This window comes from Acidimicrobiales bacterium (assembly GCA_040219515.1).
Taxonomy (GTDB): Bacteria; Actinomycetota; Acidimicrobiia; order Acidimicrobiales; family Aldehydirespiratoraceae; genus JAJRXC01.
On the sequence record JAVJSI010000008.1, the window covers coordinates 1 to 57,671 of the forward strand.

The 57,671-nt window shown below is 68.1% G+C and carries 51 protein-coding genes and 1 other RNA gene (1 of these 52 running past the window's edge); 17 read left to right on the forward strand and 35 right to left on the reverse strand.

What is annotated here, in order from left to right:
- Positions 1-155: 155 nt before the first annotated feature.
- Positions 156-746: a TetR family transcriptional regulator gene (locus RIB98_06265; GenBank protein MEQ8840566.1), complete on the reverse strand. Its 591-nt coding sequence runs from the start codon at positions 744-746 to the stop codon at positions 156-158.
- 75 nt (positions 747-821) lie between these two features.
- Between RIB98_06265 and RIB98_06270 the strand changes: the two genes are divergently transcribed.
- Positions 822-1,592 carry a maleylpyruvate isomerase family mycothiol-dependent enzyme gene (locus RIB98_06270; GenBank protein ID MEQ8840567.1) on the forward strand — a complete coding sequence of 257 codons (771 nt, stop codon included), beginning with the start codon at positions 822-824 and terminating at the stop codon, positions 1,590-1,592.
- Between the two features lie 59 nt (positions 1,593-1,651).
- Here the strand turns inward: RIB98_06270 and RIB98_06275 are convergent, their stop codons facing one another.
- Entirely contained in the window at positions 1,652-1,939 is a 288-nt protein-coding gene (locus tag RIB98_06275) for a helix-turn-helix domain-containing protein (GenBank protein MEQ8840568.1), read from the reverse strand.
- 76 nt (positions 1,940-2,015) lie between these two features.
- Here RIB98_06275 and RIB98_06280 point away from each other — a divergent pair, with 76 nt between their 5' ends.
- The 9 genes from RIB98_06280 to RIB98_06320 all read left to right on the forward strand — a co-directional run bounded on the left by RIB98_06280 (position 2,016) and on the right by RIB98_06320 (position 8,728).
- Positions 2,016-2,732 (forward strand): hypothetical protein, encoded by a 717-nt coding sequence (locus tag RIB98_06280; GenBank protein MEQ8840569.1) that lies wholly within the window; start codon positions 2,016-2,018, stop codon positions 2,730-2,732.
- On the forward strand, positions 2,729-4,027 hold the full coding sequence (locus RIB98_06285) for a hypothetical protein (protein MEQ8840570.1): 1,299 nt from the start codon (positions 2,729-2,731) through the stop codon (positions 4,025-4,027). Before RIB98_06280 ends, RIB98_06285 begins: the two co-directional genes overlap by 4 nt.
- On the forward strand, positions 4,024-5,292 hold the full coding sequence (locus RIB98_06290; GenBank protein ID MEQ8840571.1) for an ATPase, T2SS/T4P/T4SS family: 1,269 nt from the start codon (positions 4,024-4,026) through the stop codon (positions 5,290-5,292). Before RIB98_06285 ends, RIB98_06290 begins: the two co-directional genes overlap by 4 nt.
- Positions 5,289-6,176, forward strand: a complete 888-nt coding sequence (locus RIB98_06295) for a hypothetical protein (GenBank protein ID MEQ8840572.1) — start codon at positions 5,289-5,291, stop codon at positions 6,174-6,176. Before RIB98_06290 ends, RIB98_06295 begins: the two co-directional genes overlap by 4 nt.
- Position 6,177: 1 nt before the next feature.
- Positions 6,178-7,083, forward strand: a complete 906-nt coding sequence (locus tag RIB98_06300) for a type II secretion system F family protein (GenBank protein MEQ8840573.1) — start codon at positions 6,178-6,180, stop codon at positions 7,081-7,083.
- 76 nt (positions 7,084-7,159) lie between these two features.
- Positions 7,160-7,369, forward strand: coding sequence for a hypothetical protein (locus tag RIB98_06305; protein ID MEQ8840574.1), 210 nt, complete (start codon positions 7,160-7,162; stop codon positions 7,367-7,369).
- Positions 7,366-7,782 carry a pilus assembly protein gene (locus RIB98_06310; protein MEQ8840575.1) on the forward strand — a complete coding sequence of 139 codons (417 nt, stop codon included), beginning with the start codon at positions 7,366-7,368 and terminating at the stop codon, positions 7,780-7,782. Before RIB98_06305 ends, RIB98_06310 begins: the two co-directional genes overlap by 4 nt.
- Complete coding sequence (locus tag RIB98_06315; GenBank protein MEQ8840576.1) at positions 7,779-8,243, forward strand: hypothetical protein; 465 nt, start codon at positions 7,779-7,781, stop codon at positions 8,241-8,243. Before RIB98_06310 ends, RIB98_06315 begins: the two co-directional genes overlap by 4 nt.
- A gap of 71 nt (positions 8,244-8,314) precedes the next feature.
- Positions 8,315-8,728, forward strand: a complete 414-nt coding sequence (locus RIB98_06320; GenBank protein ID MEQ8840577.1) for a hypothetical protein — start codon at positions 8,315-8,317, stop codon at positions 8,726-8,728.
- 19 nt (positions 8,729-8,747) lie between these two features.
- On the opposite strand, the gene RIB98_06325 is transcribed toward RIB98_06320, so the two are convergent.
- Positions 8,748-9,713 carry a cysteine synthase family protein gene (locus RIB98_06325; protein MEQ8840578.1) on the reverse strand — a complete coding sequence of 322 codons (966 nt, stop codon included), beginning with the start codon at positions 9,711-9,713 and terminating at the stop codon, positions 8,748-8,750.
- Between the two features lie 87 nt (positions 9,714-9,800).
- Between RIB98_06325 and RIB98_06330 the strand changes: the two genes are divergently transcribed.
- A complete protein-coding gene (locus tag RIB98_06330) occupies positions 9,801-11,591 on the forward strand; it encodes a long-chain-acyl-CoA synthetase (protein ID MEQ8840579.1) in 1,791 nt (596 codons plus the stop codon).
- A 111-nt stretch (positions 11,592-11,702) separates the two neighbouring features.
- On the opposite strand, the gene RIB98_06335 is transcribed toward RIB98_06330, so the two are convergent.
- Together RIB98_06335 and RIB98_06340 are read right to left on the reverse strand one after the other, a co-directional pair.
- Complete coding sequence (locus RIB98_06335; GenBank protein MEQ8840580.1) at positions 11,703-12,119, reverse strand: M67 family metallopeptidase; 417 nt, start codon at positions 12,117-12,119, stop codon at positions 11,703-11,705.
- A 16-nt stretch (positions 12,120-12,135) separates the two neighbouring features.
- The gene (locus tag RIB98_06340; GenBank protein MEQ8840581.1) at positions 12,136-13,515 is read right to left on the reverse strand and encodes an ABC transporter substrate-binding protein; all 1,380 of its coding nucleotides are present in this window, start codon (positions 13,513-13,515) and stop codon (positions 12,136-12,138) included.
- Positions 13,516-13,597: 82 nt separating this feature from the next.
- On the opposite strand from RIB98_06340, the gene smpB reads away from it, so the two are divergent.
- Positions 13,598-14,098 (forward strand): SsrA-binding protein SmpB, encoded by a 501-nt coding sequence (gene smpB, locus RIB98_06345; protein MEQ8840582.1) that lies wholly within the window; start codon positions 13,598-13,600, stop codon positions 14,096-14,098.
- A gap of 13 nt (positions 14,099-14,111) precedes the next feature.
- Here smpB and RIB98_06350 read toward each other — a convergent pair whose 3' ends face one another.
- Positions 14,112-15,371, reverse strand: coding sequence for a cytochrome P450 (locus RIB98_06350; protein MEQ8840583.1), 1,260 nt, complete (start codon positions 15,369-15,371; stop codon positions 14,112-14,114).
- A 113-nt stretch (positions 15,372-15,484) separates the two neighbouring features.
- On the opposite strand from RIB98_06350, the gene ssrA reads away from it, so the two are divergent.
- Positions 15,485-15,876: a transfer-messenger RNA gene (gene ssrA, locus RIB98_06355) on the forward strand.
- A 57-nt stretch (positions 15,877-15,933) separates the two neighbouring features.
- Here ssrA and RIB98_06360 read toward each other — a convergent pair.
- Positions 15,934-17,367 (reverse strand): glycosyltransferase family 39 protein, encoded by a 1,434-nt coding sequence (locus RIB98_06360; GenBank protein ID MEQ8840584.1) that lies wholly within the window; start codon positions 17,365-17,367, stop codon positions 15,934-15,936.
- A gap of 67 nt (positions 17,368-17,434) precedes the next feature.
- On the opposite strand from RIB98_06360, the gene RIB98_06365 reads away from it, so the two are divergent.
- Positions 17,435-19,051: an amidohydrolase family protein gene (locus RIB98_06365; protein MEQ8840585.1), complete on the forward strand. Its 1,617-nt coding sequence runs from the start codon at positions 17,435-17,437 to the stop codon at positions 19,049-19,051.
- On the opposite strand, the gene RIB98_06370 is transcribed toward RIB98_06365, so the two are convergent.
- Positions 19,048-19,473, reverse strand: a complete 426-nt coding sequence (locus RIB98_06370; GenBank protein ID MEQ8840586.1) for a DoxX family protein — start codon at positions 19,471-19,473, stop codon at positions 19,048-19,050. The two genes, RIB98_06365 and RIB98_06370, sit on opposite strands and share 4 nt — an antisense overlap.
- Before the next feature lie 122 nt (positions 19,474-19,595).
- Between RIB98_06370 and RIB98_06375 the strand changes: the two genes are divergently transcribed.
- Positions 19,596-20,825 (forward strand): acyl-CoA dehydrogenase family protein, encoded by a 1,230-nt coding sequence (locus tag RIB98_06375; protein ID MEQ8840587.1) that lies wholly within the window; start codon positions 19,596-19,598, stop codon positions 20,823-20,825.
- 16 nt (positions 20,826-20,841) lie between these two features.
- On the opposite strand, the gene RIB98_06380 is transcribed toward RIB98_06375, so the two are convergent.
- The 3 genes from RIB98_06380 to RIB98_06390 are packed head-to-tail and all read right to left on the reverse strand — an operon-like array spanning position 20,842 to position 23,807.
- Positions 20,842-22,002 (reverse strand): serine hydrolase domain-containing protein, encoded by a 1,161-nt coding sequence (locus RIB98_06380; protein MEQ8840588.1) that lies wholly within the window; start codon positions 22,000-22,002, stop codon positions 20,842-20,844.
- 30 nt (positions 22,003-22,032) lie between these two features.
- A complete protein-coding gene (locus tag RIB98_06385; GenBank protein MEQ8840589.1) occupies positions 22,033-22,923 on the reverse strand; it encodes an NAD(P)-dependent oxidoreductase in 891 nt (296 codons plus the stop codon).
- Positions 22,920-23,807: an SDR family oxidoreductase gene (locus RIB98_06390; GenBank protein MEQ8840590.1), complete on the reverse strand. Its 888-nt coding sequence runs from the start codon at positions 23,805-23,807 to the stop codon at positions 22,920-22,922. Before RIB98_06390 ends, RIB98_06385 begins: the two co-directional genes overlap by 4 nt.
- A 54-nt stretch (positions 23,808-23,861) precedes the next feature.
- Between RIB98_06390 and RIB98_06395 the strand changes: the two genes are divergently transcribed.
- Both RIB98_06395 and RIB98_06400 read left to right on the forward strand, forming a co-directional pair.
- The gene (locus tag RIB98_06395) at positions 23,862-24,893 is read left to right on the forward strand and encodes an adenylate/guanylate cyclase domain-containing protein (protein MEQ8840591.1); all 1,032 of its coding nucleotides are present in this window, start codon (positions 23,862-23,864) and stop codon (positions 24,891-24,893) included.
- Positions 24,893-26,320 carry an amidohydrolase family protein gene (locus RIB98_06400; GenBank protein ID MEQ8840592.1) on the forward strand — a complete coding sequence of 476 codons (1,428 nt, stop codon included), beginning with the start codon at positions 24,893-24,895 and terminating at the stop codon, positions 26,318-26,320. Before RIB98_06395 ends, RIB98_06400 begins: the two co-directional genes overlap by 1 nt.
- 15 nt (positions 26,321-26,335) lie before the next feature.
- Here RIB98_06400 and RIB98_06405 read toward each other — a convergent pair whose 3' ends face one another.
- The 24 genes from RIB98_06405 to RIB98_06520 all read right to left on the reverse strand — a co-directional run.
- Positions 26,336-27,394 (reverse strand): phosphotransferase family protein, encoded by a 1,059-nt coding sequence (locus RIB98_06405; protein ID MEQ8840593.1) that lies wholly within the window; start codon positions 27,392-27,394, stop codon positions 26,336-26,338.
- Entirely contained in the window at positions 27,387-28,262 is an 876-nt protein-coding gene (locus RIB98_06410) for an LLM class flavin-dependent oxidoreductase (GenBank protein MEQ8840594.1), read from the reverse strand. The genes RIB98_06405 and RIB98_06410 overlap by 8 nt, the downstream gene beginning before the upstream one ends.
- A gap of 19 nt (positions 28,263-28,281) precedes the next feature.
- Positions 28,282-29,175 carry a permease-like cell division protein FtsX gene (locus tag RIB98_06415; GenBank protein ID MEQ8840595.1) on the reverse strand — a complete coding sequence of 298 codons (894 nt, stop codon included), beginning with the start codon at positions 29,173-29,175 and terminating at the stop codon, positions 28,282-28,284.
- A 9-nt stretch (positions 29,176-29,184) separates the two neighbouring features.
- Positions 29,185-29,862, reverse strand: coding sequence for a cell division ATP-binding protein FtsE (gene ftsE, locus RIB98_06420; GenBank protein MEQ8840596.1), 678 nt, complete (start codon positions 29,860-29,862; stop codon positions 29,185-29,187).
- 70 nt (positions 29,863-29,932) lie between these two features.
- Positions 29,933-31,045: a peptide chain release factor 2 gene (gene prfB / locus RIB98_06425; protein MEQ8840597.1), complete on the reverse strand. Its 1,113-nt coding sequence runs from the start codon at positions 31,043-31,045 to the stop codon at positions 29,933-29,935.
- Positions 31,046-31,104: 59 nt separating this feature from the next.
- Entirely contained in the window at positions 31,105-33,822 is a 2,718-nt protein-coding gene (gene secA / locus RIB98_06430; protein MEQ8840598.1) for a preprotein translocase subunit SecA, read from the reverse strand.
- 33 nt (positions 33,823-33,855) lie between these two features.
- Positions 33,856-34,560 carry a response regulator transcription factor gene (locus RIB98_06435; GenBank protein MEQ8840599.1) on the reverse strand — a complete coding sequence of 235 codons (705 nt, stop codon included), beginning with the start codon at positions 34,558-34,560 and terminating at the stop codon, positions 33,856-33,858.
- Between the two features lie 51 nt (positions 34,561-34,611).
- Positions 34,612-35,187: a ribosome-associated translation inhibitor RaiA gene (gene raiA / locus RIB98_06440; protein MEQ8840600.1), complete on the reverse strand. Its 576-nt coding sequence runs from the start codon at positions 35,185-35,187 to the stop codon at positions 34,612-34,614.
- Positions 35,188-35,273: 86 nt separating this feature from the next.
- Positions 35,274-42,158, reverse strand: coding sequence for a fibronectin type III domain-containing protein (locus tag RIB98_06445; protein ID MEQ8840601.1), 6,885 nt, complete (start codon positions 42,156-42,158; stop codon positions 35,274-35,276).
- 168 nt (positions 42,159-42,326) lie between these two features.
- Positions 42,327-42,890, reverse strand: coding sequence for a hypothetical protein (locus RIB98_06450; GenBank protein MEQ8840602.1), 564 nt, complete (start codon positions 42,888-42,890; stop codon positions 42,327-42,329).
- Positions 42,891-42,953: 63 nt separating this feature from the next.
- A complete protein-coding gene (locus RIB98_06455) occupies positions 42,954-43,970 on the reverse strand; it encodes an NAD-dependent epimerase/dehydratase family protein (protein MEQ8840603.1) in 1,017 nt (338 codons plus the stop codon).
- Complete coding sequence (locus tag RIB98_06460; protein ID MEQ8840604.1) at positions 43,967-44,857, reverse strand: SDR family NAD(P)-dependent oxidoreductase; 891 nt, start codon at positions 44,855-44,857, stop codon at positions 43,967-43,969. The genes RIB98_06455 and RIB98_06460 overlap by 4 nt, the downstream gene beginning before the upstream one ends.
- Entirely contained in the window at positions 44,850-45,683 is an 834-nt protein-coding gene (locus tag RIB98_06465) for a crotonase/enoyl-CoA hydratase family protein (GenBank protein ID MEQ8840605.1), read from the reverse strand. The genes RIB98_06460 and RIB98_06465 overlap by 8 nt, the downstream gene beginning before the upstream one ends.
- Before the next feature lie 23 nt (positions 45,684-45,706).
- Positions 45,707-46,588: a TIGR03620 family F420-dependent LLM class oxidoreductase gene (locus tag RIB98_06470; protein ID MEQ8840606.1), complete on the reverse strand. Its 882-nt coding sequence runs from the start codon at positions 46,586-46,588 to the stop codon at positions 45,707-45,709.
- A 106-nt stretch (positions 46,589-46,694) separates the two neighbouring features.
- Positions 46,695-48,140, reverse strand: a complete 1,446-nt coding sequence (gene ahcY / locus RIB98_06475) for an adenosylhomocysteinase (GenBank protein ID MEQ8840607.1) — start codon at positions 48,138-48,140, stop codon at positions 46,695-46,697.
- 144 nt (positions 48,141-48,284) lie between these two features.
- Positions 48,285-49,460, reverse strand: coding sequence for a mannose-6-phosphate isomerase, class I (gene manA / locus RIB98_06480; protein ID MEQ8840608.1), 1,176 nt, complete (start codon positions 49,458-49,460; stop codon positions 48,285-48,287).
- Between the two features lie 5 nt (positions 49,461-49,465).
- Positions 49,466-50,413, reverse strand: coding sequence for an SIS domain-containing protein (locus RIB98_06485; GenBank protein MEQ8840609.1), 948 nt, complete (start codon positions 50,411-50,413; stop codon positions 49,466-49,468).
- Positions 50,414-50,421: 8 nt separating this feature from the next.
- Entirely contained in the window at positions 50,422-50,661 is a 240-nt protein-coding gene (locus RIB98_06490; protein ID MEQ8840610.1) for a Trm112 family protein, read from the reverse strand.
- Between the two features lie 57 nt (positions 50,662-50,718).
- Entirely contained in the window at positions 50,719-52,062 is a 1,344-nt protein-coding gene (gene manB / locus RIB98_06495; protein ID MEQ8840611.1) for a phosphomannomutase/phosphoglucomutase, read from the reverse strand.
- Between the two features lie 9 nt (positions 52,063-52,071).
- Positions 52,072-53,232, reverse strand: a complete 1,161-nt coding sequence (locus RIB98_06500; GenBank protein ID MEQ8840612.1) for a glycosyltransferase — start codon at positions 53,230-53,232, stop codon at positions 52,072-52,074.
- Positions 53,229-56,402, reverse strand: a complete 3,174-nt coding sequence (locus tag RIB98_06505) for a hypothetical protein (GenBank protein MEQ8840613.1) — start codon at positions 56,400-56,402, stop codon at positions 53,229-53,231. The genes RIB98_06500 and RIB98_06505 overlap by 4 nt, the downstream gene beginning before the upstream one ends.
- Positions 56,403-56,475: 73 nt before the next feature.
- Complete coding sequence (locus tag RIB98_06510) at positions 56,476-56,637, reverse strand: hypothetical protein (protein ID MEQ8840614.1); 162 nt, start codon at positions 56,635-56,637, stop codon at positions 56,476-56,478.
- A 200-nt stretch (positions 56,638-56,837) separates the two neighbouring features.
- On the reverse strand, positions 56,838-57,602 hold the full coding sequence (locus RIB98_06515) for a CPBP family intramembrane glutamic endopeptidase (GenBank protein MEQ8840615.1): 765 nt from the start codon (positions 57,600-57,602) through the stop codon (positions 56,838-56,840).
- 38 nt (positions 57,603-57,640) lie between these two features.
- On the reverse strand, positions 57,641-57,671 hold the 3' end of the coding sequence (locus tag RIB98_06520) for a DUF3499 family protein (GenBank protein MEQ8840616.1). Its footprint extends 197 nt past the window's final position; the window shows 31 of its 228 coding nt (coding positions 198-228); the start codon falls outside the window, past its right edge; its stop codon occupies positions 57,641-57,643.

Below are 57,671 nucleotides of genomic sequence, written 5' to 3' on the forward strand. Positions count from 1 at the left end.
CCACCGGCGGCGAAACCAACCCGCACAACGGCGGACCCTTCTGCGGCAAACACAACCGCTGGAAACAGAAACACTTCACCACCCGCCGAGACCCCACCGGCCAATGGCACACCCACCGACCCGACGGAACAGAAATCACCTGACCCACGTCTCGGTCATCCCAACGACGTGGCGCAGTCCTCGATGTAGCGGCGGAGCAGGTCCTCGTCGCGTGCGTGCCGCCGCGGGGTGGCCGCCATCACTGCGATGCCGATGAGGAGAGGCGCGCACGACTCGTCGCCGGTGATCTGCTCGACCACGGCGCCGAGCACTCCCACTGAGACCATCGCCGCGAAGGGGAAGATCGCGGCGGCCTCCCCCGGGTGGCCGACGAGATAATCGGCCGCAACCCGGAACTTCGCCGCCACTCCCTGCTCGTGACGAGCGGCGTCGGCCATCCCCTCGATACCGATGCGGGCGACCTCGGCCTCGACCTTCGACTTGTCTGGGTAGTAGCGGTAGAGGGTGGCCCGACTCACGCCCGCCTCGGCGGCCAGGCGCTTCATGTCGATCTCCCCGGTGTCGCTAAGCATTCTGGTGCCGCACTCGACGACCGACGGGTAGTGGGCGACATTGCTCGCCGAGACATTGTTCGCCGCCTCGAGGGCGACCGCGATCGGCACACCGTCGTTGAGGTCCTCGACGAAGCGATCGGCGCCGGCGGCGAAGTCGCCACCTGAGAGACCACTGTCCGCGATGTCCGTCACGTGTCTGCCCCGATCTGTGCACCCCACCCCGGCCGTGCACCCCGGACGCTACATCGGCCGCTACCGTCGCTGCGAGTGGGCAGAGGGCTCACGACTTCCGACCCGGAGCCGTTGATGACCGTCGATCTCGAGACCGCCCTCCAGATGATCCGCCGTGACGGCGAGGCGCTCATCGCTGCGGCCGAACGAGCGCCCGACGCGACGGTGCGGGCCTGCCCCGGGTGGACCAACACCGACCTCGCGATCCACACCACCGGGGTGCACCGCCGGGTGGCCCACTGGACCGCGAATCGGCTCCAGAAGCCCGAGCGGTGGCCCGACCACGAACCGGCTGACCCGACCGCCCCGTGGGACTGGTGTCGCGCCGGCCTCGACCTGGTGCTGGTTGCGCTGGCCGATATCGGTCCCGACGAATCGGTCTGGTCGTGGACCGACCGCCGCAACGGTGGCTTCTACCACCGGCGCATGCTCCAGGAGACGGTCGTGCACCGCTGGGACGCCGAGGACGCGGCCGGCATCTCGTCACACATCGACGCCGAGGTGGCCACCGACGGCGTCAACGAGGTCCTCGACGTCGGCATGCGGTTCCGGGGTGACGGTGGCAGCGTGGAATACCCCGACGGTGATGTCCTGCTCGAGCGGACCGACGGCACCGATCGCTGGCGCATCCGGGCCATGGACGGCACCCTGCTCGTCGCCCGCAACGGCGACGCCGGCACGGTCGCCGACGCAACCGTGCACGGCCCCGCCGAGGACCTGCTCCTCTACCTGTGGGGACGTGGCGGCGGCGCCACGATCAGTGGCAACAAAGAGGTGGCCGAAGCCTGGGCCGCGGTCGCTCCCTGACCCGACCTTGACAGAATGCCGATCTTGCGAGTAATCCTTGCAAGATGTTATTGCACCAGTCAGTCGTCGCTCGACCCGGCGGTCTCCGGATACAAATGGCTCATCGAGCCGGGTTCGACGCGGCAGCTCTCGATGTAGGTGTCGACATCGGCCTTCTTGAGCCGAATCACCCGACCGAACTTGAACGCCGGCAACTGCCCCTCGTTGATGAAGCGATAGAGCGTGCGCTGGGTGACCCCCACCCGTTCGGCGGCGGCGAGGGTCGAGAGCCATTCGATCTCACGGTCGGCCGACTCGTCCTCGGTCGAGTCGCCGGTGGAGCCGTCTGATGAGGAAGCGGGAGCCATTCGCCGACCTTCGCACACTTTCGCCCACTTTGCGAGTGTTCGGTGATGACTCACCCCGGCCAGTGGGCACGGCGACGTGACCGCGCCCGACACTGACGAGACCCCGGAGGCACCCCGACGATCCTTCGGGCCCCGACGGGGGCTGCCCAACAGCCGCGCCCTGGTCGGCGCATTGCTGGTCACCGTTGCGGCCGTGGGCACGTTCGTCGTGGCCAGCGGTGCTGACGACAGGCCCTCCACCAGCTACCTCGTGCTGACCCGCGATGTCGACGCCGGCGCGACCGTGTCCGTCGACGACGTCGTCGCCGTCCCCATGGATCTCGCGCCGGAGGTCTCGGCAACCGTGCTCAGATCCACCACGGGGCTCGACGGTGCCACCGTCCTGACACCGCTGCGGGCCGGCTCGCTCGTCGACGAGCGCGACCTCCGAGCCGCACCATCGGTCGACGGCGTGCCGGTCACCTCGGTGCACGAGCTGACGTTCCCGGTGCCGGTCGATCGGGCCCCCGACCAGTTGATGCAGGGCGACCGGGTCACCATTCTCGCCTACTCGAGCACCGACGCCGCACTGCACACCGCACTGGAACACGCCGTGGTGCTCTCCTACCAGGTCGCCGCCGCCGACTTCGGGGCATCCGACTCGGCCCGGCTGACCGTTGCCCTCACATCGGCCGACGACGTCGCCACGGCCACCCTGCTCTCCTACGAGTCACTCACCGTCGTGCTCACCAGTCGGGTCATCGACGACGACTACCCGGCGATCCTGCGCCAGGACCCCGAGGACGCGACATGAACGGCGACCGCTGGATCGTGCTGGGACTCGCCCACCCCAGGGCCGCATGGTTCCGGGATCTCGCCCGCTGGTCGAGCACGGCAGTGGTGCCCGTCGACTTCGTGAAGTGCGCGTCACCCAACGAGGTCCGGGCCCGCATCCGCGGCGGTCGGGCCTACTCGGCACTGCTCGTCGGCGGCGACGTCAGCGGACTCGACCGCGACCTCGTCGAGACGGTCCGCAGTGCCGGCGCCGCCGTCATTGCGGTCGATCCCACCGTGCCCCGGGGCTGGACCGAGCTGGGCGTGGCGGCAGTGCTGCCGGCCGCCTTCGGCCGCGACGATCTGCTCACGGTCCTGGCCGACCACGCCGTGCCGATCTCCGCCGTTGCGTCGCTCCCCCACCCCGAGCCCGTCGATGAACCGTCGTGGCGGGGACGACTGATCGCCGTCGTCGGATCCGGCGGCGTCGGCGCGTCGATCACCGCGATGTCGATCGCCCAGGCCTTCGGCGCCGAACCCAGCAACCATGCGATGGTCGTGCTGGCCGACCTGGCGCTGCACGCCGAGCAGGGGATGTTGCACGACGCTCGAGAGCTCAGTCCCGGCATCCAGGAGCTCACCGAGGCCCACCGCGCGGCTCGGCCGCCCATCGACGTGGTGCGATCGCTCACCTTCGAGGTCGAGGACCGGGGGTACCACCTGATGCTCGGACTCCGACGGCATCGCGACTGGACGGCGATCAGGCCCCGGGCCTTCGACGCGGCACTCGACGGGCTTCTGCGGTCCTACCGGATCGTCGTTGCCGACGTCGACGCCGACACCGAGGGCGAACACACGACCGGCTCGATCGACGTGGAAGACCGCAACACCATGGCTCGGTCGTCGATCACCCGGGCCGACCTCGTGGTCGCGGTCGGCAATCCCTCCACCAAGGGACTCCACTCCCTGGCTCGACTCGTCCGGTCAACACGCGACCACGGCGTCGACCCAGCTCGCATCGTGCCGCTCTGCGCACGGGCGGCCAAGGGCGCTCGGCGGCGGGCCGAGGCGGTCAGGGCCCTCGCCGCGCTTCTGTCCGGCGACGCCGACCCGGTGGGCAATCCGGTCTTCACGGCCGAGCGGGGCGACCTCGAAGACGCGCTTCGCGACGGCTTCCGCCTACCGCCCCAGGTCGGTCGACCGATCCACCGGGAGCTGACCCGGCGGCTCGAAAGCCTTTCACCCCGCAGGTTCGCACCCGACCCGTCCCTCGACGGCTCGCCGGTCCCGGTCGTCCCGGGTTCGCTCGGTGCGTGGGCCGAGGAGGCTGGATGAGCATCGCCGGTGACGCCAACCCTCTCCTGGCCGTCGAGCGACGGGTCCAGGACCGGGCCAAGGACGAGGCCATCGACCTCGACGCCGAACGCTCGACCGACGCGCTGGCCGCGATCATCGCCGATGAGGTCGAGACATGGAACGACGATCACCGTCGCGGACTACGGCCCTACCCGCTGCACGACGCCGACCTGGTCGTCGAGCGAGCGCTGCGCAACCTCGTCGGCTACGGACCCCTGGCCCCATTGCTTCTCGACGACGACGTGTGGGAAATCATGGTGAACGCGCCCGACAGCATCTTCGTCAAACGCCATCGAGGGCCCTCCGGCTATCACGACGAGGTGTTCCACGACGACGACCACGTCGTGCGGGTGCTCACCAAGATCCTCGACGACGCCGCACAGGCGCATCGCACGCTCGACCCCAGCCAAGGACTCCAGGACGCTCAACTCGATACCGGGGCCCGGCTTCACATCGTCCACAGTGACGTGTCACGCGGCGGCCACGTGATGGTCAACATCCGCAAATTCACCGGCGTGGACATCCGCAGTCTCGACGAGCTCGTCGCGCGAGCGATGCTCACCCACGAGGCGGCGGCGTTTCTGAGGCGCTGCGTCGAGGCCCGCCAGACCATCGTCGTTGCAGGCGCTCCCGGCGCGGGCAAGACCACGATGCTCAGCTGTTGTGCGGCGGAGCTGGATCCGTCGCTGCGCGTCGTGATCGCCGAGGAGGTCTTCGAGGCCGACGTTCCGCTCCCCAACGTCGCGAGCATGCAGACCCGGCCCGGCCGACCCGACCGACCCGAGATCGACCTCCGTCGACTCGTCTCCGGTTTTCTGCGAATGGCGCCGGATGTCGCGATCGTGGGCGAGGTTCGCGACCGCGAGGCCCTCCCGCTGCTGCTCACCCTCTCGTCGGGCGTCAAGGGCTTCACCACGATCCATGCCGGTTCGGCACGCCAGGCGCTGAGTCGGCTGAGGTTCATCTGCCAACTTGCCGACACGAGCAACGAGCTCCCCATGTCCGCGCTCAACAACCTCGTGTCGGAAGCGATCGATGTGGTCGTGCACTGCGTTCGCACGGCCGATGGGCCTCGGGTTTCGTCGATCATCGCGGTCGAGGATCTCGCCGCCGCAGCCGACGGAAACCAGTTCACCACCACCGAGCTCTTTCGCCGCGAGCCCGGTGGTTCGTTGCAGCGAACCGAGAACCGACCCGTTCGACTCCATCACGCGTTCGCCGCCGCAGGACTCGACGGCCCATGATCACGCTCGGCGTCGCCGCTCTCTCCGCGCTCGGTACGGGCCTCCTCTACTCCGCGCTCGCACTCGATCATCGAGGTTGGGGCATCGGCGTCCGGGTGAGCGGATCGACACGATCTCGTCGAGTCGACGTCGACGCCTGGCTCCATCAAGCGGGTCTCGACGAGGTCGATCGTCGAGCATTCCTCGGCGTGGTCGCCGCTCTCGGTGTGCTGTGCGCGCTCGTCGGCTACGTCGCGTTCGGCGGCGTCGCGCCCGCCCTCAGTATCGGGATCTTCGGCGGTTCGTTCCCGGTCGCCTCCTATCGCAACCGACGTCTTGCCGGTCGGCGCCGAGCGCAGGAGGCGTGGCCGCGCATGATCGAGGAGGTGCGGGTCCAGACCGCCTCCCTCGGGCGGTCCATCCCACAAGCCCTGTTCGAGGTCGGCGCCCGGGGGCCTGCGGAGCTTCGGCCCGTCTTCGCCGCTGCCCAGCGCGAATGGCTGCTCACGACCGACCTGAGTGCCACCTTCACCGTACTCAAGGACCGCCTCGCCGATCCGACCGCCGACATGACCTGCGAGACGCTGCTCCTCGCCCACGAGCTCGGGGGAACCGATCTCGATCGACGGTTGGAGGCGCTGGCCGAGGACCGCCGAGCGGACGTGCAGGGACGCAAGGACGCCCAGAGCCGCCAAGCCGGGGCAAGGTTCGCCAGAGTCTTCGTGCTCCTCGTTCCCGCCGGTATGGCCGCAGCCGGCGCGTCGATCGGCAACGGTCGCGAGGCATATCGGTCGGCCACCGGGCAGGCCATCGTGATGTTCGCGATCGCCCTCGTCATGCTCTGCTGGTTCTGGGCCGGCCGCGTGATGCGGCTCCCCGAACCCCAGCGGGTGTTCAGGAGCTGAGATGACGCGAACACTCGTCGCCGCCGGACTGATGATCTTCACCGGGTCGGCCCTCCTCCTCTCGGAACTACGGTGGTTTCGCCGTCCGAGCATGGGCGATCGACTGCTTCCCTACGCGCCGGGCGCAGTGCGGTCGACCACTGCGGGTGTGTTGTCGGTGGCCTCGTTCCGCGAGGTCGTCGCTCCCCTGGCCCGCCTGACCGGTGAACGGATTGCCCGCCTCTTCGGCGTGAGCGAGGAGCTGACCGTTCGGCTTCGGAGGATCCACTCCCCCCTCGACGCCACGAGCTTTCGTGTCCGCCAGTTGGCCTGGGCCGGTGCCGCCGTGGCCGGAGGCACTGCGATCGCCGTCGCGCTGACGCTGTCCGCACCGCTGGCGATGCTGCTGGTGTTCGGGTCGCCGCTGCTCGCATTCCTCCTGCTCGAGCAACAGGTCGCCGAGGCGTCTCGCGCCTGGCAGGAGCGACTGCTCCTCGAGCTCCCAGTCGTCGCTGAACAACTGGCGATGCTGACCTCGGCCGGGTGGTCTCTGGGGGCAGCCCTGCACCGGATCTCGGCGCGCGGCAGCGGCAACTGCTCGGCCGACCTGCGACGGGTCGCCCAGCGCATGCAGCAGGGCCTGAGCGAACAGGCAGCCCTACGCGAGTGGGGCGAGCTGGCCGACGTCGATGCGCTGGACCGCCTGATCTCGGTGTTGGCGATGAATCGGGAGACCGCCGATCTCAGTCGGCTGATCAGCGACGAGGCCCGCTCGATGCGCCAGGAGTCGCAGCGCAACCTCATCGAAACGATCGAGCGGCGCAATCAACAGGTCTGGGTCCCGGTGACTGTCGCGGCGCTGATCCCCGGAGTTGTGCTCATGGCGGTGCCGTTTCTCGACGCGCTGAGCCTGTTCGGATCGCCGTAGTGGGCACCACCACCCAGAACGAAGTCGCACGAGATTCATCAACCGACAACCGACAAGCAAGAGGGAGCACCTGAAGATGAACCGACACACGAACGCCCGGACCGCCGATCGTTCCGCCACCCGGCTCACCGACGACCGTGGGGAGGGAGTGATCAGCACCGCGATCGCCGTCCTCATCGTCGCGTTCATCGGCGCGGCCATGTGGGTTGCCTTCAACGGCATCTGGACCGATGCCGAGGCCAACATCGAGCGCGAGGTCGGCAACATCGGTGCCAGCGCGCCGTGAGCCCGGCGGTCGTCGCCCGGGGCGACCGAGGCGTCGGCACCATCGGCACCGCCGCCGCGTTCGTGGTCTTTCTGCTGTTGATGTTTACCGCCGTGCAGGTGCTGTTCAACCTCTACGCGACATCGATGGTCACCGCAGCGGCGCACGACGCGGCCCGCGAGGTCGCGTCCTTCGATTCGGCGAGCGACCGATGCGGCGCCGCGATCGACGCCGAGGCCGCGTTCCGGGATCATCTCGGCGCCTACGCCGAAACGGGGCGGGCGCGACTCGAGTGGACCTGCGCGTCGGCCGATGTGGTGCGTGTACGTGTGGTGGCGACTCATCCCTCGATCCTTCCCGCGCGCTTGGGAGGTCTGCTGTCACTCTCCGAGCTCGACCGCACGATCGAGGTGCGGGTAGAGGACGACCGGTGACCCTGCCGAACAACCAGAGGTGCCGAGGCGATCGCGGGCAGGTCGGCGGTATGGAGGTGCTGCCCTTCGGATTCCTCGTGTTCGTGAGTCTCACGCTGCTACTGGTCAACGTGTGGGGCGTGATCGACGCGAAGTTCGCCGTCACCACAGCCGCACGAGAAGCCACCCGAGCTTTCGTCGAGTCGACGACCGAGACCGAGGCCACCCGCACGGCCACACAGCGGGCCCGGGAAACCCTCGACGCCTACGGGCGGGGCGACGATCGAGCAACCGTCCACTCCCCCGTTCTCGCCGACTCCTTCGGGCGGTGCGCCCGCGTCACGGTGCGGGTGACCTATGACGTGCCGGCGATCGCCATCCCGTTCCTGGGTGGCTTCGGGTCCGCTACGACCGTCGAGTCGAGCCACACCGAAGTGGTCGACCCCTTTCGCAACGGCCTCGACGGTGTGGCGCAGTGCTGAAAGCGCCAGTGTTGAAGGAAAGAGGGTTGAACCAGCGATCGGCTTCGACAGGGGCGAGCGATCGTGGCACCGTGCTGCTGTTGTTCCCGGCCGCCGCGCTGATCATGCTCCTGCTCGGTGCGATCGCCGTCGACGTCGCGCTCACCCAGGTGCGAGCCCGCGAACTCCAGTCCGTTGCCGCATCGGCGGCGAACGACGCCCTCGCCGCACTCGACGTGGTTCGGTTGCGCAACGGCGACGGCATCGTGATTGGCGAACCGGCCGCCCGAACGATCGCCGAATCGTCCGTGGCGGCCGGATCGCTCTCCACCGCCAGTGTGGAAACGGTCGTCGTCACCACCGATGCGCAGGGTCGCACGGTCATCGCCGTGACCCTGTCGCTCGATGTCGACCTCGTGATGGCGCCCGCCGTCGGGGACCTCGACCGGATCACGCTGCGCCGCACCGGACGGGCGACGATCCTCGGATCCGAGCCTGGCCCCTGACGGCGATCTTGCGCCGGTCCTAGAAGTAGATGATCTTCTGGGCCCGCTCGACCACTTCGTCGAGGTCGTCGGTCCACGCACCGGTGGACAGGTACTTCCATCCGCCGTCACAGACGATGAAGACGATCGTCGCCTCGGCCTCGGGGTCCTCGTCGCCGATCTTCTCGGCGGTGCGGGCCGCACCGGCCATGGCCGCGCCGGCAGAGATGCCGCTGAATATCCCGATCTCGCTGAGCCTGCGAACCCACTCGAGCGACTCCCGCGGGCGCACGATGCGCTTGCCGTCGAGCAGGTCGGGGCCGCCCCACTTCTCGTAGACGGGCGGGATGTAGCCCTCGTCGAGATTGCGCAGCCCGTCGACCATCTCACCGATGGGCGGTTCGACGGCAAGGATCTTGACGGCGGGGTTCTGTTCCTTGAGGTAGGTGCCGACGCCCATGAGCGTGCCGCTGGTGCCGAGCCCGGCCACGAAGTGGGTGACGTCGGGAACGTCGGCCCAGATCTCCGGACCGGTCGTGTCGTAGTGGGCCTGCGGGTTGGCCTCATTGGCGTACTGGTAGAGGAACACCCACTCGGGATGTTCGTCGGCGAGGGCCTGGGCCCGACGCACTGCGCCGTTACTGCCCTCGGCGCCGGGCGAGTCGATGATCTCGGCGCCGAACACGGCGAGCATCTGCCGGCGCTCGACGCTGACGTTCTCGGGCAGCACGATCTTGATCGGGTAGCCGCGCTCCTTGGCGATCATCGCCAGCGCGATGCCCGTGTTGCCCGAGCTCGGTTCGATCAGGGTCTTGCCCGGGGTGAGGGTGCCGTCGGCCTCGGCGGCCAGGATCATCGACCGGGCGATGCGGTCCTTCACCGAACCGCCGGGGTTCTGGCCCTCCATCTTGCCGAAGATGCGGACGCGGGGATTCGGACTCAGCCGGCTGACGTCGACCATCGGCGTGTTGCCGATCATGTCGAGCACCGAATTGTGGATCACCACGAACGACTCCTAAATCCGACCATTTCACTCGGGATTGTAGTCGGTGGGAGTCCAGCGCCAACCCTCACGGTTGCCTATCGTCGGCCCATGGGGACAACACACTCGCGGCTGAGTCGTAGGGAACGAATCGAGAGCGACCTGCGCATGTTGCAGGCGCTGGGCCGGATCGCCCCGGAGGCGGCGAAGAATCGGGCCTCGAGCGCCTCGACCGTGGGGGTGCGCTTCGAGAAGGTGGTCGACCGCCGCCGTGATCACGTCGCGATCATCGATGCCAACGACGACGGCCGCGAGGTCACCTACGGGGAACTCGATGCCCACGCCAACCGCGTCGCCCATTGGGCCATCGCCCAGCAGCTCGGCAAGGGCGACGTGGTTGCGCTGCTCATGCACAACCGCCCCGAGTTCGTCGGCACCTGGCTCGGGCTCGCCAAGGTCGGGGTGGTCACCGCGCTCATCAACACGAACCTGACCGGCGAACCGTTGCGCCACTCGATCGGCGTGTCCGGTGCGCAGCACCTGATCATCGATCCCGACCTCGCCGATCAGTGGGCCGAGGCCCGCACCGACGACGCGCTGACCGAATGGGAATGGGGCAGCGACGCCGCCGAGACCGGGCTTGCGGACTACCGAGACGACCGGCCCGACGCGTCCGTGCGCGCGGGCTTGGTCAACGGCGATCCACTCTTCTTCATCTACACCAGCGGCACCACCGGGCTGCCCAAGGCCGCCCGCTTCAGCCACGGCAAATTCCTGACCGTCGCGGGCGGCGCCGCGGCCATGATCGGGTTCGGGGCCGACGATCGGATGTACGTCACCCTGCCGATGTACCACACCGCCGGCGGCGTGATGGCCCTCGGAGCGGCCCTGCTGACGGGGGGCACCGCCATCAGCACCCGTCGGTTCTCCGCCAGCCGTTTCTGGGACGACTGTGCCCGCTTCGGGGCCACCGCCTTCCAGTACATCGGTGAGCTCTGCCGCTACCTGGCCAACAGCCCCAGCCATCCGCTCGAACGGGCCCACCAGCTGCGGGTGTGCGTCGGCAACGGACTGCGGCCCGACGTGTGGCCCACCTTCCAGGACCGTTTCGGGCTCCCGAGGATCATCGAGTTCTACGGCGCCACCGAGGGGACCGGCTCGCTGGTGAACCTCGACAATCGCATCGGTGCGATCGGCCGGCTACGCCCCGCGCTGGCCAAGCGGATGGGGATCCATCTCGTGCGCTACGACGTCGCCGCCGACGAACTCGAGCGCGACGCGCAGGGCCATGTGATCGAGGTCGGGCCGAACGAGCCGGGCGAGGCGATCATGCGCATCACCAGCGTCACGCCGTTCGAGGGCTACTCCGACGACGAGGCCAGCGAACGCAAGGTGCTGCGCAACGCGTTCAAGGACGGCGACGCCTACTTCCGCACCGGCGACCTGCTGAGCTGCGACGAGGACGGCTACTACTTCTTCGTCGACCGGGTCGGTGACACCTTCCGTTGGAAGGGCGAGAACGTCTCGACGGCGGAGGTCGCCGCCGTCCTCGGAGCCTGCGACGGCGTGCTCGAGGCGAACGTCTACGGGGTGGAGGTACCCGGCACCGACGGCCGCGCCGGGATGGCCACCGTCGTGGTCGACGACGAGTTCTCGCCGGAAGCCGCGGCCGGTCACGTCGCGGCCAATCTGGCGGCCTACGCCCGGCCGATGTTCCTGCGCCTGCAGACCGAGGTCGAGATCACCACCACGTTCAAACACCGCAAGAAGGACGCCGTCGCCGAGGGGTTCGATCCCGCGCTCCCCGACCCGATCTGGTTCTTCGATGCCAACGCGGAGACTTACGTCCCCCTCGACACCGATCTCCACGCCCGCATCCTCGCCGGCGCCATCCGCCTCTGACCCCCCCCATCACATCCCCCCAGCCCCTTCTCGAGGCTTCTCGAGGCGAGTTGACCACCGCGGCGGTGGTGAAGTCGCCTCAATTTCGGGGGTTTTGGGACGGGGTGAGGGTCAGGGGTGGATGGTGACGGGTTCTTCGGTGATGTCGCCGTCGAGGATGCGATAGCTGCGTAGCGACGGATCGGGGTGCTTGAGCGAGACGATGACGAACCGCCAGGCCCCGAACGGGTCGAACCGGGCGGCGTCGGCGACGTCGGTGGGCGACGGATAGTTCGTGGTGTGCGTGTGGGAGTGCATCACCCCGATCACCGCGATGCCGGCGTCGTCAGCGGTGCGCTCGACGTCCATCATCTCCTGGCCGTCGAGCTGATAGATCTGGCTGGACTTCGCCGCGTTGGTCATCGGGAAGAACCGCTCGACGCGGTCGCCACCGAACGGTCCGGCGAAGAGCCCGCACGCTTCATCGGGTAGACCGAGGATGGCATGGCCGATCATCTCGGCGTGGATGGACTCGGGAATCTCCAGCACGCGGCCGAGGGTAGCGTCAGGACGCGGCGTCGAGAAGGTCGGTGAGCGGCACGAGCGAACCGTTCTCGCCGACGGTCGAGTCCCATTCCGACAGCCGGAATCCGTCGTTGGCGTCGGGCTTGCCAGGGCCCAACGATGCGTAGACGAGACCCGGCACGTCGATGTCGCCGAGCCCTTCGTAGGCCGCCCGGACGGCGTCCGGGGTCAACTCGGGGCCGGCCGCGTTCATCACGATCTCGAACACCGCCAGCCAGCGACACGCCTGGCCGAGGGCCGTGTCCCACCGTTCGTCACCCTCGCCGACGTCCAACGGTCCGAGCACGTCGATCTCGGGGTGGGCGTCGGTGAACTGCTTCACGCACGCCACCATGCCCTCATCGGCCCACCCTTCTTCGGCGCTGAGGCCCGCAAGGGTGATGGCGCCGTCGGCGTCGGATCGATCGACCGTCGTGCCGAGGTTCACGAGCTGATCCGCCGTGACCACCCAGATCTCCTGCTCGAGCGCGTTGCGTCCGATGCCGCGAATCGCACCGGTGGTGTCGCCGTTGATGATGATCACCTCGGCTCCCTCGGAGCGGATCTTCTCGGACGTCGTGTCCCAGTATCGATCCTCCTCGAGCACGTCGTCCTCCGACACCGTGTTCACGGAGGTGACCACCACGTCGAGTCCGAGGTCGTCGAGGATCGGAACGATGACCTCGAGGGTCTCACTCTCGTTCTCGTTTCCGCTCACCACCGCAACCTTCTGTCCGTCGACGTAGCCGGCCTGATCGAGCAGGTCGAAGAAGATGGGAATACGACGGCGGCCGGCCGTTGTGTCAGCCACCCACACGCTCTTGGCGTCCGCCAGGAGATCAATGGTCATCGTGCCGTTGAACACGACGAGGTCCTCCTGCTGGGTCAAACAGGGGGTGGCCGGCTCGGCCGGCCCGAGGAACGCGCCGACCACGGCGAAGACTTCACGGTCCTCGGTCATCTTCAGGCAGGCTTCCTCTGCCTCGATGGCGAGCGCCGGGTTGTAGAACGCGAGTTCGGCGTCGACCTGGCGACCGGCGACGCCGCCACGCTCGTTCAGCTGCTCGATGTAGAACTCCCAGACCAGCCGCTGATCGCCCCAGCCGAAGTCCTGGAGTCCCATCTCCTTCAGCGCGTCGAAGTCGAGGATCGAGACGCCGATGCTCACCGTGTCCTCGGTGACGCCCTTCCAGGACGCGGTGAGTGGAACATCAGCGGCGGTGGTGGTCGTGTCGTCGACCACGGTGGTCGTGGTGTCGTCCACGGCCGTACTCGTCGGATTCTCGGCCGCCGTCGTCGACGGCGGGTCGGCCGTCGTCTCGTCATCCCCGCAGGCCATGGCGACCAGCGCCAGGGCCACCACCGTCACGACCAGCTTCACCAGCGTTTTCATCGAATGTCCCCCGGTCGAGACCGTAGCAATCCCGCCACCGTCACGACAGCGGACGGATACGGTGAGTACGATGGCCAAGTCACAGAAGAAGCGCGACATTCCCGCCGGGGCCACCGCCGTGGCCACCAATCGCGTCGCTCGTCGTGACTACGACATCATCGACACGCTGGAAGTCGGCATCCAGCTGCGCGGCAGCGAAGTGAAGTCGTTGCGCGAGAGCAAGGTGCAGTTGGCCGAGGCGTTCGTCATCCACTACCAGGCCGAGTTCTGGCTCGTCGGCCTCCACATCTCGGCCTACTCGCACTCCGCCGCGGCGTTCGCTCACGAGACCGATCGCCGGCGCAAGCTGCTGGCCCATCGTGGGGAGATCGAACGGTGGGCCGCCCGCCTCGACCGCGAACACCTCACCATGGTGCCACTCGCCCTCTACTTCATCGGGGGTCGGGCCAAGCTCGAGATCGCGCTGGCCCGAGGCAAGAGCCAGACCGACAAGCGCCACGACATCGCCAAGCGCGATGCACAGCGCGAGGCGGACCGCGCCATGTCCCGCCAGCGCAGCGGCAAGTACTGAGCTGCTCTGCCGGTCAGCCGGCGGGGAAGCTGAGCGGCATCAGGCGGGGGCCTCGCACCTGGCCACCCGACCACTTCATCGGGCCTCGATCGCTGACGTGGAACTCGGGGATCCGCTCGAGCCACACCCGCACGGCGGTGGTCATCTCGAGGCGGGCCAGGTTCGACCCAGCACATCGATGGATGCCCGAGCCGAATGCCACGTGACGATTGCGCTCGCGGTCGATGATGAACTCGTCGGGGTTCTCGAAGTGCTCGGGGTCGTGGCAGGCGGCCGGGAAGTTCATCAGGACCTTGTCGCCGGGCGAGAAGTGCACGCCGTTGTAGTCGATGTCGGCATCGGCCACCCGGGCCATGGTGACCGGTGCGTAGTAGCGGAGGAACTCCTCGATGGCCGTGGGCAGCAGTTCCGGCTCGGCGTTGAGCCGGGCCCGATCGTCAGGATGGGTACCGAGGTGCCACAGCGCCGAGCCGATCGAACTCCAGGTCGTGTCGATGCCGGCGACGACCAGCAGATTGCAGATGCCCACGACGACGCCGGGGGTGATCTCCGCGTCGGGGTCGTCGAGCTCCATGAACAACAGCTCGCTGATCAGGTCCTCCTGCGGATCGGCCTGGCGCTTCGCCACCTCGGCGCCCAGGAAGCCCAGCATCTCGGTGCGGGCCTGCAACCGCCGCGCCGGGTCGAAGAGGCCGTCGCCGAGCAGGTCGTTCACCCAGCCGACGAAGGTGTCGGCCATGCCACCGTCGATGCCGATGAGATGGGCGATGACGCGGGGCGGGATCTGCTGGGCGTAGTCGACGGCGCCGTCGCATTCCCCCGCGTCGATGAACCCGTCGATCAGCTCGTGGCAGAGCGACTCGGTGAAGTCGTGGTATTTCCCCACCGTCTTCGGGGAGAAGGCGGGCAGGATCATGCGCCGTGTCCAGGTCTGGATGGGCGGATCGGCCGAGATCGGCGCCGCGGCGATCTGCTGTTCGTAGCGGGACAGCTTGGGAAACCCGACCGGCGGGGGCATCACCAGCGGGCGCCGATTGGAGAGCTCGGGCACCATCTTCGCGAGCGCACGGATGTCGTCGAACGCCGTGGGATTCCACGACCCGCCCAGCCGTTCGGTGTGCGCGATCGGGCACCTCTTGCGCATCTCGGCCCAGATCGGCACCGGATTCTCGATGTAGGCCTCGTCGCGGATGTCGTAGTCGGTCGTCCAGTCCTCGACCGGACCGCCGTGGGCCCACAGGTCCTCGAGCGACGATTTCGGCGTCTCCGTCATGATCGAAAGGTAGCTCGCGAGACGCCGACGTGTATCGGAGCGCTACCATTGGACCACGCCGCTCCCGGTATCCCGAGAGTGGTCGCTACTTGACAATCGATACGCAGCACAACGGGGCTGATCGGTTTCGACGTTGGGAACCGGATGCAACAACGTGCGACCAGAGTTGCTCAGACTCTCAAAACGGGGCAACAACAGAGACGCCGATTCGGACGATCTCGCTCTCGCAGCCTGACCTAGTCAGTTTGTAGAGAGTCATCGCGACCAGCAATGGCACGCGGGGCCTGACCATCGCAGCCTGTCACCAGAAGCGGTGGTGGACCGTAGGGAAAGACCACTGACCGCAGGCAAAGACCGCTGACCCAGGGGAAAGACCCAGTGGTAGGGCCCTCGTGGCCCTCCTGACCCGGCAGGGTGGCAGCCACAAGCCACGTTCACGGGAATGGTCGTAGCGCGGTGGGCAACCACCTGACGGACGAGGGTTCGATTCCCTCCAGCTCCACGGGAACCCTCGGGGTTCCATGGAGTTCCGGGCCCAGAGCCCGGAACTCCCGATCTTTCGCTAACTCCGCAGGTAGACGGTGAATCCGTCGACGATCATCGGCTCGGCGTAATGCTCGCCGATGAAGTCCTCGAGTTCGGGGAACAGGGCGATCGGGTAGTCGCCGTACTCCCGGAACTCGCTCGGCTGCGTGTCGATGATCACCGCCGGCGGCTTCGCCTCGACCGAGTCCATCAGGTGCGGGTAGCCGCGGTCCGGTGCGTCGTCGATGGTGTGCGGGCCGTTGTCGCGCGTACCCGATCGTCCCGTCACGAAGTCCATGCTCACGAACCCGCCCGCCGGTGCCCGTTCGGCCTCCCAGTAGACCTCCGGGAAGTTGCCCCAGATGAGGACCGTGTCGTCGACGGTCGACTGGGCGGCGACGAAGTCGGCCAGGGGCGTGGGGTCGGGTAGGTCACGGATGGTCGACGGTGTCCACGCGAGCACGAAGGCAACGACCGCGGTCGCGGCAACCACCCGGCCGGCACGGTGCTGAACCGAACGGTCGCGGGTGCGCAGCTCATCGGCCGCGATGAGCGCCAGCGGGGGGACGACCTGCATCCAGTAGTGCCCGTAGAAGCGATAGCCAGCGGCCACCGCGATGAGCCCGGTGACGAGCCACAACCAGAGGTCGGTGTTGTGACGCCACGAGGATCGACCCGTGAACCAAACCGCCACGGAGTGACATCCGACGAACACCGCAACGCTGAGTACCCCTCGCCACAGGACCGTGAGCGGGTCGGCCCCGGCCAGCACGAAACTGCCGTTGCTCTCGAAGGACCAGTACATGAAGTCTTCCCATGGCACCACGAGGGCCACGACCGCGATGGGCAACAGTCCGCCCACGAACGCGATCGGAAGGTGGCGCCGCCAGTCGCCGTAACGCCAGATCGCGAAGGTCGCCGGGATCACGCCGATTGCCCATGTCTGACGGGTGAGGGTGGCGATGGCCAGCGCGAGACCCGTGATCAGGGCGGTCCGGTCGGTCCCGCGCCGGGCGGCCACCATGGCCAGTGCGCCGAACGGCATCGCCAGGTGGCTGTAGTTCGCCGCCTGCGCATCGACCGGCACCATCGCCACGGCGCCGGTGAGCATGAGCGCACCACCCCACCACATCGCCTGGGTGCCGCCGATCCGACGACCTTCGTGTGCCACCACCAGAGCGGTCGACAACAGCATGACGCCGGCCAGCAGGTGCAGGGGCCGGAGGTCGGTCGAGCCGATGAGCTGGTGCGACCACTCGTAGATGAACGGTGCGATCGGTGGCTTGCGATCGATGCCGTCGATGTACATCTCGCCGCCGCGCCAGAGACCGATCGCCTGGGCCGACACCGCCGCTTCGTCGGGATCGAAGATCTGACCGACGAAGCTCGGGAGCCGGAGCACGGCAACCAGACCGGCAAACACTGCGAGCGGCGCCGCGCGGTGCGAGAGCCACGATCGAAGCACGAACATCGGGAGAGCGTAGAGGGGAAGGCCGGGTCGGTGACAACCGTGAGGACCGGTGATCTAGCCTCGCGACATGACGAGTCAGTGGCGTCGCGCACGAGACCGTGAACCCGAACGGCGCCCCGCCCTGCCGGTCTGGCCGACCACGCTCTCCAACGGCGAGTTCCTGCCACCGTCACCGTCGTCACGCCAGCTCGCGATGACCCGTCTGATGCTCGACACGCTGGCCGACCAGGCGGCGCGCCGAGGCATGGACCGCCGCCGCTTCCTCACGACCTCGGGCGCCATGGCGGCATCGCTCACGGTGCTGAACGCCTGCGCCACCGGCGACGACGCGGCGTCCCCGGCAGCGAGTTCTTCGACGAGCACGACCTCGACCGGCACGGCTGCGCCGAGCACCAACACGACCCCGTCCACCACCACGCAGGGCGACCCCGGCGGCGAGTTCGTCGTGCCCGATCCCGAGGACGACGAAGCCTGCGAGATCGAGCTCGGCTCGCAGGGCGAGTTCATCTTCGACATCCACACGCACCACGTGATGCCCGAGGGCGTGTGGCGGGAGAACGCGAGACGCATCGAGCGCATGATCGGCAACCTCGTGCCGGCCGGTTGCAACGAGGCCGACCGCCTCGAATGCCTCAATCGGGTCGCCTACGTCACCAACATGTTCCTCGGGTCGGACACGACGTTCGCCCTGCTCAGCGATGTCCCCAACTCGGGTCCGCTCGACGCGCCGCTGCCGTGGGATGCGAAGGTCGGCACCGCCGAGCTCATGGATGCCCTCACCGTGGCCGGCCAGCCCCGGGTGCTGATCCACGACGTGATCGCACCGAACTTCGGCGACCTCCGCACCCGCCTCGACGACATGGCGCTGACGGCCGAGACCGGCCGGGTGTCGGCGTTCAAGGTCTACACGGCGTGGGGCCCGGGCAACCAGGGATACTCGCTCGCCGACCCGGCCATCGGCATTCCGGTGGTCGAACAGGCCCAGAGTCTCGGTGTCACCACGATGTGCGCCCACAAGGGCCTCCCGCTCCAGGAGTTCGACCGGCGCTTCAACGGTCCCGACGACATCTGCGCAGTGGCGGCCCAGTTCCCCGACATGAATTTCGTCGTCTACCACTCGGCCTACGAGATCCAGACCACCGAGCGGGCCTACGACCCCGCATCGACCGCCACCGGCATCAACTCGCTGGTGAAGGCGATGGACGACCACGGCATCCCGGCCAACGGCAACGTGTGGTGCGAACTCGGCACCACGTGGCGAGAGACCATGAACAACCCGACCGAGGCCGCCCACGTGCTCGGCAAGCTCCTCACCCGGGTCGGCGAAGACCGGGTGATGTGGGGCACCGACGGCATCTGGCTGGGGTCCCCGCAGCGCCAGATCGAAGCGTTCCGCACCTTTCAGATCACCGAGGCGTTCCAGGCCGAGCACGGCTACCCGGCGTTGACCGACCAGGTGAAGGCCAAGGTGTTCGGCCTGAACGCAGCCAACCTCTTCGGCGTCGACCCGCAGGGTGTCACGTGCGGCATCGACACCGATCTGCTCATCGCCAGCAAGGGCGAACTCCAGGTGCTGGTCGACGACGGGCTCGTACCCAACCCCTACGAGCCGATCGGCTACGTCACCCGCCGCGATGTCCTGCGCTGGTGGCAGACGAACCCGAAGCCCGACCTCCCCGTCTAGTTCCAGTCAACGTCGAACAACGGACCGACGAGCTGCTTGGCGTCATCGACGGCACCGAGCGACGAGAAGAAGGCGAAGCCCATGAGGCAGGCGCCGAACAGCGACAGGTTCTTCATGAAGTGCGGCATCTCGGCCTGCTGCTCCGCGCCGTCGAGTTTCCAGAACGGATGCATGACGAACGCGAGGATCAGCACCTGCAACCCGATCAGCAGGAATGCGAGGTCGGTGAAGACGCCCAGGGCGATCGCCGACCCGCCGAGCAGGAAGGTCACACCGCTGAGCTGCACCATCGCTCTGGCGTTGCCGATCCCCTTGGACTGTGCGTACTGCGCCGATCCCTCGGTGTCGGTGAGATGTCCGATGCCGCTCCCGATGAACAACATCGAGAACACGATTCGCCCGATCAGAAATACGTTCTCCATGTGGAGACCTCCCCTTGTCTCTCGACCAGTGTGTCACCGACCGGTCGATCGGTGGGCGGACTCGCCTCTCGCTCCCTGACGCCGGTAGATTTGTGAACGATCGCTCACTTCCTGGAGACACGATGTCCGACGCCACCACCGACACCTTCGACGAAGCCGACTTCCGGGCCCGTTGCCGTGCCTTCCTCGACGAGCACGCGGTCGGGATGAACCTCGGCGGCGATGCCGATGCCGGTGGAGCGAAGCGACTCGAGGCCGGACGCAGGTTCCAGCAGGCGATGTTCGATGCGGGTCTCGCCGGCCTCACCTACCCGAAGGAGTACGGCGGCCAGGGACTCGACAAGGAAGCCGAGAAGATCTGGCGTGAGGAGTACGCGAAGTACCCGAACATGACCTTCGAGTTCACCATCTCACACGGCATGTGTCTGCCGATGCTCGCCGAGTACGGCACCCACGACCAGAAGGCCGCCCACCTCAAGGACAACATCCGCGGCGACAAGCTCTGGTGCCAGATGTTCTCCGAGCCGGGTGCCGGGTCCGATGTCGCCAGCCTCCAGACCAAGGCCGAGCGCGACGGCGACACCTGGGTGCTCAACGGACAGAAGGTGTGGACCACGCTGGCCCACGTGAGTGACTACGGCGTGGTCATCGCCCGCACCGACCCCGAGGTGCCCAAGCACGCGGGCATCTCGATGTTCATCGTCCCGATGGACGCGCCCGGTGTCGAGGTCCGGCCGATCCACCAGATCGACGGCGGCAAGCACTTCAACGAGGTCTTCTTCACCGACGTCAGCATCCCGCTCGACAACCTGATCGGCGAGCTCAACAACGGCTGGAACATGGCCACCGCCATGCTCATGTACGAGCGGGTCGCCATCGGCGCCGGCGCCACCGGAGGCGTCCGCCACGAGCGGGCCGACGCACTCATCGAGGAGGCCACGAAGCGGGGCCTCATCGAGGACCCGACGCTGCGCCAGAAGCTGATGCGCATCTACATCATGGAGACCTGCCAGTCGATCGTCTCCATGCGCACGAGGGCCGAGATGCAGGCCGGCAAGACACCGGGACCCGGCGGTTCGATCGGCAAGCTCGCCAGCACGAACATCATGAGCTATGTGCGCGACGTCTCGATGGAGATCGTGGGAGCGGGCGGCGTGGCGTGGGAGAACGACGCCGGAGGCGGCTGGGCCCGAGCGGCCCTCACCGGGCTCCAGGGTGGCATCGCGGGCGGTACCAACGAGATCCAGAAGAACATCATCGGCGACCGTGTGCTCGGACTCCCCCGCGACATCAGCGTCGACAAGGGTGTGCCGTTCAAGGAGCTGAAGGTCGGCACCCAGAAGAGCGACTGAGCCCCGCCCCGGCCGATCAGCCGAGGCAGCTCTTCACGGCTGCGGTGAGACCCGCGGTGCGGGGGTCGCCGACCAGCGACCCGCTCATCTGGTTCATCACGTAGCCGTAGCCGATGCCGAGATCCGGGTCGGCGAAGCCGATGGATCCGCCGGCGCCGGCATGGCCATACGCCCGCGGGCCGGTGAGGGGCAGCACGCCGTCGTGGGTCATGAACCCCATGCCGAACTTGGTGGCCATCACGAGACACCGGTCGTTGCCGTCGGTGACCGTCGCCGTGGCCCGCTCGCGGGTTGCGTCGCTCATCAGGCGCACCCCATCGACCTCGCCGACCGTGGCGGCATAGATACGCGCCAACGACGACGCCGACGTGATGCCATTGGCGGCGGGGATCTCCGACGCTCGCACCTCACGGGTGTTGAACACGTTGTTCCCGTCGCCCAACGTGAACAAGCCGTTGAGGGAAAGCGCTCGGCCGCCGAGGGTCTCGGGACCGATGACCGCGTTCATCAGCTCGACCACCACCGGGTCCGTCGGCGTCGGTGAGGACAACAGCGGCGCCACCCGGGGCTCTTCGTCCTCGGGCAGACCGACCCAGAAGTCAGCGCCGAGCGGCCCTGCGATGTGCTGCTGGACGAAGGCACCGAGTCGCTGCCCGGTGATGCGGCGCACGAGCTCGCCCACGAGCCAGCCATAGGTGAGCGCGTGATAGCCGTGACTACCGTCCTGCTCCCAGAGCGGCGCCTGCGTGGCCAAGAGCTCGACGATGGGGTCGATGGCGAGGACATCGGTGAGGCTCGGCGCGTCGTCGACCGTCACCAGTCCACCTCGGTGGCTCATCATCCAACCGACGGTCATCGCCCCCTTGCCGGCCGCCGCGAACTCGGGCCAGTAGGTCGCAACCGGCGCGTCGTAGTCGAGGTCGCCCCGTTCGTGGAGCATCGCAGCGCAGATCGCGGCGATTCCCTTCGTGGTGGAGAAAACGAGCTGGAGCGTGTCGGCGTCGTAGGGGCGACCGGTGCCCGGATCGGCGACGCCACCGGTGATGTCGACCACCGGCACGCCGTCGACGTACAAACAGAAGCCTGCGCCGACATCGTCGTGCTCGGCGAAGTTCGCGGCGAACGCGTCGGCGATGCGGCCGAACCCTTCGTCGACTCGACCATTGATCTCTGTCATTCCGGGTCTCCTCGTGGCCGGTGGCCGGACTCAGCCGACGTACTCGTCGGGGTGTCGGTGGCGAACCATCCGTGCCATACCTTCGCGCCAATCGACCGAAGGCTGGTAGCCGAGTGCGACCAGCGCGCTCGCATCGACGTGGCCGGGCGGCGGCGCGGACTCGCTGCGTTCGATCGTCACCTCTCGGCCCACGAGACGCCCGAGCTCCTCGCACCAGTCCTCGGCACTCGTCGGTTCTGGGTCGCCCCAGTTCACGACCGTTGCCGGTACCGAGGCTGCGTCGAGGAGCAGCGGGAGACTGGCCATCAGGTCGTCTTCGTGGATCAGGTTGTAGAGGCAGGGCGACGTCGTGTGCAGCGTCACCGGATCGCCGGCCAGGATCGGCAACAGGTGGAACCACGGGAAGCCGCCGTGATCGCCGTAGGGGCTGGCCAGGCGAGCGATCGTGGTCGGCAGCGAGCGGGAACGGGCCAGGTACCTGGCCATTGCCTCTCCCGCGATCTTGCTGATGCTGTAGGTCGGCATCATCAAGGTGTTCGAATCACCGAGTGGCGCATCCTCGCCGTGTACATCGGTCGACGCGGCGTAGACCCCCATCGTCGAACAGTGCAGGAGACGCTCGAGCCCGGGGAGCCGGTCGACAAGGTGCCCGAGCGCTTCTGCGTTGACGGCGAGCGCCTCGTCCCAGCGGTTGGCGAAGGTCACGGCGAAGTTCAGCAGGATCTCTGCGTCGTCGGGAACCGCGGCGAGGTCGCCGGCCATGTCGGCGGCGACACACTGCACACCGAATCCTTCGAGCCGCTCGCGAGCCGACGGGTCGCTGAAGCGGGCCACCGCGACGACGTCGTGCTCAGTGGCGAGCTCGCGGGCGACGACGCCGGCGACTCGACCGGTGGCGCCGGTGATCAGGATGCGGCTCACCGGGCGACCAGTTCCTCGGTGACCGCCCACAGACGGGCAGCAGCGACATCGTCGAGCGCCGTCTTCTTGGGTGTCGCGATCGCCGACTTGGCGAAGTACTTCCCGGACACGCCGGTCAGTTCGGGGCTCGTGGCGGCCCAGATCGACGTCGCTGCGCCCTCGTCGGGGGTGAGGAAGAATCGACTGACGGCCGGCCAGACCAGCTCGCTCAGTCGGGTGCCCTCCGAGTCGCGTCCCAATCGGGTGCGCACCGCGCCGGGGTGGAGGCAGTTCACCGTCACCTTGTCGGCCGGCAAACGGCGAGCCAGTTCCCTGGTGTGCAGCATGTTGGCCAGCTTCGACCTGGCGTAGACGCTCATCCCCTTCACCGCGCCGAAGCGCCCACTCGACGACTGGAGATCGTCGAAGTCGAGGCCCTTGGTGAACTTGTGCGCATCCGACGCGACGATCACGATCCGGGACGGGGCCGACGCCTCGATGAGGGGCGTCAGTGCATCGACCAGCACGAAGTGGCCCAGATAGTTCACGCCGAACGTGAACTCGAATCCATCCGCCGTCGAGCGCCGTTCGGTGAGCACCACCCCGGCGTTGTTGATCAGCACATCGAGACGATCGAAGTCGTCACGGAAGGCGGCTGCGAACTCCCGCACCGCAGTGAGGTCGTCGAGGTCGAGGCGCCGGTGGGACACCGAGTCGTTGCCCGACGACGCAGCCTCGGCCACGATCTCATCGCCCACCGCGGCGTCCCGGGCCGTGAACACCACTTCGGCGCCCATCGACGCCAGACCGAGCACGGTCGCCCGTCCGATTCCCGTCGTTCCGCCGGTCACGAGCACACGCTTGCCGTTGATGTCCCAGGTCATCTCCGCGAGTACAGCCGACATTTCGCTTCGGGGCACATCCACACCGACCAACCCCACCGACTACCGTCGCAGCTCGTGGGGACCGAGGAGAGTGAACGAGCCCAGATCATCGAGATCCTGAAAGGCCTCGGCGTACCCGAGTCCGAGGTGCCTGTGTCGCTCGACGAGGCCGCCGCGATGGCGGCCGACGCGGTCTTCGCTCGTGGCGACCGATACTCGCTGCGCGAGATCGCCGAGAACATCGGCGAGAACCCGGAGGACGTGGCGCAAGGGTTTCTCCATCTCGGTATCCACGTTCACGACGTCGACGAGGGGGGATACAACGAACGCGACATCGAGTTCGCGGCTTTTCTGCGCGACGCCATCGCCGACGTCCTCACCGACGACGAGGGTCAGGAGATCCTTCACGTCTCGGGCACTGCGCTCGCGTCCATCGCGGAGGCCGCCGTGGCGAGCCACGTCCAGGGCCCCGAGCGGCGCACGGCCAACATGGTGGAGAACGCTCGGCTGAACGAACTGACCGCCGAACTCGGCCTCAGCCTCGGCGACAACCTCTCGGTGGCCTTTCGCCACCACCTACGCCAAGCAGCGATCACCAACCGGCGCACCCAGAGCCTCGAGCATCGCGAGCTCGTCACCCTCGCCATCGGATTTCTCGATCTCGTCGGCTTCACGACGATCAGCCAGGAACTGCCGGTCAACGAGCTGGTCGACCTCGTGAAGGCGTTCGAGCGACGCGCCCACGAGCTGGCCCACCAGTGCCGGACGCGCATCGTGAAGTTGATCGGCGACGAGGTCATGTTCGTGGCCGAGCAACCGTCCGATGCCGCCCGCTTCGTGTCCGGGATGACAGAGTCCCTCGCCGACGACGCCGTTGTGCCCCGTGGCGGTCTCGCCCATGGCGATCTCATCAACATCCACGGCGACTACTTCGGCCCTGTCGTCAACCTCGCCGCCCGCCTCACCGACGCCGCCGTGCCGGGCGAGGTCCTGGTCGACGAGGCGATGGCCCTCCATGTGTCCACGGAGCCGGCCGGCCGACGCATGCTCAAGGGCTTCGACGAACCGATCCGAGTCCACACGCTCATTTCCCACGAGGAGAGCTGATGTACGCCCCGACGCCCGAGGTCAGCCGGATCCGGGCTGCGCTCGATCATCCCGTGATCGACACCGACGGCCACGTCATCGAGTACCTCCCGTGGGTCCGGGACATGGTCGTCGACCTGGCCGGCGAGGACGTGGGGCTCCGATTCGACCAGATGGTCATGTCCTCGACCGCCATTCGCGGAGTGCCCACCGAGCTGCGTCGGCAGGCCGGCGTCACCCGGAGCGCGTGGTGGGGAGTGCCGAGTCGCAACACCCTCGATCGGGCCACGGCGATGGTTCCGGGGCTGCTCCACGAGCGCCTGGACCAGCTGGGCATCGACGTGGCCGTGCTCTATCCGACCTACGGGCTGACGGTGACGGCGTTTCCCGACGACGAACTCCGCCAGGTGATGGCCCGGGCGTTCAACACCTACATGGCCACGGCCCACGCCGACTTCACCGATCGACTCGTGCCCGTTGCGTCGATTCCGATGTTCACCCCGGAGGAGGCCCTGGCCGAGCTCGACTACGCGGTCGGCGGGCTGGGACTGCGGGCCGTCATGATGGCGGGGGTCGTTCCCCGGCCGCTGCCGGGAGCCGAAGGACACCGTTCGGCCCGCTACATCAATGGTGTCGGGCACGACAGCGACCATGACTACGACCCGGTCTGGCGCCGCTGCGAGGAACTCGGGGTCTGCCCCACCTTCCACGCAGGAGGGCAGGGCTGGGGTACGCGTGCCTCCCGCACCAACTACGTCTTCAACCACATCGGCAACTTCGCCGCCGCCGGGGAAGCGACGCTACGGTCGCTGCTCATCGGCGGCGCACCGATGCGCTTTCCGAACCTGCGTTGGGCGTTCCTCGAGGGTGGCGTGGCCTGGGCCGCCAATTTCCTCGGCGACGCGCTCGGCCACTACGACAAGCGCAACGGTTCGGCGATCCAGCACTACAACCCGGCTGCCCTGGATCGAGACGAACTCCGTCGGTTCATCGGCGAGCACGGACACGACGACGTGGTCGGGCGACTCGACCGACTCGACTACGCGCTCCAGATGTTGTCCGATCCGGCCGAGGACGCCGACGCGATCGACGAATGGGCCGAGAGCGGCATCGCCTCGCCCGACGACATCGTCGCCATCTTCCGTGACCGGTTCTTCTTCGGCTGCGAGGCCGACGACCCGATGAACGCGCTCGCCTATCAGCGCGACCTCGTGCCCGCCGGCGTGCGACTCCGAGCCATCTTCGCGAGCGACATCGGCCACTGGGACGTGCCCGACTTCACCGGCGTGCTGCCCGAGGCCTACGAGCTGATCGAGAAGGGCCTGCTCGACGAGCACGACTTCCGGTCGTTCATGTTCGACGATCCCGTCCGCCTGTTCCGGTCCGGCAACCCCGAGTTCTTCGCCGGCACCACCGTGGCCGAGGCGGCCGCGGCCGTCAGCCCCTGACCTGCGGGCGGCGGCTCAGGTGCGGCTGATGATCTTGGCGGCCTTCTCGAACAGGCCGATCGTGGTGGCGTGGAGGATGTCGCCGAACGAGGCCGGCGCCTTGCCGGCCTCGGCTCGGGCGTGTGTGCCCTCGAGGATGATGCCCGTCTTGTAGCAGGCGAGCACGCCGTACCACTCGATGGCCGAGAGGTCACGGGTCGACCCCTCGCCGTAGCGCGCCACCATCTCGTCGATGGTCGGGAAGCCCTCCCAGGGTGTCACCGACACCGCCGTGGGAGGCGAGCCCTCCTCGGGCCAGAAGGCCAGGATGAGCCCCAGGTCGATGAGTGGGTCGCCGATCGTGGCCAGCTCCCAGTCGACGACCGCAGCGAGCTCGTGGCTGTCGTGGCGGTACATCACGTTGCCCAGGTGATAGTCGCCGTGGATCACTCCCGGCGAGAACGATCTCGGGCGGTTCTTCTCCAACCAGTCCCCCACCGGCTCGAGATGAGGAATGTCGGCCGTCCATTTCCCGCCGAGATCGTGATACGACTCGAGCTGCGCCCACCACCGGGGCACCTGCCGTTCGAGGTAGCCGTCGGGTTTGCCGAAGTCGGCGAGCCCGACCGCCTCGTGGTCGACCCGGCCGAGGGCGGCCGCGGCGTCGGCCAGCGCGAATCCCATCCCTTTGCGAACGGCAGCGTCGCCCGCATGGAGCGGAGGGAGCCCGGTGGTCGGCGTGAAGCCGTCGACCGGCTCCATCAGGTAGAACGCGGCACCCAGGATGTCCTCGTTCGCTTCGGCCGCGATCAGCGCGGGGTGGGGAACCTCGCCGCCGGCCAGTGCGCCGAGCACACGGGCCTCTCGCCGCATGGTCTCGTCGCTGTTGCGCCGCTTGTGCTCCGGGGGGCGTCGGAGCACGAAGGTCCGGCCGTCCCTCACGAACTGCAGCAGCAGGTTCTGCGTGCCACCGGCCAACGGCGTCAGGTCCTGCAGTGGTCCCGAGCCGAGCCCGTGCGTGTCCATCCACTGGCGCAACACGTCGATGTCGACCACGGCCGGGTCGACCGGGTTCTCACGTTCCTGCTCAGCCATCCGCGCGGTCGGTGAGCGCGGCGATCTCGTGGAGTTGCGCCGGGTCGGTCGAGGTCGGCACCAGATAGACCTCGTCGCAGCCTGCGGCCGCAAGTCGCTCGAGACCCTCGGCCACGGCGTCGATCCCGGCCGCAGTCGTGAGGCCGGCCATCATCTCGGCGGCATCGGCCCCGAACACCTCGAGGTAGCGGACGGCGTAGTCGTGGAGTCGCGTGCCTGCGTCGGCGTCGAGCGAGTACCAGAAGCTCGTGCTGACACGAGGTGGATCGGTGCGCCCGGCCGCCGTCCATGCGTCGCGGATCGCCGCGAACGAAGTGGCATGGTCGTCGGTGGTCGGGGCGAGTGTGAAGCCCATGTTGCCGTCGGCCCAGCGAGCGGCACGGGCGGTCGACTTGGGCCCCATCGCGCTCGCATAGACGGGCGGACCGCCGGCCTGCACCGGTGCCGGCCCCACCGCCGGTGCCCCGGCGTGGGCGGCGCCGCCGCGCCACAGCCGACGAAGCTCGGCAACCTGATCGTCGAGCGTCTGGTGCCGCCCACCGAATCCTCGCTCGGCACACCGATAGTCCTGATCCCGGCCACCGACACCCACGACCACGTCGACCCGGCCGCCGGTGAGCACATCGAGCGTCGCCAGCTTCTTCGCCATCAGCGCCACGGGGTGCATCGGCAGGATGACCAGCGTCGGGGCGATACGCACCCGCTCGGTGCGCGCCGCGGCGTAGGACAGGGTGGTGTGCATCTCGAGGTTGTCGAATGCGATCCGTTCGCCGACGGCAAGACTGCGGAACGGACCGCCGTCGACGGCCGTACACCACTCGTTGAGAAGACCACGGTCGAGGCCCGACACCATCGTCGGCAGGGTCATGGACAGGTCCATGGCGGCGTCAGGCGTCGAGGTAGCGGGTGACGGCCACCATCGAACCGATGACCGAGACCACCACGGCGATGCCGAGCACGACGAGGCTGGTGCCCAGGTACTCGCTGTCGGAGACCCGCAGACCCTGCATGAGCTCCAGCGAATTGGCGTCGCCGAGGCCCTGGATGACCTGGGTGTTGAGGAAATAGAGACCCACCCAGGCGCCGAGCGCGCCCAGGACGGCCTGTGCGAGACCCTCGAGGATGAACGGAATGCGGATGAACCAGTTGGTCGCCCCCACCACCTTCATGATCTCGATCTCCGCGCCGCGGCTGCGGATGGCGCTCACGACGTTGGTGAGGATCAGCAATGTCGACGCGCCGAGCAGGAACATCGAACCGATCAGGAAGACGCGGCTGACGTCGTCGGCCGTTCGCTGGATCTGGCGGATCGTCTTGTCGGCCGAGATCACGTCTCGCACCCCCGGTCTGCCGTCGAACTGGCGGACCAGTTCCTGCACGACGTCGGCGTCGGGGTTGGACGGGACGACACGATACGACGGCGGCAGCTTGTCGGCGGTGACGACATCGAGCATCTCGGGCACGTCGGCGAAGAGATCGCGGAACTCCTCGTAGGTCGCCTCCTGGTCGATGTAGGTCCAGTCCGCGATACCGGGGTTGTCGAGGCTGTCGCGGATGTTGGCGTCCTGCTCGGCCGATGCCTCGGGGTCCATCCAGACCACGAACTCGATGCCACCTTCCCAGCGAGCGGTGGCGTTGTCGACGGCGTAGTTGAACAGCAGGAAGCCGCCGAAGAGCCAGAGCGACACACCGATGGTGATGATCGTCGCAAACGACAACATGAAGTTGCGGACCAGGTTCTGGCCCGTTTCTCGCAGCGCGTAGACAGGACTGATTGCCATGAGCTGCTCCTACTCGTAGACGCCGCGGGCCTGGTCGCGCACGACCACACCCCGGTCGAGTTCGATGACGCGCCGGCGCATGGTGTCGACGATGCCGCGGTCGTGGGTGGCCATCACCACGGTGGTGCCCGTGCGGTTGATGCGGTCGAGCAGCTTCATGATGCCGACCGAGGTCTGCGGGTCGAGGTTGCCGGTGGGCTCGTCGGCCAGGAGGATCAGCGGCCGGTTGACGAACGCCCGGGCGATCGACACACGCTGTTGCTCACCGCCGGAGAGTTCGTGGGGATAGTTGTCGACCTTGGACGCCAGGCCCACGAGCTCGAGGATGGCCGGCACCTGCTTGCGCACCACTGCGCGCGGCTTGCCGATCACTTCGAGCGCGAACGCGACGTTCTCGGCGACCGTCTTCTTCGGCAGCAGCTTGAAGTCCTGGAAGATGTAGCCGATGTTGCGGCGGAGGTAGGGCACCTTCCACGAACCGAGGCTGCTGATGTCCTTGCCGGCCACGAAGATCGTGCCGTGTTCGGGCGTCTCCTCCCGGTTGAGCAGGCGGATGAACGTCGACTTTCCCGACCCGGACTGGCCGACGAGAAAGACGAACTCGCCCTTGCCGATGTCGACGGTGGCGTCACGAACGGCGATGACATCGCCCTTGTAGACCTTTGTGACGTTCTCGAGTTTGATCATGCCGATCCTGTGGAGAAGCGGGCCGCCCGGAGGCCCGAAGCTAGCAGCGCGAGCGGATGAAACTGCGGCACTACTGCGACTCGGCCTGGGCTCGGGTCCACCGGAGCCACGCTTCCATGAACTGTTCGACATCCCCGCCGAGCACCTGTTCGACCTGGGCGGTCTCGTGCTCGGTGCGGAGGTCCTTCACCATCTGGTAGGGCTGCATCACATAGCTGCGGATCTGGCTGCCGAAGCCGACGTTCTGCTGCTCGCCGGTGATGCCGGCGATCTCGTCCTCGCGCTTCTTGCGTTCGAGGTCGAGCAGCTTCGCGGCCATCATCTGCATGGCGCGATCCTTGTTCTGGTGCTGGCTGCGTTCGTTCTGACAGCTCGTGACGAGCCCGGTGGGCAGGTGTGTGATCCGCACGGCGGAGTCGGTCACGTTCACGTGCTGACCGCCGGCGCCCGACGACCGGTAGGTGTCGATGCGCAGCTCCTTCTCGTCGATGTCGATCTCGGAGGAGACCTCTTCGAAGAAGGGGGCCACCTGGATGGCGGCGAAGGCCGTCTGGCGTTTGCCCTCGTTGTTGAACGGTGAGATGCGCACCAGGCGATGCACGCCGTGCTCGGCCTGCATCAGCCCATAGGCGTGGCGACCCTTGAGGATGAACTCGACGTTGTTGAGGCCCGCCTCGGTGCCTTCGGAGACGGACGTGATCTCGACCGTGAACCCGCGCCGATCGGCCCAGCGGTTGTACATCCGCATCAGCATCTCGGCCCAGTCCTGGGCGTCGGTGCCGCCCTCACCCGACTTCACCTGGCACACCGCATCACGTTCATCGAACTCGCCGGTGAACAGCGACCGCATCTCGAGCGCCTCGAGATGGCTCTCCAACGCCTTCGCGGCCTCGGCGATCTCACCCTCGAGCGACTCGTCGTCTTCCTCGCGGGCCATCTCGTGCAACGTCTCCACGTCGTCGACGTCGCCCGTCAGGCGATGGAACAGCTCGAGGTCCTCGTTGACCGAGGCCAGCTCGGAGGTGACGGCGCGGGCCTTCTCCTGGTCGTCCCAGAGGTCGGGGCGCGACGCCTCCGTCTCGAGCTGTGGTTGACGCTGCTCGAGCTCTGCGATGCGGAGGTAGCCGGATGCTTCGTCGAGTCGGGCTCGGATCGCGGCGAGTTGTTCGGAAAAATCTTGCATGATCGTGGGTCAAGATGGGACAGGGGTCTGACCCCGGTGTCCCAACTTGGTGGTCGAAGCTACTCGGCGGCGCCGGGGCGGCCGTGGCACGCCTTGTACTTCTTGCCGCTGCCGCACGGGCAGGGCTCGTTTCGGCCGACCTTCTCGAGATCGGATTTCACCACCGGCGTCCTGCTGCGCACCTCGTTGGGCTTCGCCACCGCCGGCGCACCCGTCGGGGGAATCGACGAGGCCTTGGTGCCGGCACCGGCGTCCTGCTTCTCCTCGGTCACTCCCGCGAGTTGCTGCTGGTCCTCGCCGGGTGGGGTCTCGACCGCCACCTGCACGTGCATGACGTATTTCACGAAGTCCTGGGCGATGCCCTTCATCATCATGCCGAACATGTCGAAGCCCTCGCGCTGCCACTCGGTGGCGGGATCGCGTTGGCCCATGGCGCGCAGGTGGATGCCCTCACGCAGGAGATCCATCTCCTTGAGATGCTCACGCCAGCGCTGATCGATGATGCGCAACATGACCTGGCGTTCGACCTGGCGCATGACGTCGGGTGAGAGCTCCTTCTCGCGCTCCTCGTAGAGCGACGCCCCGATCTCCCACAGCACGTCCTCGAGTTCGTCGATGGTGCGGCAACTGCCGAGCTCCATCACCGAGACTTCGCCGGGCCACAGGCTGCTGATCTCGGTGGCCAGCCCCTCGAGATCCCATTCCTCGACGATCTCGCTGACGCAGTAGGTGGCCACTGCGGCCTCGATGGCGTCCTGGAGGTATTCGAGTGCCTCCTCCCGCAGGTCGGCGCCGTCGAGGATCTGGCCACGGCGCTTGTAGATGACCTTGCGCTGCTCGTTCATCACCTCGTCGTACTTGAGGACGTTCTTGCGGGTCTCGGCGTTGCGGGCCTCGACGGTGTTCTGGGCCCGCTCGATGGCCTTGGTGACCATCTTCGCCTCGATCGGCACGTCGTCGGGCAGCGCCCGATCCATCACCCAGTTCATCGCGCCGGTGGCGAAGAGACGCATCAGCTCGTCCTCGAGCGAGAGGTAGAACCGGCTGGCGCCCGGGTCACCCTGGCGGCCCGAACGACCGCGGAGCTGGTTGTCGATCCGACGGCTCTCGTGACGCTCGGTACCGAGAACGTAGAGACCACCGAGGTCGAGGACCTTCTGCTTCTCGGCATCGGTCGTGGCGCGGTGGGCGGCGAGTCGCTCGTCGAGCAGCGCCTTGCCCTCGTCGCTCGCCGGATCGAGCCCCTCGGCCCGCACGTCGCGTTCGGCGAGTCCTTCGGGGTTGCCACCGAGCAGGATGTCGACACCACGACCGGCCATGTTGGTGGCCACCGTGATCGAACCCAGACGGCCGGCCTGGGCCACCACCTCGGCCTCGCGGGTGTGCTGCTTCGCGTTGAGCACCTCGTGTGGAATACCCCGCTTCTCGAGCTCGCGGGAGAGCTTCTCGGACTTCTCGACCGACACCGTGCCGACCAGCACCGGCTGCCCGGTCTCGTGCTTCTCGGCGAGGTCGTCGACACAGGCCGCGAACTTGGCGTCCTCGGTCTTGTAGATGAGGTCGCCGTCGTCGACCCGGGCCAGGGGACGGTGCGTGGGGACGGGGATCACGTGGAGCCCGTAGGTGGACACGAACTCCGACGCCTCGGTCTCCGCGGTACCGGTCATACCGGCAAGACGGTCGTAGAGCCGGTAGTAGTTCTGGAGGGTGATCGTGGCGAGCGTCTGATTCTCTTCCTTGATCGCCACGCCCTCCTTGGCCTCGACCGCCTGGTGGAGACCATCGGACCAACGGCGCCCGTCGAGCACTCGGCCGGTGAACTCGTCGACGATCTTGGCCGCGCCGTCCTCGATGATGTAGTCCTTGTCGCGCTTGTACAGCTCCTTGGCCCGAAGTGCAGCCTGGAGCTGGTGCACGAGGTTGGCCGACACCTGGTCGTAGAGGTTGTCGATGCCGAGCGCCCGCTCGACCGCGTGAATGCCCTCCTCGAGCGGCGCAACCGTGCGCTTCTCCTCGTCGACCTCGTAGTGCACATCGCGCTGCAGACCCCGGGCGATGGACGCGAACTTCACGTAGAGCTTGGCGGCGTCGGCGACCCGACCCGAGATGATCAACGGCGTACGGGCCTCGTCGATCAGGATGGAGTCGATCTCGTCGACGATGCAGTAGTGGTGACCACGCTGCACCTGCTTCTCGCGCGACATCGCCATGTTGTCGCGGAGGTAATCGAAACCGAACTCGTTGTTCGTGCCGTAGGTGATGTCGCATGCGTACTGCTCGCGCTTGAACGCAGCGTCGCGATTGCCCGGGATGACGAGACCGACGTCGAGGCCCATCCAGCCGTAGACCTGCCCCATCCACTCGGCGTCGCGACTGGCCAGGTAGTCGTTGACCGTGACGACGTGGACACCCTTGCCGGTGACGCCGTTGAGATAGATCGGCAGTGTCGAGGTGAGGGTCTTGCCCTCACCCGTCTTCATCTCGGCCACCCAGCCGAGATGCAGCGCAGCACCGCCGACGAGTTGCACGTCGTAGTGGCGCTGGCCGAGCACGCGCGACGCAGCCTCACGGATGACGGCGAAGGACTCGATCAGCAGATCGTCGGGCTCCTCGCCCTGGTCGAGGCGCGACCGGAACTCGCCGGTCTTGGCTCGGAGTTGGTCGTCGCTCAGGGCCTGCATTTCAGGCTCGAGTGCGTTGATGTCGGGTACGAGGGCCTGAACCGCCTTCAGTTTTCGACCCTCACCGCTTCGCAGAACTCGATCAAAGATGCTCATGACTCTCCGGACTCTACCCACCCGCTCGCGCCATCAGGGGTCGATCAACCGACTCCGCATCGCATAGAGCACTGCCTCGGTACGGGTGGCGAGCTGCAGCTTCTCGAGGATATTGCGGACATGGTTCCGCACCGCGTGATGCGTCATGTCGGTGGCCGCGGCGATCGCCGCGTTGTCCGCGCCCTCGGCCATCGCCTCGAGCACCGCGACCTCACGCGCAGTGAGAATGGGCGAACGCCATGCGTCGTCGGTGTTGCGGGTGTCGACGTCGAGGGCGACACGCTGGTCGGCGCGACGTGCGAGCGCCGCGAACTCGTGCAGCAGACGACCGGCGAGCGGCGGGGACACGAAACTGTGCCCCTTCGCCACCTGGCGAGCGGACCGAGCGATGTCGGTGATCGACGTCTCCTTGAGGAGGTAACCGGCCGCGCCGGCCTTCACCGCCTCCAGCAGATCATCGGTGTCGTCGGACACGCTGAGCATCAGTACGCGGGTGGTCGGTACGGCGTCGAGGATGCGGCGGGTCGCTTCGATGCCCCCGATCCCCGGCATGCGCACGTCCATCAGGACGACGTCGGGGGCCAAGGAGGTTGCGAGGTCGACGGCCTCTTCGCCGTCCGCCGCCTCCGCCACCACGTCGAGGTCGGCGGCGTCGTCGAGCTCCATCACGAGGCCGCGTCGATAGAGCGCATGGTCGTCGACCACGAGTACGCGCAACTCGACCGCCCTGTCCGGCATGTCCTGCCTGTCGGCCGGTGCTCCGGTGTTCTGAGGCGCCTCGGCGGGGGGTCAGTCGGCTTCGTCGATCAGACCGACATCGCCATCGTCACGGCGATAGACGACGGCACTGCGGCTGGTCTCCTTGTTGATGAAGAAGAAGAACCCGTGACCGAGCTCCTCCATCTTCTCGACCGCATCCTCTGCATCGAGCGGGGCCAAGTGGAACCGCTTCGTGCGCACGATGCGGGGAACGTAGTCCTCTTCCTCGACGGTCTCCGGCTCCGCGACCGCGATCGCGGCCGCGACGTCGGCCGCAGCCCGCAACGAGTCGCCGGTGCCATGGGAGCGGCGCTGGATCTTGGTGCGCAGCTTGCGGATCTGCCGCTCGAGCTTGGCTTCGGCCAGATCGACGGCCGTGAACGGGTCGGGCGCGTGCACCTTGCACCGCAGATGGTGGCCGCTGCCCTTCAGGTGGACCTCACAGAACTGCTTGTCGGAGATGCGGGGGTTCTGGGCCTGGTCGAAATGCACCCCTGCGGTCTCCAGTCCATCGAGGTACTTGTCGAGCTGACCGATTTTCTCGTGGATCACCTCCTCCAGTCTCGGCGTGATGACGACATGCCGTGCACTGATGGAGACATCCATGCTTAACCTCCGAAGGATTGGGTCGTGGCCAGATGGTAGACGCCCGGCAAACGCCGCGCCGATCGGCGGGTTCGAACACCCAGCCCTCAGGCCACGTACTCCTCGTCGTTGCGGCGTCGACGCCAGCCGAGGAGGAAGAGGAACCAGGCCAGCGCGAGGGCGCCCAACCACCACACCCCGGCGAATCGGGTCGCGTCGCCGGCCTCGGAGACGGGAGCTGCCGTCGCCGAGCGCTCGACGCCGAGCGCCACCTCGTCCCCATCGGACAACGACGTGCCGTCGTCGACCGGCTCGTCGTCGAGACCGCCGGAGGCGACATCGGACTCACTGTCGCTGTTGTCGCCCCATGCGGGGCCGCCGGCAGCAGTCCCGGCGCCGCTCCCGTCGACCGGCTCTGCTCCGGTCCGGCGACTGTTCGGTCCGGTGTCGTCCGAACCCGTGTCGTCCGATCCGGTGTCGTCCGAATCCGTGTCGTCCGATCCCGGGTCGGTCGCCGGCGTGTCATCCGAACCCGTATCGGTCGCCGGCGTGTCGGTGCCGCCCTTCTCGCCGGGGGTCACGTCCTCGTCGCCGGGGGTCACGTCTTTCTCGCCAGGGGTCACGTCCGGAGCAGGATCGACGATCTCGATGGTCTGGGCGACCGCATCGGCCGGTAGGCGATTGGCATCCCCGTCCTGCTCAGCCGAGATCACACACGTGCCGTAGCCGAGGATCATCACGTCGCCGTCGACCAGGCTGCAGACAGTGCCCTCGCCGCTGGCGATACTCAGCACGACGGTCAGACCCGAATCGGCAGTCACGACCGGCGTGTACCGGTCGCCGACGTCGATGCTCTCCGGAGCGTCGGTGGCGAACTGGAGGATCTGCGAGGCCCGGAACACCGAGGCCTGGACCTCGGACACCATCGGAACGACGAGATAGTTGCCGGCGTCGATACCCATCAGTGGCTCGCCGTCGATGATGATCGTTGCCGTCTTGTTGAGACCCACCTCGGCGGTGTCGAACACACCCGTCACGACAGCAGGGTCGACGCTCACGTCGTCGTCGTCGATGATTCCGCGAAGGTCGAAGACGAGGTCGGCCGCCGTGGTGCCGTCGAAGGACCGATCGTCCGCGGTGATGAACAACTGGAGGGTCGGCGCCTCGATGCTGAGGGATTCGGTGACCGAACCCTCGAGCAAGGCGTCGTTCACGCTGGTGGTCACGTCGTAGGTGCCCACCGCGGTCGGAGGGACCGAACTGGTCGGATACGTCGTGTCGCCCGTTCCGGTGTAGGCACGAGTCACTGCGATCCCCGTGGGGTCGGTCACGGTGACGAGACCGACCGGCTCGCTGGTGTAGGTCTTCGTGAGGTCCGCGGTCGACAGGGCCACGTGGGTCGTGAAGGTCTGCACGGCTCCGAACATCGTTCCGTCTCCGGTCTCGAGCCGGGGCCGCACGTGGTAGACGGTTGCCGGATCGAGCCCCGTCGCCGCGGCCGTCGCGACGACGTCGGCGTCGCCCGTCACCGGATCGGGCGTTGCGACGTACTCGACGTCGTCGACGGTGCCGAGATCGGCTTCGTCGAGCGCAACCTCGAAGGTGGCCGTCCCGCTGCCCCCGTTTGCGTTCGCGGTGGCGCTGAGGAAGGCGGCGTCGTCATCCAGGACGGTGACATCACCGGCCACCGTGCGGGGCGGTGACGCGGTGGCGAAGGCGCCGATACCCACGGCCGAGATCGCCGCAACACGGACATCGAAGATGCTGTCGGGGTCGGGCAGCGTGAACGAGGCGTTCGTGCCGGCCGAGGCGCCCGAGGCGACCGTGGTCCAGTTCGTGGCATCGTCGGACCACTGGACCTGATAGCCGCTGATGGCCGAGCTCCCGGCACTGCCGTTGGTCCAGTTCAGGGCGGCCTGATCGCCGGTCACGGTCAGCGCAGTGATGCTGGGCTGGGCAGGAACCGTCCCGCCGACCACGGTGGTCAGCCGGGGGCTCGAACGGGGGCCGGTGCCGATTGCGTTGGTCGCCTCGATGGTGAAGTAGTAGGTCGTCCCCGATGAGAGCCCGGTGACAGTGCGCGAGGTCGACGTCGTGGTGTAGCTCGCCGAGATGCTGCCCTCGCTGGCTGCCGACCAGCGGATGATGTTGTAGGCGGTGATCGCGCTGCCGTTGTCGTTGACCGGATCCCAGGAGAGGGTCACGCTGTTCGACGTCGGCGACGCAACGAAGCCGGTGACGGCAGCGGGAATACCGGCCGGCTTCCCGCTCACCGAGGCGGACGGCGCGCTGCCGCCGACCTCGTTGAGCGCTCGCAGCTCGACCCCGTAGGTCCGGCCGTTGGTCAGGCCCGAGATCGTGAGCGGCGACGAGAGCGTCGGCGCCGCGACCCATGATCCGCCGTCGAGGCGATACTCGATCGTCTCGACGCTCGCCCCTCCGTCGGACGATCCCTGGCTGAAGGAGACCTGTAGGTAGCCGCCGCCGGCGACGATGCCCGAGATGGTCGGTGCATCCGGCACGTCGACCGGCGTCGCGCTGACCGGACCGGCAGCCGCACTGGTGCCGATCGCATTGACCGCCGAGACCCGCACGACGTACTGGGTACCGTTGGTCAGGCCGGTGACCGTGGCCGCGGTCGCGCTACTGGTGCCGTCGGCGAAGACCGAGAAGGGTCCGGCGGCGTTCGTCGCCACCTCGATCACATAGTCCGTGATCGAGGTGCCGCCGTCGCTCGCCGGCGCGCCCCAGTCCAACACCAGCGACCCGCCTGCGGGGGTCGCGATGAGCGACGTCGGCGCGCCAGGCAAAGCTGCCGGCGTTGCGTCGACCGACGTCGAGGCCGCACCGGTGCCGACGGCGTTGACCGCCCGGACTTCGACCGAGTAGGTCCGGCCGTTGGTGAGCCCGGAGATGGTGAAGGGATCTGCCGCGGTGGCAGCCGATGTCCAACTCCCGCTGTCGAGGCGGTACTCGAATGTGGTCACCGGTGACCCGCCATCATCGACGAGATCCACATCGACCTCGAGCTCGCCGGAGTTCGGCGTGAGGCTGATGGATGGAGCATCCGGAACTGCGAGCGGGGTCACGGCCACGCGGGGCGAGCTGGCCTCGCCCTCGCCGGCACCATTGGTCGCAGCAACGTTGACGTAGAGCGTCACACCGTTCGTGAGACCGGTTGCCTCGCACGATGTGGCGGTGGTCGTGCACTGCCCGACCACCGAGCCACCGGTCGGAGCGTCGTACAGACGGGCGGTGTGACCCGTGATGGTCGAGCCACCGTCGTCGCTCGGGGCGGTCCACGAAACCGTGGCTTCGGCGTCGCCGCCGATTGCCCCGACCCCGGTCGGTGCTCCAGCCGTCGTGCGCGGCGTGCCGCTCACCGTTGCGGAGGGGGTTCCCGTCCCTACTGCGTTCGTCGCCCGCACCGCCACCGTGTGGCTCGTGCCGTTGACGAGCCCTGCGATCGTGAAAGGACTCGAGAGGGAGCCCGCGTCGACCCACGAACCACCGTCGAGCCGATACTCGATGGCGGTGATCGAGGAGCCTCCGTCGGATCCGGCCACGTAGGTGACGTCGAGTCGGCCGTCGGCGCCGGTTGCAACCACACTCGTCGGCGCCGACGGTGTGCCGAGCGGCGCCGCCAGCAACGAGACCGAGGCCTCACCCGAACCGGCGCTGTTGACCGCCCGGAGCTGCACTGTGTACACGGTGCCGTTGGTCAGCGCTGCGCCCGAACCCGACTCCGTGGTGATCACGAGCGGCGAGCCCGTCGTCCCGGATGTCCTGGTCCGCCAGGTCGCACCACCGTCGGTGGAGTACTGGTAGGCGCTGATCGCCGAACCGCCGTCGGAGGCGGGCGCCGCGAAGGTGGCCGTGAGGATCGCATCGCCGGGCGCGACGTCACTGAGCGTCGGGGCATCGGGGGTCGTGCGAACGGCGACACTGGCCGGCGAGGACGCCGCGCCGTCGCCCACCGAGTTCACGGCGCGCACCGAGATGTCGTAGGTGGCTGAATTGCTGAGACCGGTGATCACGACGTTCCCCGACAGGGATCCGGTGTCGACCCAGGAACCGCTGTCGAGGCGATACTCGTAGGCGGTGATGGCGGAGCCGCCGTTGGCGGGCGTGGTGAAGCTGACGGTGGCCGTGCCGTCGCCGCCGGTGGCGGAGGTGATCGTCGGCGTGTCGGGAACCGTGGTGGTGATACCCGACGCAACCGCCGACGCCGCGCCCGGGCCGGCCGCATTGACGGCACGGATCTCCACCGGGTAGGTGACGCCACCGGTCAGCGGCGTCGTACCGTCGCTCGACAGCGTCGTGATCTGGAGTGGACTTCCCGTCGATCCGGCGTCCCGCGTGCGCCACGTGGCACCGGCATCGGTCGAGTACTGGTAGGTGGTGATCGCGCTTCCGCCGTCGTCGGTCGGAGCGGTGAAGTCCACGTCGAGGGTGCCGTCGACGCCCGTGATCGTGCTGCCGACGATGGCGGGAGCGCTCGGCGTCGTGAGCGGCGTGCCGACCACGGTGGCCGAGGAGGTCCCCGAACCGACGCCGTTGACGGCCCGGACCTGCACCGAGTAGGAGGTGCCGTTCGTGAGGCCGGTGACCGTCAGCGGCGAGGCGGTCGACCCCGGCGACCGGGTCGACCAGCTACTGCCGCCGTTGACCGAGTACTCGTAGTTGGTGATCGGCGAGCCGCCGTTGTTCGGCGTCGAGAACGAGACCGTGAGAGCCCGGTCGGAGCCGGCCACCGAGATGGTCGGCGCCGCCGGCGTGCCCTTCGCGGTGACCGTCGACTCGTTGGAAGCCGGGCCCGACCCTGCCGCGTTGACCGCGCGTAGCTGCACGCCGTAGGTCTGTCCACCGGTGAGGCCACTGATCGTCAGCGGGCTCGCGGTGGCAGCCGGCGAGCGGGTGATCCAAGTGTCGCCGCCGTCGACGGAGTACTCGACGTTCGTCACCGCGCTGCCGCCGTTGGCGCCGAGCGTAAAGGCCACGCTCACGGCACCGGTGTTCAGCGCGACGGCGGAGATGGCCGGCGCTGCAGGGACCGTGCGGGGTGTTCCCGACTGGACCGCAGACGCAGTTCCTGCGCCCGCGGCATTGATGGCGCGCACCTCGACGTCGTAGGTCGTGCCGTTCGTGAGTCCGGAGATCGTGAACGAATCGGTCAGCGCCCCGGTCGAGCGCCACACACCGCCGTCGAGGCGGTAGTCGTGGCGAAGGATGTCGCTGCCGCCGTCGGAACTGATGTTGAAGTCGACGATGAGCGAGCCGTCACCCGGGGTGAGCGGCGAGACCGAGGGAGTCGAGGGAATGGTGAAGGGTGTCTCGGCAAGAGGTGTCGTGTAGGCGCCGGTGCCCGCCGCATTGACGGCGGCAACGCGGAAGTAGCGGGTCTCGCCGTTGGTCAGCCCGGTCACCGTTGCCGAGGTCGTCGTCGACGTGCCGTCGGACACCGTGGTGTAGGTCCCGCCCGCACTGGCCGCGTGCTGGATGACGTAATCGGTGATGGCCGATCCGTTGGTGGCTGCCGGTGCCGTCCACGAGAGCGCGACGGTTCCGTTGCTCGCAACCGCGGCCAGCGCCGAAGGGGCGCCCGGGACGGCGCGTGGAGTACCACTGGCCGGTGCCGAGGCGGCCGATGCACCGATGCTGTTGAGCTCGCGGATCTCGATGTCGTAGCTCGTGCCGTTGATGAGGCCGCTGACCGTGATCCGGTTCGCAGTCTCGGTCGCGGTCACCCACGCGCCACCGTCGACGCGCGCCTCGTAGCCGGTGACTGGCGCATCGCTGTCGCCGGGCGTGAAGTCGAGGTGGAGACCGGAGTCGAAGGGGACGATGACGTCGATCACTGGCGCGTCGGGAACATCGCTGGGGGTGACACCGAGCGAGGTCGTATCGGAGACCGCCCCGATGCCGATGCTGTTCACGGCCGACACGCGGAAAAAGTAGGTGACGCCGTTCGTGAGTCCGGTCACCGTGGTTGCGGTCGCCGTCGAGGTGCCGTCGGCGAGCGTCGACCACGGACCCGCCAGGTTGGTCGCCTGCTCGATCACGTAGTCGCTGATCGGGGCGTTGCCCTCTGATGCCGGCGGGTCCCAGTCGAGGTCGACTTCTCCGGTTCCGGCCGTGCCCGCGAGGTTGAGTGGCTTGCTCGGCGTGCCCTCGTTGTAGCTGATGGTCATCGAACCGTGGGCGCTGTTGCCCGCGTAGAACTCATAGACCGTGGTCAGCCCAGCGAGCCCTGCGGTCGAGTTCGCTCCCGGGTACCCGCCGAAACCGAAGTACTCCGTCGCGCTGGCGCCGCCGTATTGGACATCGCCCTGGTCGCCACCTTGCGCGCCGCCACCGCCGGCACCCGAAGCACCGCCGTCGCAGCTGAAGCCCGGACTGCAGACGAGCGCCGTGTTCAGACCGGGACGGCCGATGGTCGAGGTTGCATCCGGCCGGGCCACGTGGTTCGGCTCCGCCTGTCGACCGACGATGGCGTAGAACTGACCGTTACCGCCGTTACCGCCGGCACCGCCGGCAACCACGTCCACACCATTGACCTGCAGGACGGTGGCGGCACCACTGCCTCCACCACCACCGGACGAGCCATTCGGCCCGGCATTGCCACCCTTGGACCCGTCGTAGCCCGACAGCGGGTTCTGCCCACCGGAGCCACCGGGCGCATTGCCCTGGCTGCTGGTGCCGATTCCGCCGCCGCCACCTACGGCAACGGTCAGCGTGTCGCCGGGCGTCACCGCGATGGTGCCCGACACGACACCGCGATAGCCGCCCGGCGTGGGCGACCCCTGCGAGTCGCCGCCACCGCGTCCGCCCTGACCGCCGACGAGCCGCACGTTGATCGAGGTCACCCCGGCGGGCACGGTGAACGTCTCGGTGGTCCCGAGGTAGGAGAAGGTCTCGGTGATCGTCGCCGCGGCGGCCGGTGTGGCTGTGGCCAGCGCGAGCGACGCCGCCACCATCATCACAGTGACCACCGAGGTGAGGGTGCGAGTGATCGCCCGAGAAGCTGTCGTTTGTGGCATGCAGGGGCTTTCGGCCCTGTCAGACCATGGTTGAGAGATCGGCGCCGCCTACCCCGAAAGCAATGGCGAATGACACCGGCTGGCGGGGCCGAACGACCCAGACACCGTCGCAGAGCGAGATCACCGCGTTGTCGACCGTGTCCCCGTCGACTCCCTGGCGGGGGCTCCCACTGCCCGGGTCGCGACGAGTCCGACCACCTCGGCTGCGCCGGCCGCACACAGCACAGAGGCCCCGGCCCGAAGCGTCGACCCGGTCGTTGCCACGTCGTCGACGAGGAGCAATCGTGGACCGAATCGCAGCCGCCGCCCCACGGCGGTGAACTCCGGCCCCAGCAGGCGCCCCTCGAGTTCACGAGCCGTCTGCGGCAGGTCATCGACCCGGCGAAGCAGTCGGCGGGCCGGGAGACCCACACGACGGGCAATCGCGCGAGCAAGCAACTCACCCTGGTCGAACCCCCGCTGACGGCGCCGCTGAGGCGAGGCCGGGATCCAGGCAACGACGTCGGCCGTCGGCGCCGCGTCGGCCATCGCCTCGGCCAACTCGGTCACCACCGTGGTCGCCCGTCCGTACTTGAGTTCCCTGACCAGATCGGCCGGATGGCCATCGTGAGCCCAGACGGCGACGATCTCAGGCTCGAGGCGGTGATCGATTTCCCCGGTGAGGGGATCACTGTGGCTTCGCATGTTCGCAAACTACGACGCCCCTGTGACACCCCGGCCGGGTGGAGTCCGCGGCGAACATCGGTGTCAGGCCAGCTCGCCGACCTTCTCGGCGGTGACGTGACCGGCGGCGTGCATCCAGGCGAACGTGTCGCGGAAGGTCTCGACGATGGGACGGAACTCGACCCCGGTGGCCGCAGTGGTGGCCGAGTCGTCGCCGGGCCGGGAGTGGAACAGATACTCGTAGCCGAGGCTGGTCAACACGAGGTCCTTGCCGGCTCGGCGGGCCAGGTCGCCGGCCCTCCCCCAGACCCACATCACGGGCTGCGGGGTGGGCAGCTTGCGCAGCTTGATGCCGATGGCCTCCTCGATGCGGGCGTGATGGTCGACGGCGGTGAGGTGCGTCCCCATGGCGAGGTAGCGACGCGGGCCGTTGCCGGGCGTCATCGACACGGCGATGATCTCGGCCAGGTCGCGCACGTCGACCCAGCTGCCGCTGAGGCGCTTGGCCATCGGGAAACCCTTCTCGAGCCACAGCACCGTCGACGCCAGATTGACCGACCCGTTCCAGTCGTCGGGTCCGAGGATGCCCGACGGGTAGAGGATCACCACCGGCCGGCCCTGGTCCTGATGACTGCGGGCCATCCGCTCACAGGCGGCCTTGGTCCGTCCGTAGGCTTCGTCGCCGCCGTCGACCGGGTGGTCGGCCGTCACCACGTCGGTCTGGAAGGGGAAGAAGGCCGACACCGACGACAGATGGACGATCGGGTCGCATCCTTGGGCGACCGCCGCGTCGAGCACATTGGTCGCACCGGCGAGGTTCGTCGCCTCCATCACGGCTTCCATCGTGGGATCGGTGGCGACGACCGCCGCCGCGTGTACGACCGCATCGCAACCGGTCACCGCGGCAACCACCGAGACTGAGTCGGTGATGTCGCCCTCGACGATCTCCAGGTCGCCGACGTCGACGCCCATCTTCTCCATCAACGGCGCGACCCTTGCGGGCGTGCGAACGAGTAGGCGCAGGTCGTGGCCGTCCTCGCGGAGCCGACGCACCGCATGACTGCCGACGAACCCGGTGCCGCCGGTGATCAGGATCTTCACGAGCCGGTACCGTCGGCGAACATCAACTCGACGAGGTGGGAGCGTGGGCCGGGGGTCGTTCGGTTCTCGATGTCGGCGTGTCGCTGGCGGATCAGCGGGTCGGCGAGATCGTCGGTGAACAACCACAGTTGGTTGTCACGGATCGCGTTCAGCACCTGGCCGGCCACGACCGCCGGGTCCATCTGCGCGGCGTAGGCATCGGCGATCGCCGAACCGGCGTCGCCCAACGATCCCGGAGCCGGCTCGGACTCGAGGTCGGGTCGACCCTCGCGGAACCGTTCGGGCCGATTGCGTTCGCTGGACACGATGTTCGTGGCCACGAACCCCGGGCAGAGGCACGTGACACCCACACCTGTGGCGCCCTCGACCATCTCCTGCTGGAGCGTTTCGGTGAACCCGGACACCGCGTGCTTCGACGTGTTGTAGGCACCCATGCCGGTCGAGGTCAGGTGACCGGCAATGGAGGCGGTGTTGACGATGTGACCGCTCCCCCGCTCGAGCATGGCGGGAAGGAACGCCTTGACACCGTGGATCACTCCCCACAGGTTCACCCCGAGCGTCCATTCCCACGCCGAGATCTCGATCGACGACAGCGGACCGCCGCCCGCGACACCAGCGTTGTTCATCACGATGTCGGCCGGTCCGTAGGCCTCGTCGCAGGCAGCGCGCAACGCATCAACCGACTCCCACGACGACACATCGCAGATCACCCCGATCGCCACGCCCCCGGCGGCGTCGATCTCTGCCACCACCTCGTCGAGGGGCGGCTGCTCGATGTCGGCAAGCACGACGCGCGCGCCCTCGGCCGCCAGCGCGACCGCCGTTGCCCGTCCGATCCCACTCGCCCCGCCCGTGACGACGGCGACCTTTCCTGCGATTTCATCCACGTGCAGTTCCTTCGGGGTCGGCGTAGACGGGCGGGCGCTTCTCGAAGAAGGCCTGCACGGACTCGACCTGGTTGGGCGAACCGATCAGGGCACCGATCTCGTCGCGTTCGGCCCTGAACTGGGCGTTGAGATCCAGACCGGTAGCCTGGTTGACCAGGCGCTTTCCGGCCCGAACGGCGTGAGGGCTCTTTGCGGCGAGGGTCGCCGCCAGTTCCATCGCCGCCGCGTACGGCTGGTCGGCGACATGAGTGGCGAGGCCGATCTCGACCGCCTCCGCACCATTGACCTCACGGCCGGTCCAGATGAGTTCCTTGGCCTTGTCCGCACCGATCAACGCGGGCAGGAGCGACGTGATCGTCATGTCGGGGCTGAGCCCCCAGCGGATCTCGAGTACGGACATGCGGACGTCGGGCGCGACGAACCGGATGTCGGCTCCCACCGCCAGCTGGCACCCTGCGCCGAACGCGACACCGTGCACCGCGGCAATCACCGGCATCGGCAACTCGTGCCAACCCCACACCGCCTGCTGGGCGCGATGGGTGACGTGGGCACGGCCTTCCTCGAGTCGTCCCATGGAGCCCGTGCTCGTGCCACCGTCGCCCGTGTCGTCGGTGCCCCCGGCCATGGCCTGGAAGCCCGAGAAGTCGAGGCCCGCGCAGAACGACGGACCGTTGCCCGACAACACGACGGCGCGAACGCGTCCGTCGGCCGCGAGCTCATCGGCCGTGTCGACGAGGGCGGTGAACATCTCGCCGTCCATCGCATTCATCTTGTCGCCGCGGTCCATGCGGACGTCGGCGATGCCGTCGACGACATCAACCGTCACTCGCCCGCTCATGACACCCGCACTCATGACACTGCCCCGGGGGCGAGCGCCGCGAGCACGTCGTCGTCGAGCGCACCCTGACCCTGTTCGGGATGCAGCGGATGGATGCAGACGTGGGTGGCACCGGCGTCGGCATGCTCGGCCAGACGCGCCTCGATGCGGTCCACATCTCCCCAGGCGACGAGACCGTCGACCAGCTTCTCGCTGAGGCCGTCGACGTCCTCCTCGGAGAAGCCCATCTTCAGCCAGGCGTTCCGGTAGCCGGGGGCCCGGGAGTAGAACTTCAGCACTTTTGCGCCGGTGGTGCGGGCCAACTCGGCGTCCTCGGTCAGCATCACCTTCTGCTCGACGAAGAGGCCGGCGTCGGGGCCCATCACCGCCCGAGCCATCGCGGTGTGCTCGGGCGTCGTGTTGTACGGGTGGGCGCCGGCCGTGCGGGCCGCCGCGAGTTCCAACATCTTCGGCCCGAGCGCGGCGAGCACCCGCGGGACGGGCTCGGCCGGCGGCACCGAGGTGTAGAGCGCATCGTCCATCGTGTCGAGATAGGTACGCAGGAACGACAACGGCTTGTCGTACTCGATGCCACGTACCTTGTTCACGATGGCGGGGCTCGACACGCCGAGCCCGAGCATCATCCGTCCGCCGGTCTGTTCGGCCACCGTGTTCGCACCCTGGAGCATCACACCGGGGTGGCGGTTGTAGATGTTGGCGATGCCCGTGGCCAGGCCCAGCGTCGTGGTCGATGCCCCCACTGCGGCGAGCAGGGCGAAGGGATCGCGCCCGAACGTCTCCCCCACCCAGAGCCGGGAGTATCCGAGCGCCTCGAGCCGAGGCCCGAGCGCCCGGACCTCCTCTCCGGTCAGCCCTTCCGGGGCGAGCCACACTCCACGATCACACGAGGTCATGCGGCGACAGTAGTAGGAACAGGAGTTGGGACGGGGGTCTGACCCCACCGTCCCAACTGTGCGGGACAGCTGTCGCGGGACAGGTGTCTGACACCGCTGGGACGGGTCAGTAGCGGTAGTGGTCGGGCTTGTAGGGGCCGTCGACCGGCACGCCGAGATAGTCGGCCTGTTCCTGGCTCATCTGGGTGAGCTTCACGCCGAGGGCGTCGAGGTGGAGGCGGGCCACTTCCTCGTCGAGTTCCTTCGACAGCACATGGACACCCATCTCGATCGTGTCGGCGTTGGCGTGGAGTTCCATCTGGGCGAGCACCTGGTTGGTGAACGAACAACTCATCACGAAGCTCGGGTGGCCGGTGGCGTTGCCCAGGTTCAGCAGACGTCCCTCGGACAGCATGATGATCGAGTGCCCGTCGGGGAAGACGAACTCGTCGACCTGGGGCTTGATGTTGATCCGCTGCACGTCGGACATCTTGAGCAGGCCGGCCATGTCGATCTCGTTGTCGAAGTGGCCGATGTTGCCCACGATGGCCTGGTGCTTCATCTTCGCCATGTGGCCGGCGAGGATGATGTCCTTGTTGCCGGTGGTGGTGATGAAGATGTCGGCCTTGTCGACCACGGCCTCGAGGGTGTTGACCTCGTAGCCGGTCATCGCGGCCTGGAGCGCACAGATCGGGTCGACCTCGGTGACGATCACTCGTGCACCCTGGCCGGCCAGCGACTCGGCGCAGCCCTTGCCCACGTCGCCGAAGCCGCACACGACGGCGACCTTGCCGCCGATCATGACGTCGACGGCCCGATTGATGCCGTCGATCAGCGAGTGACGACAGCCGTAGAGGTTGTCGAACTTCGACTTGGTCACCGCGTCGTTGACGTTGATGGCGGGGAAGAGCAGGTCGCCGGACTCCATCATCTGGTAGAGACGATGCACGCCGGTGGTGGTCTCCTCGGAGACACCGCGGATTCCGGGCGCGATCTTCGTGAAGAACTCGCCGTGGCGGTTGGCAATGTCGCGGACCCGGTCGAGGAACACACCCCATTCCTCGGAAGCATCCTCGCCGGTCTCGGGGATCGACCCGGCCTTCTCGTACTCGAGGCCCTTGTGCACGAGCATCGTGGCATCGCCACCGTCGTCGAGGATCAGGTTGGGACCCCCGCCGTCGGGCCAGTGGAACAACTGCTCGGTCGCCCACCAGTACTCCTCGAGCGTCTCGCCCTTCCAGGCGAACACGGGTGTGCCTTCGAGCCTCTCGGTCGTGCCGTTCGGACCAACGGCCACGGCCGCTGCGGCGTGGTCCTGGGTGGAGAAGATGTTGCAGCTCACCCAACGGACGTCGGCGCCGAGGGCGACCAGCGTCTCGATGAGCACCGCGGTCTGCACCGTCATGTGCAACGAGCCGGCGATACGCGCCCCCTTCAGGGGCTGCTCGTCGCCGTACTTGCCGCGAAGGGCCATCAGGCCGGGCATCTCGTTCTCGGCGAGGCGGATCTCCTTGCGGCCGAATTCGGCCAGGCTCAGATCCGCGACCTTGTAGTCATCAGCTGTAAGTGCCACGCGGGCTCCTCGTTCGTTGTCGTCTACCCACGGTCGTCGACCGGGGGGAATGGAGCAGGCCGGGGTCAGCTGACACCATCTCGGAACAGCCCGCGGCATCCGAGTGTAGAGGCCGAGACGGCCGGTGTGTATGAGGCGAACGTCCTACCCCGCCGAAGGCACGGGATTTCCCGGCCCCGCCCGAAAAACCGTGGCCCTGCCCTGGAGGGTGATCGCACCGTCGGACGCCGGAAGCCAGACGGCTGCGCCCCGGTCGAGCACGTGGTCACCGGCATCGGCCCGGCCGGCCGTGCACAGCAGAACCGCAGGACCGGCCTCGACCGGGAGATCGCCGTCGACCTCGAGGCGCGACAGCGAGAACTCCGCCACCGGGCTGTCGTAGCGGGCGATGCCGTCGACCACGGGTGGCCGTTGGACCCGCGGATCGGTCGGCTGGGTCACCACGGCCTCGAGCAGTGCGTCGACGTCGACGGGCTTCGAGGTGAGACCGCCCCGCACGACGTTGTCGCTGTTGGCCATGAGCTCGACCCCCGTGCCGTGGAGGTACGCATGGAGGTTGCCCGCCCCGAGGAACAGCGCGTCTCCGGGCTGCAGCGTCACGAGGTTCAGCAGGAGGGCGATGACCACGCCGGCCTCGGCGGGATAGCGGGCACCGACCGATGCCGCCATGGCCTTCTCGGCCGCGAAGCTTCCGTCGACGTTGTCGCGGCACGCAGCCACCACAACGGCGGTCAGCGAGCCGGCGTCGGCGGCATCGAGCGCCAGGAGCCGCCGGAGCACCACACCGATGCCGGTGGCATTCGGCTCGGCGCGGAGTGTGTCCCGAAAGGGCTCGAGTTCGGCCACACCGATCGAGGCGAACAGGTCGAGGGTGACGGCCGGATCGCGGAATCCGCAGAGCGCGTCGAACTCGGTGAGCGCACAGATCAGCTCCGGCTTGTGGCGAGGGTCGCGAAACGACCGCTCGGGCGCATCGACGGGAATCCCCTCGGCGTTCTCCCGGGCGAAACCCGCCTCGGCCTGGGCTGCCGACGGGTGCGCTTGCAGCGAGAGCGGTGCCGCGGCGGCCAGGACCTTGAACAGGAAGGGCAGCGCCCCGAAGGTGGCGGCCACCTCGGCACCGAGCGCGCCGTCGGGGTCCGCGGCGATGAGCCGGTCGAGGGGAACCCCCCCGGGTCCCACGAGGGCGGGCCCGCTGGGATGGGCGCCGAGCCAGAGTTCGGCGGCCGGCTCACCGGTCGCCGGGCGGCCGAGCAGCTCGGGAATCGCCGTGGGTGAACCCCACTCGTAGGTGCGGACGATTCCCTCGATGACCTGCATCGGGCTCAGGAGCCGGTGCGACGCACGAGGGCGGCCGCCACGGCGTCGGCCAGCAACACGAGGTCGAGCAGCTGCGCGAGGGGTCCATCGCCCTCCGCGACGAAGGTGTGGATCTCGTCGAACGCGTCGTCGAGCAGCGCCACTCCCCCGTCGAGACCGGCCGGTTCGTAGTCGTGGCGCAACACCACGAGCACCGCCCCCGCCGTGGTCGCCTCGGACAGACGAACGCCCGTCGCCACGTCGTCGGGTCCCGTCGGCAGACGCCGCCGCACGGCCGCGACACCACCGACGCGATCGATCTCCTGCACCCAGCGACGGGCGGCGTGCTTCCCCATGGCGCCGGCGCCGGTGACGATCGCGACCCGTCCGGGCAGCACCGCCGCGAGAGCATCGACGGCGCCCAGATCGGCATCGAGGGCCGCGTGACGGGCCTCGAGCTGGGTCGCCACACCGGAGATCGCCCGACTCATGCCATCGGCGAGCCCGAGGCGTTCGAGCAGCACGAGAACCGGCACGATCGACACGCCCAGACCGGCAGCGGGCCCGGCCTCGGCGTCGACGGGAACGATCGTGGCGCCCCACTCGGCGCACGCGTCGTGCAGCACGCCGCTCGTGGTCACGGCCACCAGCCGGGCGCCGGCGTCGCGGGCCTGTTGCGCCCCGGCCAGCATGGCGCCCTCGTCGCCACCGGGCGAGAGGGCGATGGCCAGGGTGGATTCGTCGACCCAGCCCGGGCAGCGGGCGCCGGTGGCCACGATGGGCACCGATGCCCGGACCTCGCCGATCGCCTCGATGACGTCGGCGGCGACCCGACCGCCACCGACTCCGAGGATCGCGACGTTGGCGATTCCGGAGCGGGGGGGCAGACCCTCGATGTCGGACGCGGCGACAGCGGCGTCGCGCACCTGGTCGGGCAGGTGGCGCAGTGCGTCGAGGAGATCTTCGGCCGACACGCTGATCGCTACGCCTCGAAGGTCGGCGTCACTCCGTCGGCCTCGGCCTTCGCGACCAGTCGAGAGTGTTCGGCGTCGTCGACGTCGTCGGCCTCGTCGGGCAGCATCACGGGGATGTCGCCTTCATGGATGCGGTAGCGCTTCTTGAGCCGCGGGTTGTAGAGCGAGTCCTCGTCGGCGAAGTAGAAGAGCGGGCCCTTGTCGACCGGACAGGCGAGGATGTCGAGCAGGCGGGAGTCGAGCGTCATGGTTCCTCCAGAGGGAACGGGTGGACAACAGTCAACCAGCTTCGGGACCCAACCGGGTCAGCCGAAATGCGAACGGACCTCCTCGACGCGCTGCGTGACCTCGTCGGCGGTGGCCGCTTCGAGGTTGAGGCGCAGCAGCGGCTCGGTGTTGGACGCCCGCAGGTTGAACCACCAGTCGCCGAGGTCGACCGTCAGGCCGTCCAGACGATCCTGGGCCTCGGCCGGGTAGGCGGCGGCAACACGTTCGATCACCGCAGCGGCATCGTCGACCGTCGTGTTGATCTCGCCGGACGCGGCGTAGCGGTCGAGGGTGGACACCAGGTCGGCGAGCCCCGCCGGGTGATTGCCGAGCGCCTCGAGCACCACCAGCGCCGCGATCAGGCCGCTGTCGGCGCGGAAGTTTTCGCGGAAGTAGTAGTGGCCGGAATGCTCGCCGCCGAAGACGGCGCCCGTCTCGGCCATGACCTGCTTGATGAACGAGTGCCCGACCCGGGTGCGCACGGCGGTGCCACCGCCCTCGGCCACCACCTCGGGCACGGTCTTCGAGCAGATCAGGTTGTGGATGATCGTGGCGCCGGGCTCGCGGGCGAGAATCGAGCGAGCGACCAGCGCGGTGGTGAGCGACCCGGAGATGGCCTGCGCCTTCTCGTCGACCAGGAACACCCTGTCCGCGTCGCCGTCGAAGGCCAGGCCGATGTCGGCGGCCGTGCCGAGCACCCGGGCCATGAGGTCCTTCTGGTTCTCGGGCTGGATCGGATCGGCCGGGTGGTTCGGGAACGTGCCGTCGAGTTCGGGATACAGGTGGTCGAGCTCGAACGGCAGGCCGGCCATGACCGCGGGCAGCACGAGACCCCCCATCCCGTTGGCGGTGTCGGCGACCACCTTGAGCGGTTTCAGACCGGCGACATCGACGAACGAGTGCACATGGGCGACATAGCCGTCGAGCACGTTGCGCTCGGTGCGGGTGCCACGATGACCGGTGGGATCGGGGCCGGCCTTCGCCATCTCCTTGATGACGTCGAGGCCGCTCTCCGACCCGATCGGGGCCGCCTTGGCCAGGCACATCTTGATGCCGTTGTAGCCGGCGGGGTTGTGTGAGGCGGTGAACACCGCGCCCGGCATCTCGAGCACACCGGAGGCGTAGTACATCATGTCGGTGGCGCAGAGTCCGGCGTCGACCACGTCGATGCCGTGGTCCATCGCACCCTCACCGAACTCGGCCACGAACTCCTCGCCGTCGGGTCGCATGTCGCGGCCGACCACGATCGACGTGGCCCCGTGACCGGCGACGAAACGGGCGAACGCGCCGCCGATGGCTCGGGCCCCGTCGGCGTCGAACTGGTCCGGCACCGTGCCGCGCACGTCGTAGGCCTTGAAGATTGCGTCGAAATCGGTGGTCACGTCTCGAATCTACTTCCCGATGCCCTCGGGCAGGTCATCTGGGGACAGCTCGGGGTAACCACCGCGGGCCGCGATGCGACGGATGCGCATGATGTCGATGCCGACCCCGATGCCATCACGCACGGCACTCACGGTGGACGTCTCGTTGTTGACGACCTGGACGGGCACCTCCTTCAGCGACAGTCCGTAGCGTTCGACGAGGTGGAGGATCTCGATGTCGAACGCGAACCGGTCGATCCGCCCCACGCCGAGAACCAGACGGCCCACGTCGGCCCGGAACGCCTTGCAGCCGCACTGCGTGTCGCGATAGTTGCCCAGGAGGAGCAGGTTGGTCGCCATGTTCACGACCCGGCTGCCGAACGACCGCAGGGCCGAGGTGCCGACGAGCGTCGCCGAGTCGTCGTCGTGGCGGTTGCCGATGACGACATCCCATCCGGACTCGAGCGCTTCGACCATCGGCAGCAGCTGGGCCGGTGCGTAGGCGAGGTCGGCATCGGTGAATGCGATGGCCCGCCCGGTCGCGGCAGCGACGCCGGCCCGCACCGCGGCGCCCTTGCCCCGGTTCCGGGGCTGCACGATCACCTGGTCGGCACCGGCACGCCGGGCGGCCGCCGCGGTGTCATCGGGAGAACCGTCGTCGACCACCACGATCTCGAGGTCGCCGGCGTCCTCCAACGCCGAGAGTTCCTCACGGATCCGGGCGATGCTCGACTCGATCCGGGCCGCTTCGCGATAGGCGGGGACCACGACCGAGAGCCGCACGCCACCCGGTGCCGGTGGCCGGTGGGCCGGCTGACCCTGGTCCCGCCGCACCGCTCGGAACAGGACCAATCGGTGGGCGACCGCCCGGACGGACGCCGCCGCGACGAGAGCCACCGCCTTCGCGATGGCCGGCGATCGTCCGTCCAGCGAGACGAACAGAGTGAGATCGACCAGACCCGCGATCGCGGCCACCGCGAAGAACACCGGCGGCTGACGAATCCATCGGTCGAGCTGATCGCCCCGCAGCGTCACCTTCGAGTGCAGGATCAGCGACAACACCGCGGCGATCGACAGCGCGAGCACATCGGCCAGCACACGATGAACACCGATCTCGGCCAACCCGACCGCCAGCCCGTAGTCGATCGCCGTCGCCGTGAGTCCGACGAGCGCAAACCGGCCCCGCCTCACCCGCCGTCGACATCCTCGGGCGTGGGGTCCTCCAAGCGGTCGGCCGCGAACTCGACCATCATGCGGGCGGGCCCGAGCACCGTCGAGCGGGTGAGCGTGGTGCGGGACAGGACGGGCAACGCGGCGAACAGCAGCACCACCACACCGACCACGCCCGGCCCGAAGACCACCAGCGAAGGCCCCAGCTTGTCGCCGCCCGGTGTGAGACCGTCGAAGGCCACCAGGCTCACGACGAAGAGCAGCGCCGACCAGGCGAGCATCGCCGACCCCGCGAGAAGGGCGAGCCGGCCGGTGCGTTCGGCGGTGGCGACCTCGTCGGCCATGCGGGCGAGTTCGGCTCGATCGAGTTCGCCGGCGCGCGCGGCGTCGAGCACGGCGATCCGGTCGGGCATCGTCTCGTGCTCGCCGGTGAGGTCCCAGAGGGCGGAGTCGCCCTTCCACCGCGGCACCCGACGGCTGAGCAGGGCCAGCACCAGCCCGATCACCGTGAGCCCCATGGCGAACAGTTCGACGCCCGACCGGCCGTAGGTGAGTTCGACACGGGTGTCGGTCGGGATCACGACCATCAGGTTGGGAGCGACGCGGTAGGGACCGTCGGCGCCGGCGACGTCCCAGTTCGGGAAGTAGCTCGCCCGCACCAGCACCGGCAGCCCGATCCGATCGACATCGAAGCTGATCGACGCGGTGTCGACGACGAGGTCGGTGACCTGTGCCACCTCGGAGTCGACCCGTGGGAGCCATTCATCGGAGATCGTGGCGAGACGTCGCATCTCGAGCACCCGGTCGTCGGCTTCGAGGGCTGCGTCGTACTCCGCGTCGTCGAGGGCGTCGAGCGAGCTCTGCGGCCAGCTGCCGGGTCCATCGGCCGCAACCAGTGGCGTGTCCTTGCCGCTCTCCCACCACGCAACCGTCGGGATCAGCCATTCCTCTCCCCCGGCGTCGACACCGTCGACGACGACCGGCAGATGGTCGAGACCCTCCACGACCGACTGCCCCTCGACCAGGAAGATCACCCACGGCCCGCTCGTGGCGATCTCGGTGAGGTCGTCCACGGCGCGTGCCTGGACCACCGCCGACTCGGTGGCGGCCATGTAGTAGCGCACACCCATCGCGCGGAGTCCGGCCACACCCTTGGCGACGTCGAGCTCCGAGTAGGGCATGTCACGCATGGCTCGGGACGGTCCGGTCGAGAGCTCGGACTGGAGCAGGAAGTGATACGGCGTGGTGGCCGAGGCCTCGAAGTAGAGGCCCTCCATCGACCCGATGCAGCCATCGGTCCAGTGCGGAAGGAGCATCGGTGCCATCGGCGTGCCGTAGCCGCCCAGCCGGTCGCCGTCGTACTCCCACAGCGACTGGCCGCACCCGTACTCCCGGCCGACCTCGTCCATGGTGGCGATGAGACCGCGGTATTCGTCGACGGTCGGGCGCGCCTCGTAGCCCTCGAAGTTGTAGCGCATCCACCCCGGACCGAGATTGATCTCCCGCGAGCCGATGTTGCCGGCCCACGCGAGGCCGTACTCGGTCTGGCCGTCGTCCACGTAGAGCGAACCGGTGGGAAAGGAACGCAGCGGGAACGCCAGCATGGTGATGACCACCAGCGCGGTGAGCACCGCCGGCACCCCGGCCATGGCCGTCGGTCGTCGGCGGCGGATGTCGTCGGCACTGCGGAGGAAGTCGGCGGCCAGCCGCGACACCTCGGCGATGGCGATGCCGGCCATCAGGTAGATCGACAGGTAGTAGAACGGCAGGATTCGCACGTTCCACAGCCGCCCCTCGGGCAGGAGCAGGAAGATGATCGCGAAGATGGCCGCGGTGAGCGAGAGCGCCATTCCCAGCCGGACCCGACGCACGCCGCACACCACTGCGCCGATGACCGCCAGCACGATGAACACCTGCAGGACGGGGTCGTTGTCGAGGAACCCTTGGCCGCCGAAGTTGCCGCTCCGGGACCAGAGCGCCTTGACGTACTCGCGCTCCTTGCCCCACCCCATGTCGTTGAGGTACTTCGTGTTCCAATAGAAGGGCAGCACCCAGAAGGCGGAGAGCAGCCCGGCGATCGGCCCGGCCACCATCAGCCACGACACCTCCCGCTTCCCCGGCCGCAGCAGGAACAACGAGACGGTGACGACCAGGCCGAAGAACGCCGCGAAGAGATGGGTGAGGCCGGCCAGGGCGAGCAGTCCCCCGGCGAGGACCCGATTGCGGCCGGTGGCCATACCGCGTGTCGCGAACCCGATGTAGAGCACCGCGATCGACAGGCCCATCGAGAACGCGAACTCGCCGGCCATCGTCGACATGACGTTGCCGCCGTAGATGTTGAACGAGCGATCGAAGAGGAACGGCAGAGTCATCAGGGAGAGCAACGCGGGCCCCGGAAACGCCAGGCCGCCGAGCCGGCCGGCGGCGTAGGCCGCCAGCGGGAGGGTGACGATGCCCGAGATCGCCACCATCTTCATCGCCACGCCGTAGGGAATGGGTACGACCAGCACGCAGGCGATGACCGCCGCGGCGGTGATGACGCCACGCCAACGGCCGTGGTCGCGGGCCAGGTGATGCGCCACCGAACCGACCGCCGCGGGAAGGAGTAGGCCGGCGACGGCCAGATCGATCGAGGCGTCGTTGTACGTGAACGGGTCCACGGGTGACCACGGCAGGATGCTGCCCGGGTCGAGCAGACGTCCGTCGTAGCGCCACGACATCACGATGCTGGCCGCGGCGACACCACCCACGATCGCGAGCCGAGCGCCCGGGTCGACCCGCCGGCGACGGCAGACCTCGGCGGCCGCGAGCACGACCCCGACGAACGCGTAGAAGTTCGGATCGACGTGGAGGGGGCCCAGTGAGAAGTCGATGCCCACGTTGACCATCGCGATCGCCAGCGACGGAACGATCATGTAGAACGTGAAAGCCGGAAAGCCCGCGTACCAGTCCGGCGACCAGCCGGTGAGGCGGAAGTTCGGCAGCAATTCCTCGCGGAGGAACTTGGGCGCCCACACGTGGGCTCCCATGTCGCCACCCGTGGGCGTGGAGTCGACGAACCAGGCCCACGGCGACATCGTCCACACGAGGAAGACCGTGGTGAGGGCCACGATCCCGAAGGTGATCACCGCACGCCGATCGCGTCGGCGCCGGGTGGGAATGGGCGGCGGCACCGCCGCGGACGTGGTCATGGCGCCACCATGGTGCCAGCTACGAGGTGGCTTTCGGTGACAGGGGCACGACCGGAAACGGTGTGCCGTCGGGTCAGTGGTGGTGGCGGGCCCGCGGGGTCTCCGGCTCGCCGAGATCGTGGATGACCCCGTCGAGGGTGGTCATCCGACCGTCGACCTGCCACCAGCGCCGGTCGCACTTGGCGCAACTGCACAGCGTGCGTTCGCCGGCGCCCACGTTGATCGTGATCTGCACGAGCGGTGCCCTGCACCCCGGGCACGCACTCTCTGCGGCAACCCGGTCTGCGCTGTCCCTGTTCGCGCTGTCCCTGTTCGACATGTGCGTCTTTCCCCACGTGGTCCGTCGACACTCCTTCGGCGCAGAGAGTGGGGGTTTGAGGGGTCGCCGCATGAATTCTCACGATGCGTGGTCGTCTCCGACACTGACGGTCAACTTCACGACGATCCGAGCTCCCGGAGCACCGTGACGACCGCGGTGGCGTTGAACCCGACGTGGATCCAGATCGCCGTCCCGAGTCGTCCTGTCCGGTACATCCCGAGGGCGGCAACCACGCCGATCGTGAACAGGCCCGGGAACTGGAGCAGCTGGAGATGCGAGGCGCCGAAGACCGCGGCCGATACGACGACGGCGACCGGCACGCCGAACCGGGAGGCGTGCTCCATGTGGAGGATTCCCCGGAACAGCAGGCCGCGAAAGACGATCTCCTCGGCCAGCGGGGCGCCGATCACGACCATCAGCACGAGGGCGACGATCGCCACCGGCGAGTCGGCCAGGGCGATCAGGTTCCGGGCCGGCTCCTCGAGATCCTGCTGGTCGATCGAGTCGGCGAAGGGCAGATAGAGCAGCGGGACCAGCACGACCTGGGTGGCCACTCCGGCGATGAGTCCACCGGCCACGTCGACCGGCCGCATGCCCCAACCGAGATCGCGACGCCAGTCGAGTCCGCGGTACCGGGTTGCCAGCCACGGGACGCCGATGAAACCAGCCCAGAGGGGAAGGTTCACGGCGAGGAGCACCAACATCGGGATGCGGTTGTGGTCGAGCGGCAATCCTTGACCAGCCTGTCCGACCACCCGGCCGAGGTCGCTCCCGAGCGAGGCGGCGACGTCGAAGTCCCAACCGCCGGCGACGATGACGCCGCCGCCGATGAGTTGGCCGAGGATGAAGCCGGTGCCCAGGGCGACGATCGCGAGGACCACGCGCCAACTCGGCGCCGGTCCCGTGGACGGCGGATGCACTAGCCGGCGTAGCGCAGCCGGAGCACCGGC

What these genes read in the sequence shown, in the direction of transcription:
- secA (MEQ8840598.1), bottom strand. Translation starts at nt 33,822, where the DNA reads ATGAGCATCTTTGATCGAGTTCTGCGAAGCGGTGAGGGTCGAAAACTG.
- RIB98_06350 (MEQ8840583.1), bottom strand. Translation starts at nt 15,371, where the DNA reads ATGACGGAGACGCCGAAATCGTCGCTCGAGGACCTGTGGGCCCACGGC.
- RIB98_06390 (MEQ8840590.1), bottom strand. Translation starts at nt 23,807, where the DNA reads ATGTCGGCTGTACTCGCGGAGATGACCTGGGACATCAACGGCAAGCGT.
- RIB98_06400 (MEQ8840592.1), top strand. Translation starts at nt 24,893, where the DNA reads ATGTACGCCCCGACGCCCGAGGTCAGCCGGATCCGGGCTGCGCTCGAT.
- RIB98_06370 (MEQ8840586.1), bottom strand. Translation starts at nt 19,473, where the DNA reads ATGGAGAACGTATTTCTGATCGGGCGAATCGTGTTCTCGATGTTGTTC.
- RIB98_06450 (MEQ8840602.1), bottom strand. Translation starts at nt 42,890, where the DNA reads ATGCGAAGCCACAGTGATCCCCTCACCGGGGAAATCGATCACCGCCTC.
- RIB98_06330 (MEQ8840579.1), top strand. Translation starts at nt 9,801, where the DNA reads ATGGGGACAACACACTCGCGGCTGAGTCGTAGGGAACGAATCGAGAGC.
- RIB98_06405 (MEQ8840593.1), bottom strand. Translation starts at nt 27,394, where the DNA reads ATGGCTGAGCAGGAACGTGAGAACCCGGTCGACCCGGCCGTGGTCGAC.
- RIB98_06410 (MEQ8840594.1), bottom strand. Translation starts at nt 28,262, where the DNA reads ATGACCCTGCCGACGATGGTGTCGGGCCTCGACCGTGGTCTTCTCAAC.
- RIB98_06375 (MEQ8840587.1), top strand. Translation starts at nt 19,596, where the DNA reads ATGTCCGACGCCACCACCGACACCTTCGACGAAGCCGACTTCCGGGCC.
- RIB98_06295 (MEQ8840572.1), top strand. Translation starts at nt 5,289, where the DNA reads ATGATCACGCTCGGCGTCGCCGCTCTCTCCGCGCTCGGTACGGGCCTC.
- RIB98_06275 (MEQ8840568.1), bottom strand. Translation starts at nt 1,939, where the DNA reads ATGGCTCCCGCTTCCTCATCAGACGGCTCCACCGGCGACTCGACCGAG.
- prfB (MEQ8840597.1), bottom strand. Translation starts at nt 31,045, where the DNA reads ATGCAAGATTTTTCCGAACAACTCGCCGCGATCCGAGCCCGACTCGAC.
- raiA (MEQ8840600.1), bottom strand. Translation starts at nt 35,187, where the DNA reads ATGGATGTCTCCATCAGTGCACGGCATGTCGTCATCACGCCGAGACTG.
- RIB98_06285 (MEQ8840570.1), top strand. Translation starts at nt 2,729, where the DNA reads ATGAACGGCGACCGCTGGATCGTGCTGGGACTCGCCCACCCCAGGGCC.
- RIB98_06305 (MEQ8840574.1), top strand. Translation starts at nt 7,160, where the DNA reads ATGAACCGACACACGAACGCCCGGACCGCCGATCGTTCCGCCACCCGG.
- RIB98_06415 (MEQ8840595.1), bottom strand. Translation starts at nt 29,175, where the DNA reads ATGGCAATCAGTCCTGTCTACGCGCTGCGAGAAACGGGCCAGAACCTG.
- smpB (MEQ8840582.1), top strand. Translation starts at nt 13,598, where the DNA reads ATGGCCAAGTCACAGAAGAAGCGCGACATTCCCGCCGGGGCCACCGCC.
- RIB98_06470 (MEQ8840606.1), bottom strand. Translation starts at nt 46,588, where the DNA reads ATGACCTCGTGTGATCGTGGAGTGTGGCTCGCCCCGGAAGGGCTGACC.
- ftsE (MEQ8840596.1), bottom strand. Translation starts at nt 29,862, where the DNA reads ATGATCAAACTCGAGAACGTCACAAAGGTCTACAAGGGCGATGTCATC.
- RIB98_06505 (MEQ8840613.1), bottom strand. Translation starts at nt 56,402, where the DNA reads ATGACCACGTCCGCGGCGGTGCCGCCGCCCATTCCCACCCGGCGCCGA.
- RIB98_06435 (MEQ8840599.1), bottom strand. Translation starts at nt 34,560, where the DNA reads ATGCCGGACAGGGCGGTCGAGTTGCGCGTACTCGTGGTCGACGACCAT.
- RIB98_06380 (MEQ8840588.1), bottom strand. Translation starts at nt 22,002, where the DNA reads ATGACAGAGATCAATGGTCGAGTCGACGAAGGGTTCGGCCGCATCGCC.
- RIB98_06290 (MEQ8840571.1), top strand. Translation starts at nt 4,024, where the DNA reads ATGAGCATCGCCGGTGACGCCAACCCTCTCCTGGCCGTCGAGCGACGG.
- RIB98_06365 (MEQ8840585.1), top strand. Translation starts at nt 17,435, where the DNA reads ATGACGAGTCAGTGGCGTCGCGCACGAGACCGTGAACCCGAACGGCGC.
- RIB98_06360 (MEQ8840584.1), bottom strand. Translation starts at nt 17,367, where the DNA reads ATGTTCGTGCTTCGATCGTGGCTCTCGCACCGCGCGGCGCCGCTCGCA.
- manA (MEQ8840608.1), bottom strand. Translation starts at nt 49,460, where the DNA reads ATGCAGGTCATCGAGGGAATCGTCCGCACCTACGAGTGGGGTTCACCC.
- RIB98_06490 (MEQ8840610.1), bottom strand. Translation starts at nt 50,661, where the DNA reads ATGACGCTCGACTCCCGCCTGCTCGACATCCTCGCCTGTCCGGTCGAC.
- RIB98_06300 (MEQ8840573.1), top strand. Translation starts at nt 6,178, where the DNA reads ATGACGCGAACACTCGTCGCCGCCGGACTGATGATCTTCACCGGGTCG.